The sequence below is a fragment of the Paeniglutamicibacter sp. MACA_103 genome (assembly GCF_045798555.1).
Taxonomy (GTDB): domain Bacteria; phylum Actinomycetota; class Actinomycetes; order Actinomycetales; family Micrococcaceae; genus Paeniglutamicibacter.
Genome location: NZ_JBIXLN010000023.1, coordinates 1 through 56,668, shown reverse-complemented (window position 1 = coordinate 56,668; position 56,668 = coordinate 1). Strand labels below are relative to the sequence as shown.

Sequence of the window (56,668 nt, the reverse complement as noted above, 5' to 3'; positions counted from 1 at the left end):
TCTTCGAGGGCGCCACCGAGGCCATCAGCGAGGTCGGCGGGTTCTCCGCCACCATAGACGGCAAGCGCGCCTACCTGCTGCAGACCGCCGAGAAGGGCATCGCCTGGCTCAAGCTCACCGCCGCCGGGCGCGCCGGACACGGGTCGCAGATCAACGAGGAGAACGCGGTGACCCGGCTGGCGTCCGCCATCACCCGCATCGGCGAACACGACTGGCCGATCTCCTACACCGACACCACGCGCGCCTTCCTCGCGGGCGTCTCCGAGATGACCGGGATCGCGTTCACCGAGGACAACCCGCAGGTGCTGCTGGCCGAGCTGGGCAACGTCGCGCGCTTCGTCGGCGCCACCCTGCAGAACACCGCCAATCCCACGGTGCTTTCCGCCGGCTACAAGCACAACGTGATCCCCGGGGCCGCCGAGGCGCTGCTGGATGTCCGCACGCTGCCGGGCCAGCACGAGGCAGTCATGGAGACGCTGCGCGCCCTGGCCGGGCCGGATGTGGAGCTGTCCGCACTGCACCTGGACCGCGCGCTGGAGGTCCCCTTCGCCGGGAACCTGGTCGATTCCATGGTGGCGTCGCTGAATCGCGAGGACCCGGAGGCCGTCGTGCTGCCCTACATGCTCTCCGGCGGCACCGACAACAAGGCACTGTCCCGGCTGGGCATCACGGGCTACGGGTTCGCACCGCTGCGCCTGCCGGCCGAACTCGACTTCACCGGCATGTTCCACGGCGTCGACGAGCGGGTCCCGGTGGATTCGCTGAAGTTCGGCACCCGGGTCCTGCGCGACCTGCTGGCCAACTACTGACGCCCGACCGGGCCGCCCATGCCCGGGGCACACCACCCAAGACCCAAGCGGAAAGCGAAGTACAGACGCGTGAAAACCATCAACGAGGTCCTCGGCACCGAAATGCTCGAGCGGTTCCGGGACCGGGCGGCAGGATACGACGCCGACAACGCCTTCTGCGCCGAGGACTTTGCCGACCTATCCGACGCGGGCTACCTGCGCGCAATGCTCCCGGAATCCCGCGGCGGCTTCGGCTGGGGCATGGAGATGATGACGGCCGCCCAGCGCCTGCTCGGCGCCCACGCCCCGGCCACGGCATTGGCGGTGAACATGCACCTGGTCTGGACCGGCGTGGCAACATTGCTGGCCGCCCGCGGGGATGACCGGCTGGAAATGGTGCTCGATTGGGTGCAGGCCGGGGAGGTCATGGCCTTCGGGGTTTCCGAGGCCGGCAACGACGAGGTGCTCTTCGATTCGGTGACCCGTGCGGTGCCCGCCGCCGACGGCTCCTATGCCTTCACCGGAACCAAGGTCTTCACCTCGCTGGCCCCGGTGTGGACGCGGCTCGGGGTCTTCGGCAAGGACGAGTCCACCGCGGAAGGTGCGCTGGTCCACGGCTTCCTGCACCGGGATACCCCGGGCATCGAGATCCCGCAGAACTGGAACACCCTGGGGATGCGCGCCACCCAGTCGAACTCGACCGTCCTCACCGGTGCCCGGGTGCCCGCCGAGCACATCCACTCGAGGCTGCCCGTCGGGCCGGTGCCCGATGCGCTGGTCTTCGGCATCTTCGCCTCGTTCCTCTCGCTGACCGCCTCGGTCTACGTGGGGCTCGCGGAGCGCGGCATGGAACTGGCCGCGGCGAACCCGGCAAGACGGACCTCGCTGAAGTTCGGGGGACGGGCCTACGACCAGGACCCGGACATCCGCTGGCAGGTCGCCGATGCCGGCATGGCGATCCTGAGGCTGGATGCGATGCTGCGGATGACCACGCGCGACCTCGACGACTTGGTGGACCACGGCGCATCCTGGTTCCCGCGCTTGGTCACGCTGCGCACCCAGGCCGGGGACGCGGCCCGCTCCTGCATCGACATCGCCGCCAAGGTCTCCGGCGGCGGGCAATACTTCCGCGGATCGGAGCTCGAACGGCTCTACCGCGACGCGCTGGCCAGCCTCTACCACCCCTCGGATGCCGAGTCCGCGCACTCCACGGTCGCATCCTGGCTGCTGGGCCCGGTCAAAGAGTAGGAGCCTCGTGCCGGCCGGGCGCGCACGGACATCAGGCGCGCACGTTCAGCGTCGGCTTGACCCGCATGACCCGCCTGCGCATCCAGTGCTTTTGGCCACCGCCCTCGTAGAGGCAGGTGCGCACCAATTCCCATTTTCCGTACTCGGAATGTTCGCGCAGCGCGGCGCGGGCCACCGAGCGGTGCTCGCCCGGGCGGGCGGTGATGACCAAGTATTCGAAGAGGTGCTCGGGGTCTCCGGGCATCTGGTCAATGGGGCGTGCTACGGGGATTTTCTTTTCGATCATGACCCTGTCCATAGTGTGGCTTGTGCCTGTAACGTCGAACACATGAGTACAGACCCGCGTGTTGCCCTCAGTGTATTGACCAGCTGCCTCGAAGAACACCTTTCCGCGGTTGCCGCAAAACGCGGCGCCCAGGACGCCTCGATCAGCGCCGCGTTCCTGGCCGTTGCCGATGCATTTGAGGAGTACGAGGACGCACTCTACGAGGCCTACGAGGAGTACCTGCCGCTGAGCGTGGTGGAGGAAAACGACGACGACGACCCCTACGACGAGGACAGCCGGGGCGAGCCCGTCAGCCAGTAACCCGGCGGGCCCCACTCCCGACAAACGCGGCTGCGCCCACAGTATTAAGTTCGCCTCATCGTGGAGCGCCAATGGGCGTTGTCGCGCCTTGGTGAAGTAGTGTCGGTACGTGAATTGGTTTGAAGCGGCCTTCCTAGGGCTGATCCAGGGTCTGACAGAATTTCTCCCCATCTCCTCCAGCGCCCACCTGCGCATCGTGGGGGAGTTGCTGCCCAATGCGGCCGACCCCGGCGCCGCGTTCACCGCAATCACGCAGCTGGGCACCGAAACCGCGGTGCTGGTGTTCTTCTGGAAAGACATCGTGCGGATCGTCGGTGCCTGGTTCAACGCGCTGCGCGGCCGGGTGCCGCACAGCGACCCGGACGCCAAGATGGGCTGGCTGATCATCGTCGGCTCCATCCCCATCGCGGTGCTGGGCCTGCTCTTCGAGGAGCAGATCGACACCTCCTTCCGCTCGCTGTGGATCGTGGCGACCACGCTGGTGGTCTTCGGCCTGATCCTTGCGGTCGCCGACTACTACGGCAAGCAGGACCGCGAGCTGAGCGCACTGACCCCCAAGCACGGCATCCTCTTCGGCTTCGCCCAGGCGCTCGCCCTGATCCCCGGCGTCTCGCGCTCCGGCGGCACCATCACCGCCGGGCTGTTCATGGGCTACACCCGCGGCGCCGCGGCCCGCTACTCGTTCCTACTGGCCATCCCCGCGGTCTTCGCCTCCGGGCTGTACAAGCTGGCCAAGTCCTTCGACGAGCCGGGCGTGTATTCGCTGCCGCAGACGGGCCTGGCCACGCTCATCGCCTTCATCGTCGGTTTCGTGATCGTCGGCTGGTTCCTCAAGTACGTCTCCTCGCACAGCTACCGCCTCTTCGTCTGGTACCGCGTGGCCCTGGGCCTGGCCCTCTACCTGCTGCTGGGCTTCGGTGTGATCAACGCCTAGCCAAACCGGATCCCGAAACGCGGAATAAGCGTGGGGTCCTTTGGACTTGTTCCAAGTAACTGCACTGCGCCCGGCCACGTCCGGGCAAAAACCTAAGAGAAAGGACGCCCCGTGCTTGCATGGTCCGCGCCCACCGTCCCGCATGTCCCGGGAAACGCACCGATCCTTGAGGTGCACGACACCGCCACCGGCCGGCTGAGGGACACCGCCCCGGCCGAGCAGTCCAATGCGCCGGCGAGCATCTACGTCTGCGGCATCACCCCCTACGACGCCACCCACATGGGGCACGCCGCCACCTACGTCGCCTTCGACCTGCTGCAGCGCACCTGGCGCGACGCCGGGCGGAAGGTCACCTACGTGCAGAACGTCACCGACATCGACGACCCGCTGCTGGAGCGCGCGGCGGCCACCGGCATGGACTGGCAGGTTCTGGCCAAGGAGCAGACCGACCTGTTCCGCGCCGACATGGAAGCGCTGAACGTGATCCCGCCCGAGCACTACATCGGTGCCGTGGAATCCATCACCTGGCTGGTCCCGCTCGTCGAGGAACTCGTCGCCAAGGACCTGGCCTACGCGGTGCCGGGCGAGAACGGGGAACCGGACGGGGACATCTACTTCGACGCCAACGCCGCGGCATCGGACGCCTGGGAACTGGGCACCGTGAGCGGGTATGACCGCGAGACCATGCTAGGCTTCTTCGCCGAGCGCGGCGGGGACCCGAAGCGTCCGGGCAAGCGCGACGCCCTCGACCCGCTGCTGTGGCGCGTGGCCCGCGCCGGGGAACCGGAATGGGACGGCGCCTCGCTGGGCGCCGGGCGCCCGGGCTGGCACATCGAGTGTTCGGTCATCGCCCGGCGCTTCCTGCCCGCACCCTTCACGGTGCAGGGCGGCGGATCGGACCTGATCTTCCCGCACCACGAATTCTCCGCCGGGCACGCCGCGGCCCTCGACGGCAAGGCCCTGGCCGAGGCCTACGTGCACACCGGGATGGTGGGGCTGCACGGCGAGAAGATGAGCAAGTCGCTGGGCAACCTGGTGTTGGTGTCCCGGCTGCGCGCCGCCGGCGTGGACCCCGTCGCGATCCGCACGGTGCTGCTGGGCCAGCACTACCGCAGCGACTGGTTCTGGACCGACGAGCTGCTCGCCCAGGCCCAGGACCGCGTGGCACTCTGGCGCAAGCGCCTGGCCTCCACCACCCTGGCCGAGGCTACCGCGGTCATCACCCGCATCCGCTCCAAGCTGGCCAACGACCTGAACGCCCCGGCGGCCCTGGCGGTGCTCGATGCCTTCGGCGCCCAGGAACCGGGCGAGGACGACGGCTCCCTCGTTGCCGGCGGGCAGCTGCTCGCCGACGCCCTCGACGCCTTGCTGGGGCTCAAGCTCTCCTAGCCGCCCGGACGCCGGAGCGCGCAAAAAACGCGTCCCCCGCCTGGTCCTTCGGGGCCGGGCGGGGGACGCGTCTGCGTTCGGGGGAGAGGCGCGCGGCTGCCACCGGGGAGCCGGGCCCGGGCTACTCGTTGGGCCCGGGCGTGTCCGGCGTGTCGGGCGAATCCGTGGCGTTGCCCGGTCCGCCGGTTCCCGGGGCTCCCGGGGCGGCGGGTCCTTCTTCCCTGGGCGCCCCGGGGCGGTGCCGGCGCTTGAGGTAGCGCTCGAACTCGCGGGCGATGGCCTCGCCGGTGGCCTCCGGCAGCTCGGTCTCGTCCTGTGCCTGCTCCAGTTGCTGCACGTAGGCGGCAATGTCCGCGTCCCCGGTGGCCAGCGCGTCGACCCCGCGCTCCCAGGCCAGGGCGTCCTCCGTCAGCTCGTGCAGGTCCAGGGCCAGCGGCAACAGCTCCTCCACCCGGTGCAGCAGGGCCAGTTGCGCCTTGGGGGAGGGCGGCTGGGCCACGTAGTGCGGCACCGCCGCCCAGATCGAGAGCGTGGGCAGGCCTGCGGCCTCGGAGAACTGGGCCAGCACGCCCAGGATGCCGGTGGGCCCCTCGTAGGTGGCCGGCTGGGCGCCCAGGGCCTCGCGCACCGCCGCGTCGTCGGAGGAAACCGCGGCCTGGATCGGCCGGGTGTGCGGCACGTCGGCCAGCAGCGAACCCAGCGCCATCACGCCCTGCACGTTCTCCTCCTCGGCGCGGGTGAGGATCTCGGTGATGAACGCCTTCCACCGGTAGGTGGGCTCCACGCCGCGCACCAGCAACAGGTCCACCGGGGCATCGGGCAGCGAGGCGCGGTAGATGCGCGTCGTCGGCCACTTGATGACCCGCTTGCCGGCGCCGTTGCGGCGCACCTGCGGACGGGAGAACTGGTAGTCGTAGTAGTCGTCGTCGCCGATGCCGGCGACCTTGACGGCGCCGGTGGCGGCCCTGATGTCCTTGAGGGCCGAGCTTGCGGCGTCCCCGGCGTCGTTCCATCCCTCGAAGGCCACCACCATGATCGCCGGGCGCACGGGCCCGGGAGCCGTGGATGCGGCCACCAGGGAGGAAAGTGTCACTGGATCGTTCATATCTTCGCTCACATCCTCACCCTAGCGCGCGCACCGGTCGCCGGGGCAAGTGCGCACCCACTAGAATTGGGTCATGCCAACCCAGAATTGCGACCCCATGCCCGCGCGCCCCCTGAGAACCAAGATCCAGGGCGTGTTGTGGGACATGGACGGAACCCTGCTTGACACCGAACCGTACTGGATGGCCGCCGAGGCGCGGCTCGTGGCCGAATTCGGCGGCGAGTGGAGCCACGCGCAGGCCCTGGCCCTGGTCGGCAATGCGCTTCCCGACGCGGCCGCCGCCCTGCAGCGCGCGGGCGTCGCGCTTCAGGAGCGCGAAATCATCGACCGGCTCACCGCAGAGGTCCTGGCCGGGGTGCGCCGCCACGTCGACTGGCGCCCCGGGGCCCTGGAACTGCTGGAGGCGCTGCACGCCGCGTCCATCCCGTGCGGCCTGGTCACCATGTCGGAGGAGCCGCTGGCCGCCCTGGTGCTCGAGCAGCTGCCGAAGAAATATTTCGCCTTCCGCGTCACCGGGGACATGGTCGCCCGCGGCAAGCCGCACCCCGACCCGTACCTGCTGGGCCTGGACAAGCTCGGCGCGCTGGTGCCGGACCTGGAGCCCGCGCGGGTCATCGGCATCGAGGATTCGGCCCCCGGCATCGCCTCGGCGGCGGCCAGCGGCATCACCGCACTGCTCGTGGAGCACATTGCCCCGGTGCCCGACTCGGATTCCTGGCACCGCGTCGAATCGCTGGCCGGCCTGGAGATTGATGCCCTGGACGCCCTGGCGTCCACCGGGGTGAGCGCATGAGCGAACCGGCAACCAAGCGCGAGGGGATCCCGCTGGGATCCGTCTTCGGGGTCCCCGTGTCCCTGGCCTGGTCCTGGTTCGTCATCACCGGGCTCATCGTGATGCTCTTCGGGCCCACCGTGGCCGGCAGGCTGCCCGAGCTGGGCGCCGGCGCCTACCTGGTCGCCTTCACCTACGCGGTGCTGCTGGCCTTCTCGGTGCTCGTCCACGAACTCGCCCACGCCCTGACCGCCAAGTCCTTCGGCTGGCCCGGGGCGCGGATCACCCTGAACCTCTGGGGCGGACACACCCAGTTCTCCTCCTTCCACGCCACCCCCGGCCGCTCGCTGGCGGTGGCCATGGCGGGCCCGGCGGCAAACTTCGTGATCGCCGGGGCCGGCTACCTGCTGCTGCGCCTCGTGGAGCCCACCGGCGTGGTGTTCCTGCTCTGGGACATCCTGATCTGGGCGAACCTGCTGGTCGCTATCTTCAACGTGCTTCCGGGCCTGCCGCTGGACGGCGGTCGCCTGGTCGAATCGGCCGTGTGGCGCTACACCGGCTCGCAGGACCGAGGCACCATTGCCGCCGGCTGGTCCGGACGGGTGCTGGTGGTGCTGGTCGTGGGCTGGTTCGTCATCGTCCCGCTGACCCGCAACCAGCCGCTGGACTTCCAGGTCCTGATCGTGGCGATCCTGGTCGGCGGGTTCATGTGGGTCGGGGCCTCGCAGGGCATCGCGCACGCCAGGCTGCGCCTGCGCCTGCCCCTGGTCTCCGTGCGCGCGCTGATGGAACCGGCCACCGCCATCCGCCAGGATTCCACCCTCGCCGAGGTCACCGCGCGCCTGGCCAGCCGCGGCGGACGGGTCATCCTCATCGACACCGCCGGGAACCCGGTCGCGGTGATCGACGAGGCGACGCTGCAGGGGATCGATGAGTCCGTGCTCGCCGACACCCCGGCGCTCTCCGCCGCCCGCGCCCTTGACCCCGGGGCGGTGGTCAGCGCCAACGCCGACGGACGGGCACTGATCGGCTACCTGGCCACGCTGCAGGGCAGCGAATACGCGGTCATCGACGACTCCCACCGCGTGATCGGGCTGCTGTCCCAGGCGCGCATCGTCGCCGCGATCACCGGCAAGCCGCACTAGCGCCGGACCGGCGCACCACCACCGAACTTCACCACCACAGGACCTAAGGACACAGAACCGATCATGAGCGACAATCCAGCCACCCCGCACGGGGCCCAGAGCCGCCGCGGCCCCTTCCGCCCCGGAGACCGCGTCCAGCTCACCGACCAGAAGCGCCGCATCAACACCATCACGTTGACGCCGGGCGGGGAGTTCCACACCCACAAGGGCGTGCTCTACCACGACGACCTGGTCGGCCTGCCCGAGGGCTCCATCGTCGAGAACACCAACGAGGTCCGCTACCAGGCGCTGCGCCCGCTGCTGAAGGACTTCGTGCTCTCGATGCCGCGCGGCGCCACCGTGGTCTATCCCAAGGACGCGGCGCAGATCATCCAGATGGGCGACATCTACCCCGGCGCCCGCGTGGTGGAGGCCGGCGTCGGCTCCGGCGCCCTGTCGATGTCGCTGCTGCGCGCCGTGGGCGATCACGGCTACCTGCACTCCTTCGAGCGCCGCGAGGAATTCGCGGAGATTGCCCGCGGCAACGTGGACACCGTCTTCGGCGGCCCGCACCCGGCCTGGGAGATCACCATCGGCGACTTCCAGGAAAAGGTCCTGGAGACCGAGGAACCCGGCTCCGTGGACCGCGTGGTGCTGGACATGCTCTCGCCCTGGGAATGCGTCGACGCGGTCTCCACCGTGCTGGCCCCCGGCGGGGTCTGGGTCAACTACGTGGCCACCGTGACGCAGATGTCGCGCACCGTCGAGGCCATCCGCGCCACCGGCCTGTACACCGAGCCCGAGTCCTTCGAGACCATGGTCCGCGGCTGGCACGTCGAGGGCCTGGCCGTGCGCCCGGACCACCGCATGGTCGCGCACACCGCCTTCCTGATCACCTGCCGCCGGCTGGCCGACGGCGCGGTGGGCATCCCGGGCGCCAAGCGCGTGAAGGAACACACCTACTCCGCCGAGGACCTGGCCACCTGGACCCGCTCGGATTCACCGGAGGACTGGAACCACGAGGCGCTGGGGGAGCGCGGGGTTTCCGCGCGCAAGCTGCGCCGCGCGGCCAAGGACGCGAAGTCGATGACCCAGCGCGGCTCGCTGCCCGCCGGCCAGGAAGCGGACGCTTCCCAGGACGACGACGGGCGGTAGCGCGCCCGCACCGCCCGGGGGAGGTGGCGGTCACATTTCCGCCTTTGGGCTCCACCCGTGCATAGGATGGGAACAGCAGTGGCGTGTGCCGGTTCACCCCGGCACACGCGTTCTCGGAAATATTTGCGAAACGGGTGGAAAATGGGCGAGGAAACAGATCGCACACGGCTGGAGGGCCAGGTCGCGGCCGCCGAGCGGCAGTTGAACGTGGTGCGGGACAAGAACCGCCTGCTCGATCGGCAGCTCGCCTCGGCGGGGGCCAACAACTCACGCCTCGTCGCGATGCTCGAACGCACCCGTGAGGAGATCCTGGCCCTGAAGTCCGGGCTGGAGAAGGACGGGGACACCCCGTTCAGCCACGGCACCATCGTCGAGCTGCATCCGCGCAGCCATCCCGCGCAGGGCATTGCCATCTCCTCCACCGGGGTGCAGTCCGCGGACATCGTCCAGGGCGGACGCAAGCTGCGCGTGGGCATTTCCCCGCTGCTGGACTTCGCCAAGCTGGCCATCGGCCAGGACGTGCTGCTGAACGAGTCCCTGGTCATCGTCGCCGGGCTCGGCTACGAGAAATCCGGGGAACTGGTCACCGTCAAGGAGGTCCTGGCGGACCACCGGGTGGTGGCCATGGGCCGGGCCGACGAGCAGCGCGTCATCCGCCTGGCCGACCCGCTGATCAAGGACACCGTGCGCGTCGGCGACGTGCTGAACCTCGACACCCGCACCGGGCTGGGCCTGGAAAAGGTGCACCTAAGCGACATGCAGTCCCTGGTGCTCGAGGAGGTCCCGGACATCTCCTACGCCGACATCGGCGGGCTGAGCGACCAGATCGAGGCCATCCGCGACGCCGTCGAGCTGCCCTTCCTGCACCCGGACCTCTACCGCGAGCACGGGCTCACCGCGCCCAAGGGCATCCTGCTCTACGGCCCCCCGGGCTGCGGCAAGACGCTGATCGCCAAGGCCGTCGCGCACTCGCTCTCCGAGCGCACCAACGAGCGCAACGGCGACACCGGCACGGCCAAGAGCTACTTCCTGAACATCAAGGGCCCCGAGCTTTTGGACAAGTACGTCGGGGAGACCGAGCGCCACATCCGGCTGATCTTCTCCCGGGCCCGCGAGAAGGCCGCCGGAGGAAACCCCGTGGTGGTGTTCTTCGACGAGATGGACTCGCTGTTCCGCACCCGCGGCACCGGGGTCTCCTCCGACGTGGAAACCACCATCGTCCCGCAGCTGCTGGCCGAGATCGACGGCGTGGAGCGCCTGGACAACGTCATCGTCATCGGCGCCTCCAACCGCGAGGACATGATCGACCCGGCGATCCTGCGCCCGGGCCGGCTGGACGTGAAGATCAAGATCCGCCGCCCCGATGCCCAGGGAGCCGCGGAGATCTTCGCCAAGTACCTGACCGCGGATTTGCCGCTGCACCCGGACGACCTGGCCGAACACGGCAACGACCCGGCCGCCTGCGTGCGCGCCATGATCCAGGCGACGGTCGATGCCATGTACTCCACCGGGGAGCAGAACCAGTTCCTCGAGGTCACCTACGCCAACACCGAGACCGAGATCCTCTACTTCAAGGACTTCGCCTCCGGCGCGGTGATCCGCAACGTGGTGGACCGCGCCAAGAAGTCCGCCATCAAGGCGCTGCTCACCGGCCAGGAGCGCGGGCTGCGCATGGAGCACCTGCTCGAGGCCGTCGTGGAGGAATTCCACGAGCACGAGGACATGCCCAACACCACCAACCCCGACGACTGGGCACGGATCTCCGGGCGCAAGGGCGAGCGCATCACCTTCATCCGCACCATCGTGGCCGACAAGAACGGGCGCGGCAAGTCCATTTCGTCGCCGGGTCCCGACGAGACGGGGCAATACCTGTGAGCGTGCACCGGGTCATGGGGCTGGAGACCGAGTACGGCGTGCTCGCCCCCTCCATGCCCGGGGCGAACGCGACCATGCTCTCGGCCCAGGTGATCAACTCCTATGCCGCGACCATCCGCGAGGCGCGCGGAAAGATCGCCGGCACGCACTGGGACTACACCGACGAGACCCCGCTGAACGACGCGCGCGGCTTCATCCAGCCGCGCGCCACCGCGGACCCCTCCCAGCTCACCGACGTCGAGCCGGAACTGGACGCCGAGCAGGTCGCGCTGGCCGGCGGGGACGTGACCATCGGCTCCACGCTGTACCAGGACGGCGAGAACGACCACGAGGTGCTGATGAACATGGTGCTGGGCAACGGCGCCAGGCTCTACGTGGACCACGCCCACCCGGAATACTCCTCGCCGGAAACCACCAACCCCTTCGACGCGGTGCTCTGGGACCAGGCCGGGGACCACGTGGCCCTGGCCGCGGTGCGCCGCATCGAGTCCCTGGCCGGGGTGCCGGACGTGCACCTGTACAAGAACAACACCGACAACAAGTCGGTGTCCTACGGGGCGCACGAGAACTACCTGATGCCCCGCTCGGTGCCCTTCGAGAAGATCGCCGCCGGGCTCATCCCGTTCTTCGCCACCCGCCAGGTCATCTGCGCTTCCGGCCGGGTGGGCCGCGGCATGCTCGGCCAACACCCCGGGTTCCAGGTCTCCCAGCGGGCCGACTTCTTCGAGGCGCAGATCGGGCTGGAGACCACCATCCGCCGCCCCATCATCAACACCCGCGACGAGCCGCACGCGCACTGGGAGAAGTACCGCCGGCTGCACGTGATCATCGGGGACGCGAACCTCGGGCAGGTCTCCACGCTGCTGCGCACCGGAACCACCGCCCTGGTGCTGGCGATGATCGAGGCCGGCACCGTCCCGGCCATCGAGCTGCGCGACCCCGTCGGGGCCCTGCAGGCCATCAGCCACGACCCCACGCTGCGCACCAAGGTCGAGCTGGTGGACGGCCGCAAGCTCACCGCCCTGGAGATCCAGTGGATCTACGCCCAGGCCGCGGCCGAGCACAGCGGGGCCACGGACGCCACCGACGAGGCCACGGTGGAGATCCAGCGGCGCTGGGAGGAAACGCTGCAGCTGCTGGAAACCGACATCCTGGCGGCCGCATCCACCGTGGACTGGGTGGCCAAGTACAAGCTCATGACCTCCTATGCCCAGCGCCACGGGGTGGACTTCACGGACCCGCGGATCGCGCTGATGGACCTGCAATGGGCGGACATCCGCCCCGAAAAGGGCCTCTACCACCGGTTGGCGGCGCGCGGGATGATGGAAACGCTCTACTCGCCGGCGCAGATCGCCCGGGCCGCGACGAATCCGCCAACCGACACCCGCGCCTACTTCCGCGGCCGGGTGCTGAGCCAGTACCCCGAGCACGTGGTCGCGGCCAGCTGGGACTCGGTGTCCTTCACCGTGCCCGGGGCGCGCAAGCTCGAGCGCATCGCCACCTTGGAGCCGCTGCGCGGCACCAAGGACCTGGTCGGCGACCTGTTGGATGCGCAATTGTCGATTCACGAGTTCATTGCCACGCTGCGGAGCTAAAAGCCCTACCCAGTGGCAAGATGTAAGTAACAGCACAACCAGGGGGCCGCGGCCATGCAGCCGGCACGGCCGGCCCCCGGAGCAGATGGAAGAGAGCGGACGGCTATGACACAGGAACAGCACTCGGGACAACGCCGCGAGGACAACCAGGCCCAGGAGACCGAGCAGGAAGTTACCGCCGCGGCCGGGCAGGACGCCGGGGTCGACGACCTGCTTGACGAGATCGACGGGGTGCTGGAGCGCAACGCGGAGGAATTCGTGCGCGGCTTCGTGCAAAAGGGCGGCCAGTGATTGAGCTCGGTCCCGGTCCCTCCTTCCTGGAGTACCTGAACCGGGACCGGCCCGACCTGCTGCCCGGTGCCCAGGCACCGGCCCAGACGCCGGCGGGTGCGGCGGGGCAGGTGCCGCATGGCACCACCATCGTCGCGCTGTCCTACGCCGACGGCATCGTGATGGCCGGGGACCGGCGCGCGACCATGGGCAACGTCATTGCCAGCCGCCGCATCGAGAAGGTCTTCGAGACCGACCGGTTCTCGGTGGTCGGCATCGCCGGCGCCGCCGGGGTCGCGATCGACATCGCCAAGCTGTTCCGCGTCGAGCTGGAGCACTACGAGAAGATCGAGGGCACCCGGCTCTCGCTCGACGGCAAGGCCAACAGGCTGGCCTCGATGATCCGCGCCAACCTGCCCATGGCCCTGCAGGGCATGAGCGTCGTCCCGCTCTTCGCCGGGTTCGACACGTTCTCCGGGACCGGGCGGATCTTCTCCTTCGACATCACCGGCGGGCTGTACGAGGAAGTGGAGCACCATTCGGTCGGCTCCGGCTCCCCGTACGCCCGCGGCGCGCTGAAGAAGCTCTGGGAGCCGGGCCTGGGCGCCACCGCCGCGGTGAAGGTCGCCGTGGAGGCACTCTACGACGCCGCCGACGACGACTCGGCCACCGGGGGACCGGATGCCGTGCGCAAGCTGTGGCCGGTCGTCTACACCGTGGATGCCACCGGGGCCCACCGCGTCGAGGAGGCAATCCTCGGGTCGATGGCCCGGGAGGTCATCGACGAACGGACCAACGACGGGAAGGAAGCCTAGATGAGCGCGCAATACTACGTTTCGCCCGAGCAACTCATGAAGGACCGGGCGGACTTCGCCCGGAAGGGGATCGCCCGCGGCCGGGCGGTCATCGTGGCCTCGTGCGCCGACGGCATCGCGCTGATTGCGGAGAACCCCGCGGGTTCGCTGCACAAGATCGGGGAGATCTACGACAGGATCGCCTTCGCAGCGGTGGGCAAGTACAACGAGTTCGAGTCCCTGCGGCAGGCCGGGGTACGCTACGCCGACACCCGCGGCTACTCCTATTCCCGCCACGACGTGACCGGACGCGGGCTGGCCAGCGTGTACGCCCAGTCCCTGGGCGCGGTGTTCACCGCGGAGGCCAAGCCCTTCGAGGTGGAACTGGCAGTCCTGGAACTCGGGGCGACCCCCGCGGAAGACACCTTGTTTTCGCTGAACTTCGACGGGTCGATCGCCGAGCAGCCCGGACACATCATCATGGGCGGGGACACCCCGGTGCTGCGCGAGGCCTGGAACGGCTACTGGGCCGGCAAGGACCTGGCCGCCGCCGGGACCGACGAGGTCATCCGCGCCGCGGCCCTGGTGCTCCCCGGGGTCGGGGAAAGCCCCGAGGACGCCCGACTGCTGGAGGTTGCGGTGCTCGAACGCGTCATTTCCTCCGGCTCGCACCGCCATTTCCGCCGCCTCGACACCCCAACCATTGCCCGGTTCCTGGGCGCAGGGAAGTAAGCACACATGGACCGCAGAATCTACGGCATCGAGACCGAATACGGGATCAACTACTCCGACCCCGGCGGGCGGCCGCTCACCCCGGAGGAGTCGGCCCGCTATCTCTTCCGCCGGGTGGTGGCGTGGGGGCGCAGCTCCAACGTCTTCCTCACCAACGGCTCGCGGCTCTACCTCGATGTCGGTTCGCACCCGGAGTACGCCACGGCCGAATGCGACGAGCTCACCCAGCTGATCGCGCACGACCGGGCCGGGGAGTCGATCCTCAACGACCTGGTGGCCAGCGCGGAGGAGCGCATGGCCGCCGACGGCTTCACCGGCCGGCTCTACCTGTTCAAGAACAACACCGACACCGCTGGGAACTCCTACGGCTGCCACGAGAACTTCCTGATCCCGCGCAAGCTCGAGTTCGCCCGGCTCGCCGAGATCCTGATCCCGTTCCTGGTCACCCGGCAGCTGATTGCCGGGGCCGGCAAGATCGTGAACGTCGACGGCCAGCCCCTTTATGCCTTCTCCCAGCGCGCCGACCACGTGTGGGAGGGCGTCTCCTCGGCCACCACCCGCTCGCGGCCCATCATCAACACCCGCGACGAGCCGCATGCCGACGCCGAGTACTTCCGCCGCCTGCACGTGATCGTGGGGGACTCGAACATGTCCGAGACCACCCAGCTGGTGAAGCTCGGCGCGACCGATTTGATGCTGCGGATCATCGAATCGGGAAAGATCATGGAGGACCTGCGGCTGGAGAACCCGATCCGGTCCATCCGCGAGATCTCCCACGACTTCAACGGCACCACCATGGTCAAGCTCGCCAACGGCAAGCAGCTCACCGCCCTGGCGCTCCAGCGCCGCTTCCTGACGCTGGCGACCGACTTCGTTGCCCGCGAGGGGGCGCACCACGAGCAGGTTCCGGCGGTGCTGGACCTGTGGGCCCGCACGCTGGACGCGGTGGAATCCGGGAATTTCTCGGGGATCGACACGGAAATCGACTGGGCCATCAAGCACAAGCTGATCAATTCCTACGCCAACCGACACCAACTGGACCTGGGCGCCCAGCGCCTGGCGCAGCTGGACTTGACCTACCACGACATCGACACCAAGCGCGGGCTCGTCCACCTGCTCGCGGCCCGCGGCCAGGTGGCCTCGGTGGTGGACCCCGCTGACATCGCGTTCGCGGTCGACAACCCGCCGCAAAGCACGCGTGCGAAATTGCGCGGCGATTTCGTCCGGGCAGCCAAGAACGCGGAACGGGACTTCACCGTCGACTGGGTCCACCTGAAGCTCAACGACCACCCGGGGCAAACGGTGCTCTGCAAGGACCCCTTCGCCTACGAGGACCCGCGGGTCGATGCGCTCATTTCCGCCATGGGCGGATGACCCCGAAGTGGCTCGTACCGGCCTTCAATAAGGAGATTCACAGTTTCGGCCCTTAAGCTGGCTCTAGTCAGTCTCGAAGGCTCACCATTCACTGTGGGTGTTTCCAGTCCTAAAATCCCCAACTGAAAGTTGATTTCGTGCGCAAAGTAATGGCACTCGTCGCAACGGCTTCGTTGCTGCTGGTGACGGCCTGTGGTTCAACCACGGCGGCGTCCAGCGGTGACGTCGCCCCCTTGGAATCGATCAAGGTCACCCCAGGTGCGGATGACTCCTCCGATCCCACCGTCACCTTCGAAACCCCCCTGGTTGCCACGGCGACCGGCGCCAAGGTCATCGTCGAGGGCAAGGGCGAGGAGATCAAGGAAAACCAGAACATCAAGTTCAAGTCCATTGCCTACAAGGCCGCGGATGCGAGCCTGCTCGGATCGGGCTTCGCCGGGGAACCGGTGACGTTGCCGACCAACGAGGAATTCAAGGCCCAGCTTCCGGCGCTTTATGAAACCCTCATGCAGGCCAAGGTCGGCTCCTGGGTCGCCATGGTCGAGCCTGCAGCCGATGCTGCACCCGCCGAAGGCGCCGCTCCCTCCGCCAGCCCCAGCGCGGCAAATGCAGAAACCGTGGTCGTCCTGAAGGTCGTGGCCACCGAGCCGATCCCCGAGGCATCCAAGAAGCTCGGAGCCGAAGACGTCAAGAAGCTCAAGGACGAAGGCTCGTTGCCCACGTTCGAAATGAAGGATTCCAAGCCCGCCATCACCATCCCGAAGGACAAGGACGTTCCGGCAGGCCTGGTCGTTGACGTCGTCAAGGAAGGCACCGGCAAGGTTGCCACCGCGACCTCGGACGTTTCGGCCCACTACACCGGCGTTCGCTGGGAAGACGGCAAGCAGTTCGATTCCAGCTTTGACCGTGGCGAAGCTTCCGACTTCAACCTGTCGGGCGTCATTCCCGGCTGGACCCAGGGCTTGGAAGGCCTGAAGGCCGGCACCCAGGTCATGTTGACCATTCCCACGGACCTGGCCTACGGTGCGGATGCAGCATCCCAGGGACGACCTGCGGGTCCGTTGGTCTTCTTTGTTGAGCTCAAGGAAGTAAAGTAACTAGAAGCTTTTAGCAAACAACCGAAAGGATTCCACTATGTCTTTTGGACAGCGTGAATACGACCGCACCAAGCCCGAGATCGAATTCCCGGGTACCGACGCCCCGACCGAGCTGAAGATCGAGGACATCGTCGTCGGCGACGGCGCCGAGGTCGTTCCGGGCTCGACCGTCTCGACCCACTACGTCGGCGTGGCATGGTCCACCGGCGAGGAGTTCGACGCTTCGTGGAACCGCGGCACCCCGCTGGACTTCCGCGCCGGCGTCGGCCAGGTCATCCAGGGCTGGGACCAGGGCCTGATCGGGATGAAGGTCGGCGGCCGCCGCCGCCTGGAAATCCCCTCCGAGCTGGCCTACGGCTCGCGCGGCGCCGGTGGAGCCATCGGCCCGAACGAGGCACTGATCTTCGTCGTGGACCTGGTGGCTGTGCGCTAAGCACCGCATTACGCCTTTGGCCGTGTTTTCCCAAGTTAAACCGGGAGAACGCGGCCAAAGGCCGTTAACGCGGCGTTGCATTGGCCCGGCCTCGGCGCCACGGGGTAATCTTGCGAACGTGGCTCAAAATAACTCCGGCGGTCCATCCCGTGCCGAGAAACTCGTCAGTCTCACCTATGCGTTGATCAACACCCCGCATGGATTTTCCAAGCGCGAGCTCCGCAAGATCGTCGATGACTACCAGTCGCTGAGCGACGCCGCCTTCGACCGGAAATTCGACCGGGACAAGAAGGACCTGCGTGAAATGGGCGTGCCGGTGATGACCCTTGGCACCGGCGCCGAGGAGCGCTATCTGATCACCCCGGCGAGCTACAGGCTGCCCGAAGTAAGTTTCACCACCGAGGAAGCCGCGGTCTTGGGCCTGGCGGCGCAGCTGTGGAAGGACACCGACCTGGAATCCTCTGCCGCCCGGGCCACCGGCCGGCTTTCCGCCGGGCTGGAGGACACCGGGCGCGGGGTGCGGTTCACCGAGTACGTCCCGCGTCTGCATGCCGCCGGCCCCGCGTTTGCCGCCTGCCTCGAAGCAGTCTGGGGCCACCGCGTCCTCTCCTTCGAATACCTAGATGCCCAGGGCCGTGCCAGCGGTCGCACCGTGGATGCATGGGGGATCGGTTCGCGCTTCGGCAACTGGTATCTGGTGGGCCTGGACCACGACCGCCAGGACGTGCGGATGTTCCGCCTGACCCGAATCCTCAGTGACATCCGCACCGGCCACCCGCATTCCTCTCGTCCTGCCGGGTTCTCCATGGCGGAGACCCTGGGTCGCCTGGATCCCGACATTGCCGGTGAAAAAGCCCGGATCTCGGTGGCCAAGGATTCCGGCTGGGCGCTTCGCTCCCGGGCCGAATCCATCACCCCGGGCGACGAGCAGGATGTGCTCGTGCTGCAATTCCACGACCTGATGGCGCTCTCGGCCGATGTGGCTAAGCTGGGGGCGGGAGCCGGCGTGCTGGAACCGGCGTCGCTGGCAACGGCGGTGCGCCGCAGGCTGGAGGGGGCGTTGGCCGCGCAGCAGACAGCGATTCCCGACTACAAACTCAGCAAGCGCCGCAATGCGGGGCGTCCGCCGTCCACCGAAGCCGTGGCCCGAAACCTGGACATCATTTCCTATGTGGCCAAGTTCGGTTCACCCACCGTTGAACAAACGGCAACCCACTTCGGGTTGACTGAAAAGCAGCTTTTGGCCCACCTGCAGACCATCATGATGTGCGGGGTGCCCAACGGGCTGCCAGATGAACTGATCGACGTGGAGTGGGAGGCGGGAACCATCAGCATCAACAATGCCGAGGCCCTGAATTCCCCCATCCGGCTCAGTCTGACGGAGGCCGCCACCATGCTGGCCGGACTGGCATCGCTGCGCGGGCTTCCGGACTTTGAACACGCCGGCGCCGTCGATTCGGCCTACGGCAAGTTGCAGGCAGCAGCGGTGGGCTTCGAGGGCCTCGAATCGGTGCTGTCCATCGCCTTGCGCTCAACCGAGGAAAACGAGATCTACGCCAGCCTGGTGCGGGCGATCCGCGAGCACCAGGTGGTCGACCTGGCGTACTACAGCGCCTCCAGCGACGCGCTGAGCGTCAGGCAGGTCGAGCCCATCCGGCTCGTCGAGAATGCCGGGCGACAGTACCTGCGCGCGTTCTCGGTGCCAAACAACGAAATCCGTAGTTTCCGCATCGACCGGATCCAGTCGGCGGCGTTCAGCGGGCAGGGTTTCACCCTCGATCCGCACAGGCACGACGACCAGGACGACATCTTCTTCACGCCCAGTCCCACCGACGAGCTCGTGGTCCTGGGTTTCGGGCCGCGCCTGGCTTCGCTCGTGGATGAATATGCCCCGGAGCAATGGGCCAAGGGGGCCGAGGAAAACATCGCCGAAATCCGGATGACTTCCACCTCCACCCTTCCGGGGATGGTCGCCTACCACGGCGGGGATCTGCGGGTCATCGCACCGGACTCCTTGCGCACCGACGTCGAAGACTGGCTCCGCGCCGCAGTGTCCACCCTGGAGGTGAAGTAGCGATGTTGCCCTGGTGGTTTTGGCTGTTGCTCTGGGTCGTGCTCGCGCTCGGCACACTGTTGTTCCTTGTCCTGGCCGGAATCCGGCTCTTCCGAGGCTTCATGGCCCTGGCCGGCGACGTCGGCGAGGCCATGGATCGGGTGGGGGCCTCGATGGATGCGGATCCCGAACCACGCACGTACCCCGAAATCCCGGACCGGACCCCGTCGGGCATCGCCGCGCTGTTCCAGGACCCGGACGATGCCCGCGCCGCGCACGATGCCGGGAAACTACGCCGTTCCGCGGCCCGGCGCAACGCACGCATTGAACGCAAAACGCGTCGAGGACAAGCGCAACGCGTGAGCGACCTCGAACTGTTCTGACTGTAGACTTAACACGATTGAAAGGTAGGTTCCCCATGGGTGGAATCCAAGGATGGCATCTGGTCATCATCGTAATTTTGGCACTCTTGCTGTTTGGTGCCCCGAAGCTTCCAGGCCTGGCGCGCTCCGTTGGCCAGTCCCTGCGCATCTTCAAGTCGGAGGTCCGTCAGATGAAGGACGATGACAAGGCTCCGGCAGCCGGTGATGAAACCGTCGAGGGCAAGATCGTTGATCCCGACCGTCGTGAGAACAACGCCTAATCCTTCGTGAGCGAACAAGAAGTGAAATCCAAAAAGGGGCGGAAGGACAATCCCGAGGGCCGCATGGCCCTGAAGGCTCACCTGGTTGAGGCGAGGAACCGTCTCTTCATCTCGCTGATTGCCCTCGTCCTGGGAACAGTCGGCGGGTTCTTCCTCTATGACGAGGTCCTTGGGCTGATCATCGCCCCGGTGCGCGAATATGGCGGCGAAGTCAACTTCACCTCCGTCATGGCGCCCTTTGACATCATGCTCAAGGTCTCGTTGCTCTTGGGGCTGGTGTTCTCCGCACCGATCTGGATCTACCAGCTCTGGGCCTTTATCGTCCCGGGGTTGAAGAAGAAGGAACGCAATACCGCCATCGGCTTCGCCGCCGCGGCCGCACCGCTCTTCATCCTGGGCGTCGGCATGGCCTACTGGGTGTTGCCCCATGCGTTGAAGTTCTTCATCTCGCTGACCCCGGAAAACGCCCAGTCCTGGCTCACGACCGACACGTACCTGCCGTTCGTGTTCCGACTGCTGATCGCCTTCGGGCTGGCCATGCTGGCGCCGGTGCTCATGGTCGGGTTGAACATGGTCGGCGTGCTGAAGGCCAAAATGATCCTGCGGCACTGGCGCATCACCGTCTTCCTCATTGCCCTGGTGGCCGCCATGGCGGCACCGGGCGGCGATGCGATCACCATGTTTGCCCTGGCCGGACCGTTGTTCGTGACATTCGCGACGGCGACGTTTATTTGCCACATCAATGACAGCAAGCGCGACAAGAAGCGGGCCAAGCTTGAGGCCGAAAACGCCGCCACTGCCGGCGAGGGATCCATCATTCCCGAATCGCCGGATCTTCCATAGGAATCCCCGTGTCCGGTGTACGGGCACGGGCGCACCTACTACCCTCCTGAAAGGGGTCGCAGCGTGAGCATGCCGGCCGAGCGATTTAACGCAGCCAAGGAACAAACACCCGGGAGCGATTCCGGGCTAGCAGAGTTCCGCTCCTCACTGGGGTTCGACCTTGATCCATTCCAGGAGGAAGCATGCCGGGCCGTGGCCTCTGGTTCCGGGGTGCTGGTGGCAGCGCCCACCGGCGCCGGCAAGACGGTCGTGGGGGAGTTCGCCATCTTCCAGGCACTCCGCTCCGGCCGAAAGGCCTTCTACACCACCCCCATCAAGGCGCTAAGCAACCAAAAGTACAGTGACCTCGTGGCCACCTATGGTGCCGAACGCGTCGGGCTGCTCACCGGAGACATGACGATCAACGGCGAGGCGGAGATCGTGGTGATGACCACCGAGGTCCTGCGCAACATGCTGTACGCCGACTCGGACACCCTCGATTCCCTGGGCTACGTCGTCATGGACGAGGTCCACTACCTGGCGGACAAGTTCCGCGGCGCGGTGTGGGAAGAGGTCATCATCCACCTGCGCGAGGACGTCCAGGTCATCTCCCTTTCCGCGACGGTGTCCAACGCCGAGGAATTCGGCGGCTGGCTCGACACGGTTCGGGGCGACACCCGCATCATCGTCTCCGAGCACCGTCCCATCCCGCTCTACCAACACGTCATGGTGGGTGGCCGGCTCCTGGACCTGTTTGCCGAGGACGTGTCCTTCGACCAGGTCGCGGATGCGCCCGAGCGCGTGGCCGAGGTCAACCCCGAACTCAGCAAAATGGCCCATCGGGGCCTGACCGGTTCCCGGGGCCGCGTCCAGCGCGGCCGTGGACGCCGCGGGGGCGGGGGAGGAAGCTGGGGGGAGAAGCGCGAGCAGCTCAGCACCAGGGTTTCCCGGCCGGACATGATCATGGCGCTTGACCATGCCGGGTTGCTGCCCTCGCTGGTGTTCATCTTCTCCCGCAACGGCTGTGACGCCGCCGTGGCCCAGTGCGTGCGTTCGGGCCTGGCCCTGACCACCATCGCCGAGGCCACCGAAATCGAACAGACCATCGACATGGTCGCCCACAAGCTGCCGCCGGACGACCTGGAGGTGCTGGGCTTCTGGCCGTGGCGCGAGGGACTCATGCGCGGTTTCGCCGCCCACCACGCCGGGCTGCTGCCGATCTTCAAGGAAGTCGTCGAGGACCTCTTCGTCCGCGGCCTGGTCAAGGCCGTCTTCGCCACCGAGACACTGGCCCTGGGCGTGAACATGCCTGCCAGGTCGGTCGTCATGGAAAAGCTCGAGAAGTTCAACGGCGAATCGCATGTGTCCGTCACCGCGGGGGAGTACACCCAGCTGACCGGCCGTGCAGGACGCCGGGGGATCGACGTCGAGGGCCACGCGGTGGTGCTGTGGCAGCAGGACACCGACCCCGCGGCGGTTGCCGGGCTTGCCTCCAAGCGGACCTACCCGTTGAACTCGAGCTTCCGCCCCACCTACAACATGTCGCTGAACCTGACCTCCCAGTTCGGCCGGGAACGGGCCCGCGGCATCCTGGAAACCTCCTTTGCCCAGTTCCAGGCGGACCGATCCGTGGTCGGCCTGGCGCGCCAGGTTCGCTCCCGCGAGGAATCGCTGGCAGGCTACGCGAAGTCGATGACCTGCCACCTGGGGGACTTCGCCGAATACGCCGGCCTGCGCGAGCAGCTCTCGGCGGCGGAGAAGGACGCGTCGAAAACCATTTCGCGGCTGCGCCGCTCGGCGGCGACCGAATCCCTGGAAACCCTGGCACGCGGGGACATCATCGAAATCCACGGCGCCCGCAAGCTGGGCCGCTGCGTCGTCATCGAGCTGGACAACTCGTGGCACGACCCGCGCCCCACGGTCCTGACCGAGGACAAGCACATCCGGCGCGTCGGGGTCCAAGACCTCAACGGCCCGGTCGAGGTCATCTCCCAGATCCGGATCCCCAAGGGGTTCACGGGCCGCAGTCCCAAGGAGCGCAGGGACCTGGCCGCGTCGCTGCACAACGCGCTGGCCGAGTCCCGCCCGCCCCGCCGCGGCGTCCCCGGGTCCGTCTTCACCGGCAGCGACGAGCAGGAAGCACGCATCACCGAATTGCGAGCCGCGCTCAAGGCACATCCGTGCCACGCCTGCCCCGAACGCGAGGACCATGCCCGCTGGGCCGAACGCCACTCGAAGCTGCTGCGCGACACCAACAAGCTGCGCACCCAGATCAGCGGCCGCACCAACACCATTTCGAAAACGTTCGACAAGGTCGCCAAGGTGCTCGAGGACTTCGAGTACCTCCTGCCCGCCTCCGGTGACCTGGGCCAGGCCCAAATCACCGACGCGGGACAGCGATTGCGCCGCATCTACGGCGAACGCGACCTGCTGACCTCGCTGGTCATGGAAACCGGGACCATGAACGAGATGACCGCCGAGGAACTGGCCGGGTTCATTTCCGCCCTGGTGTTCCAGGCGCGCCGCGAGGACCACGGACCCGATCCGCGCATGCCCACCGCGAAGGTACAGATCGCCTGGGAAACCTCGGTGAACCTGTGGTCGCGCCTCTCGGACGCGGAGGCCAACGCCGGCCTGCCCGAGACAGCGGCACCGGATTCGGGGCTGATCTGGCCGATCTACAAGTGGGCCCGGGGCTCGGACCTGCGCGAATGCCTCCGCGGCACCGACCTTGCCGGCGGCGACTTTGTCCGGTGGGCGAAGCAGGTCATCGACGTGCTGGACCAGTTGGCCAAGATCCCGGACTTGAACACCGGGCTGGCGCGTTCCTGCAACCAGGCGGTCCAGCGGGTCCGTCGCGGGGTTGTCGCTTATTCAAACGTCGTCGACTGAGTCCCGCCACGGCGGAACCGGCCCGGCCCCGGCAGGATTGAGGCACGCCGACACATCGGGCGTGCTTGAGAAAAAGTAAAGGTAAACAATGTCTCTTGAGATGTACCGCAATGGCTCCGTGTATTCCCCGGCGGACCCCTTTGCCACCGCAATGCTCGTCGAAGACGGGACGGTGGCCTGGATCGGCACCGAGGCCGCGGCGGGCGCCTTGCTTGACGCACGGATGACCGAGATCGATCTGCAGGGCGCGCTCATCACCCCCGCATTCGTGGACTCGCACGTCCACCTTTCCTCGCTGGGTGCCAGGCTCAAGGGCCTGGACCTGGGTGCGGCGCGCAGCTCCGCGGACGTGCTCGAGGCACTCGCGGCGGCCGCATCAAGCACCTCCGGGGCAATCCTCGGTGCCGGGTGGGACGAGTCCGCCTTTGGCGCCGGCATGCTGCCCACCGGCGAACAGCTGCAACAGGCCGCCCCGGACCGCGAGGTCTACCTGGCGCGCGTCGATGTCCACTCGGCCCTCATCAGCCCCAAGCTCGCCCAGCGGGTCGGCATCGTGGAGGGTCCGGAATACGCCGATGGCCTCGTCCGCGGGACCGCTCATGCGCGCGTCAGGTCCGCCGTCCTCGCCAACGACGTTGCCGTGAACACCGAAAACCGCGAGCTCGCCCTGCAGCACCTGGCCGCCACCGGCCACGGCACCGTGGTGGAGATGGCCGCCGAGCACATCTCCGGACGCGCCGACCTGGAGGCGCTGCTGGCCCGCACGGACGAAGAGAAGGCCTCCACCCCCGAGGTCTTCGCCTACTGGGGCCAGGCCGTGGGCACGGAGGACGAGGCCCGCGCCCTCATGGCCTCCTTCAATTCTTCATCCGTGGTCGGCCTGGGCGGGGACTTGAACATCGACGGGTCGATCGGTTCCCGCACCGCCTTGCTGCGTGCCGACTACGCCGACGCCGCGGGGGAGCGGGGCACTGCATACCTGGACGTGGAGCAGATCAGCGCCCACGTCGCTGCCTGTTCGCTGGCCGGCATCCAGGCTTCCTTCCATGTCATCGGGGACGCCGGGCTGGACCTGGCTCTTGAGGGCTTTGCCAGGGCCGCCGAATCCGTGGGCCTGGCAAAGGTCCAGGCGGGGCGGCACCGCCTGGAACACGTGGAAATGGTCGACGAGGCCGCGCGGGCCCAGATGCTGGCCTTCGCATTGACCGCGTCGATGCAACCGAGCTTCGATGCCGCCTGGGGTGGCGAGGGCGGTCTCTACGAACAGCGGCTGGGCGGCTCCCGCGCGGCGGCCATGAACGGGGTCGGACAGTTCCTGGCCGCGGGGGTTCCCGTCGTCGTTGGTTCCGATGCGCCAGTCACCTCGGTGAGCCCGTGGAGCACTGTCAAGGCCTGCCTGGAGCTCAGCGATCCGCAGGCACGTGTTTCGGCCAGGGCCGCATTCATGGCCCACACCCGTTCGGGCTTCCGGGCGCTTGGCGCACCGAACCCGATGGCGGGCCAGCTGGTCACCGGAGCCGAAGCCACGTTCGCGATTTGGGATGCCGCGGAGCTGTCGGTGCAGACCCCGGATCTTCGTGTGTCTTCCTGGAGCACCGACGCCCGAGCCGGTACGCCCATGCTCCCGGTGCTGGAAGACGCATTGCCCAATTGCCTGCGAACCGTGCGTTCCGGGCACGTACTCTTCGATGCGCTCGGCGTTTCCTAGAATCATCTTTTCCGCTCGCTGGCGTTCAGACGATCGTGCTTTTTGCAAGGCCTGAAATGAAGTATTGCAAGTTGATTTGATTATTTTCCGGCAATCGGCGCCAACCCGCGATTTATCAGTTGACTTGAGTGGATTCATGAAGTCAGTGGTCCGGAAACGGTTGACAGTTAAAAACTGGACGGTAGGCTGTTACCAATGTCTGATCCTTCGATCCGGCTTGCCGGCATTCCGGTGTGCATGAACAAATCGACCCCGTAGGCACTAGATAACACCTGTCCCGCCGCTTGTCGGCGGGGCGGGACGGACCGAAGCCCGCGGGGTCGATCTGTGCCCACGGCCGAAGCCGAATCGTCTTGCGCATCACACGGCGAGGGTCCGGGTTTCACGAGGTCTGTTGCATATAATTGAGCACTGACCCCCACCTGATCCCCGAAACCAGTCGCAGCGGGTTCCCGCCTAGCGGCACGTTGGTACTCGGCCCCTTGCGGCCCTCTTCCGTGGATCTTTCCATCAGCAGAAAGGGACTGCCGCGTGCGCGTAGTCACGATCATTCCGACTTACAACGAGCTTGAATCGCTTCCCATCACCGTGGGCCGTTTGCGTGCCGCAGTGCCCGATTCGGATGTCTTGATTGTTGACGACAATTCCCCCGACGGCACCGGCGACCTCGCCGAACAGATGGCCGCCGACGACAAGGCCATCCACGTCATGCACCGCACCGGCAAGGCGGGCCTGGGTGCCGCCTACCTGGCGGGTTTCCGCTGGGCATTGGACGCCGGCTACGACGTGCTCGTGGAAATGGACGCCGACGGCTCCCACAAGCCCGAACAGCTTCCGCTGCTGCTGGCAGAGATCCCCAAGGGCGCGGACCTGGTCATCGGTTCCCGCTGGGTTAAGGGCGGCTCGGTCGTTAACTGGCCGCTGCACCGGAAGATGATTTCGCGCGTGGGCAGCTTCTACTCGCGCACCATGCTCGGGGTGAATCTGCGCGACATTACCGCCGGCTACCGTGCCTTCCGTCGAGAAACCCTCGAAGCCCTGGATTTCAACGCCATCGAGTCCGTGGGCTACGGCTTCCAGGTTGACATGACCTTCCGCGTGGCCCAGCTGGGCAAGAAGATCGTCGAGGTTCCGATCACCTTCGTGGAACGTGAACTCGGCGTTTCGAAGATGAGCGGAAACATTGTCATCGAGGCCATGATGAACGTGACCAAGTGGGGACTGAGCGCACGTTGGAAGAAGCTCACCGGCCGCAAGTAGTATCCGCGATGCCCTGAAAAGCATCCGGAAATGGCGAGGGCCCGAATGGATATTCCATTCGGGCCCTCGCCATTTGTGAATCCAGGGGGTTGCTATCCCTTGAGTGCGGCCTGGGCTGCACCACGGGTGGCGCGCAACTTGTCCAGGCGATCCTGCAGGATCGTCTCCAGCTCATCAACGGAGCGGCGCTCGAGGAGCATGTCCCAGTGGGTACGCACCGGCTTCTCGTTGGATTCCTCCGGCTCTGCCTCGCCATTGACCAGCTTGGCAAGCTTGCCGGTCTTCGAAGTCCAGGTTGCGGGGATGTCTGCCTCAGAGGCAAAAATCACGAACACCTGCTCGCCGTCTTCGCAACGGTATTCAACGCGCTGGCGCGCTGCTGGCTCGACGCCAGCCTCAGTTTCCATGCTCTGTGCGCCAAGGCGCATTCCTCGCAGGCTGCGATCGCTCATATTGTCTCCCTACTGCGATTACATACGGGTTCGGCTACCGATTTAAACGTCCCGGTCCAGCTTATAATTCCCGCGGGGCGCAAGTCTCGAAGTTTCCATTATACGGCCCCGGCGCGGCTTCGGGCGGGCGACCTCGGTTGTGAGGTCGCCCGCCCGATCATTTCCGGCCCAAATCGGACGTTACATCAGGGTGTTGCTCGTTCCTTCGGGCTTGTCGTCGCCCGTGCCTTCGGTGAAGTTGCCCAGCGCCCCGCCGATGCCCTTCAGCGCCTCGCCAACCTCGCTGGGGATGATCCACAGCTTGTTGGAGGACCCTTCGGCGATTTTCGGCAGAGTCTGAAGGTACTGGTAGGCCAGCAGCTTCTGGTCCGGCTTGCCGGCGTGGATTGCGTCGAAGACCTTCTGGATGGCCTGCGCCTCGCCGTCGGCCCGCAGGATCGATGCCTTGGCATCGCCCTCGGCCTTGAGGATGGATGCCTGGCGCTGGCCCTCGGCGGTCAGGATGGCGGACTGCTTGGTGCCTTCGGCCGTGAGGATCGCGGCGCGGCGGTCACGCTCGGCGCGCATCTGCTTCTCCATGGAGTCCTGGATCGACAGGGGCGGATCAATGGCCTTGAGCTCCACGCGCGAGACGCGGATGCCCCACTTGCCGGTGGCCTCATCGAGGACCCCGCGCAGCTGGCCGTTGATCTGGTCGCGGCTGGTGAGCGCCTCCTCGAGGTTCAGCCCGCCGACCACGTTACGCAGGGTGGTGGTGGTCAGCTGTTCCACGGCCTGGATGTAGTTGGCGATTTCATAGGTGGCCGCGCGCGGCTCGGTGATCTGGAAGTACACCACGGTGTCAATGGAGACCACCAGGTTGTCCTCTGTGATCACGGGCTGCGGCGGGAAGCTCACAACCTGTTCACGAAGATCCAGCATCGGAAGCAGGCGATCGACGAACGGAATCAGGATCGTCAACCCCGGAAGCAAGGTGCGGTGGTACTTGCCCAGTCGCTCCACGATCCCGGCTCGCGCCTGCGGCACGATGCGCACGGAGCGCAACAGCACGATGATCACGAAGATTGCCAGTACTACCAGGACGACCGTTAGGCCAAGACCCGAAGATTGCATCTCTTCTCTCTTTCGTTGGGGCGCCGTCTTTCAGGTGCCGAAAACTTGTCGTGAAGTACTTAGTCCAGCCCGGGCATGGAGGTGCGCAGCGTGATGTAGGCGGTGGCACCCTCGATGCGAACCACCGACCCGTAGGTCCCCGGCTGCAGCGCCACCTCGTCATCAGTGCGGGCCGACCAGGTTTCCCCGCCGATCTTGGCCCGCCCGTTCATCCTGGAGGTGGGCTCCAGGACCAGGGCGTCCTCGCCGATGAGCCGATCGACGTTGGTCCGCAATGCCTCTGGATCCTTGCGCAGATGCCGCAGGGCTATGGGGCGGACCAACATGATCATGAGCAGCGATACAACGGAGAAGACCACGACCTGGAGCCAGAATTCTCCGCCCGTCAGCGCCACCGCCACACCACCCAGGGCCCCTACGCCCAGCATGATGAAGTACAGGTCGAGGGAGATCATCTCGATGATGGCCAGCAAGAGAAAGAGCGCCAACCAGACCACCCAAGCGTTGGCAATGAGCCAGTCGTACATTTTTACCCCTCAAGTCCGGATGCGTTGGATACACACCAACCTTGTGTCTTCCATCCTCCCTGATCGGGAGTGTAAAACGAATCAGCACAAGGGAGGATGTTCAATCGTTGGACCTCATCATTGAGATACCCGCCCGCCCGGCGGCGGTGTTTGCGCCGGCTACGGGATCCTGCGGAATTCCTGGATACGGAACGCAGCGGTGATGAGCGTGGTGCCTCCCGCTTCGGCGAGCCGGTCGCGCAGCGCCCCGGGGTCCAGGTGATGCCCCGCCGGGCCCATCATCGCCAGCTCGAAGGCGGCTTCCTGCCCAAGCACCAGCGGAATCCGGACCTCCTCGGTGGCGCTGAGCGCGAAGCCGTCTCCCATGGAGGCCACGACCCCGGCCGCCTTGTCCGCGGCAATGCCCAGCAGGCCCAGCAACTCGGCGCCCTCGGCCAGGTGTCCGGGCAGCGGGGTGACCACCAGCGCCGTTCCGCCCGGGCGCAGCACCCGGGCAAACTCCGCACCGTTGTGCGGGGAGAAGATGTTCAGCAGCGCGTCGAAGGACTCGTCCTCCAGGGGAAGCTCGCGCCACAGGTCCCACACCAGCGCGAGGGTGTGGGGGACCTTTGCCGCGCGTCGCATCGCATACCGGGAGATGTCGACTGCGACGGCACTGGCAGCGGAGACCTCGGGCAGGGCCTCCAGCACCTGCCGGAGGTAGTAGCCGGTCCCGGCGCCGGCATCGAGGATCCGCGGGTCCTCGAGCCCGCGCAGGGCGGTGCGCACCCGGCGCCCCAGGGCCTCGGCGAGTGATTCGTAGTGCCCGGCGTCCAGGAACGATGCCCTGGCCGCAACCATCTGCGCCCCGTCTTCCTTGAAGTTCGTTCCCTTGCCCGCGAGCAGGTTGAAATAGCCCTGCTTCGCGGCGTCAAATCCGTGGCCTGCCTCGCATCCAAGCCGGGCGGGCCTGGCCTGCTGCGTCTGCAGGCGCAATGCCAACCGGCATACGGGACAGCGAAGGCCGTCGTCCGGATTCATGTGCTGCTCCAATGGTGTCGTTGCCGTGGTGGCGTCCCGCCTCGAACGCCTCGGTGATTGGCGGTGCGCCGTGGCTTGCTAACCACTGTATCGGCGTCTGGGCCCGGGTCCCGCCATCCCGGCCGGGTCGGCGGGAGCCGGCGTTTGTGCCTCGGCCGAGGGGAGTGGCGCCCCAAGGTGGGCGGCGCCGCGCCCGATCTAGAACCCGAGCCCCGCCCGGGCCTCGGTGATGCCCGGATTGGCCCAGCGCGGGTACTCGTGGTTGGCGCACAAGGACCGTGTCAGGGCCTTGTCGATGTAGACGGTGCCGTCGAGGTGGTCGGTCTCGTGCTGGAAGATCCGGGCCTGCCACCCGGAGAAGTTCCGTTTGACGGCGGATCCATCGACATCCCGGAACGTGGTGGCGATGTCCGCGGGACGCTCCACCACGCCCTGGTAGCCGTTGAACGACAGACAGCCCTCGTAGAAGCCGGCGATGCGGTTGCCGATCGGCTGGTAACGCGGGTTGATGATTTCCAGGTAATCCAGCGGTTCGCGTTCGCGCACGGCGGCGACTTCCGGGACGGATTCGTAGAGGTCCTGCAGCACGGCGATGCGCAGGGGAACGCCCAGCTGCGGGGCCGCGAGGCCGACGCCCGGGGCATCGATCATCACCTCTCGCATGGTCTGCAGGAAGGCGCGCAGCAATGCGGGGTCCAACTGGTCCGCGAAGTCGGCCGCGGGCATCCGCAGCACCGGGTGCCCCAGCTGGACGATGGGCGGGATTTCGCCGGACTCGTGCAGCTGGACGATCCTCTCGACTTCCGCCCGGATCGATTCGGGGGACCAGGCTGGGGGAGTCGTCGATTCGTCGTGCAGTGTCATGCGTGCATGCCTTCCAGGGACGTGGTTCTTGCCGCTGTCGGTGCGGTGCCGGAGTCCAGGGCATTGATCCTGCTGCGCAGCCGCGCGGCCTCGAGTTCGGGCAGGTGGTCGAAGGAATCGGTGAAGCCGTCCTCGACGAACAAATCGAGTCGGACCTGGTGGTCGTAGAGGACGTCGATGACGTTGGCCAGGCGGCGCAGTCCGAAGGGCGTCATCCGGCCGGATCCCGGTACGCCGGAAATGATCCAGTGGTCGTGCTCGCGCGCCAGCGCCAGGTAGTCCAGGGTTGAGGTCAGGGCTTCACAGAGGTCCGCGAAGCCGAACCAGATCTGCCGCCCAGAGATGCGCAGGGCCTGGATCTCGTGGCTGGTCGGGGTCAGCCGCACTGCATCGGCGGCGTGAGGTGCGGTCAGCCCCAGGCGCTGCAGCTCGCCGGGATCCGGTGAGGAAAGCAGCGTTCCGCTGCTAAAGCCCGAACGTTGCCCCGCCTCGCGTTCGATGCTCCGGTAGTCACGGTGTGCGTCGAGCTCGTGCACGGTCATGTGCTCGCGGATGGTGGCGATAGTCGGCAGGACCAAGTGGTGGTAGTACTCGTCCGACAAGAGTTCCTCGGGCGGGTAGTTCGACGTGGTGACCAGCAGGATGTCACGGTCGATGACGTATTTGACGGTGCGCGCCAGCAGCATGGCGTCCCCGGGATCGTTGCAGTGGAATTCGTCGAAGCACAGCACCTCCACGTCGCCGAGCATTGTCTCGATCGACTGCTCGATGGCACTGGTGCGGGCTTCCACGCGGTCGGCCCGGCCCTGGGCGTCCCCACGGGAATCGGGTTCGTCGATTTGCGCAAGGGCAAGGGTCGTGGCCTTGTGGGCCGTGGCGTGCAGGTCGCGAAAGAAGTCGTGAAAATGGACACGCAGCTTGCGCTCGGTCGGGAGCGCGTCGAAGAAGGCCCCCAGAATCCAGGTCTTGCCTCGTCCCGGGGGTCCCCACAGGTAGACGTGTTTTTTCCCGGGGGAGCGGTGCCGGGGAGCCAGGTGCGCAGCGGCATTTCCGGTCAGCAAATCGATGGATTCGAGCTGCATGGCATCGATTTCCAGGTGTTCCGTTTTGGCACGTGCCGCGACGGCTTGCTGCATGGCGTGGCGGTCGTGCCGGGCTGCGCCGCTCAGGTTCAAACCCCGGATGGGCGACTTTGGGTATGGCATACCATCGAGTTTCCCTGAATAACTATGCAAGTGCCAAAACATGCCACCAGGTAGTTATGTCAAGTGTTTATTATCCGGAGCCGTCGCAGGCGGGAGATTGGCTATTCGGAGCTAGTGCGCGATTATCCCAAGGTTACTTCGGCAGTTTTCACGATTCGCCGTCGGGTGCGGGTCGTGCGGCTCGCACCCGCGCGCTGCCACGGCCCGGCGGCCGGTCGGCACGGGTGGCGACGGGGGCAAAACGGTGCAAAAGAGCGCACTAATTGGACATCAGCACATGGGCACGAAACCTCGGGAATTCGCCACTTCCCCGACTATGGCTATTTCGCCGATAATCTACATTATGTCAACTTAGGTTTCGGGAGCCCCTCTCCGCCCACGGTTGAGGTAGATGTCGTCTTGTTTCACTTCACCTGAGGCATCCGGGTACTTGTTCCCTACGAAGGGCGCCAGGGGACGCACGTTGTAGGGGCCCGACACTCAGGCCGGGCCTAATTGCCTTCTCGTTCCCTCAAATTCAGCGAGCACAGTTCGCCTGTCGCGACCAGTTGACCTTGATGCCTTATGGGATGACTGACTTCGAACACTCACCGCGAAGTCGTCATGCTGCAGGCTACAAGGGACACCGAAATTTTGCGGGTCTTTGGTGGTGCGCCTCGACCCAGCGGCACGTTGGCTTTGAACCGTGGTTAGAACGAGGCCGTCTACTTTCACTGGATTTTGATTTCAATGTTGCGGGGACTTCATCCGAACCGTTCATGATCAAACTCCCGGAGCTACTCCCCCACATTTGGTAAAAATCGTTGGTGCCTAATTCGCAAAATCCATGCGCCAGCCTCGTGCCACTGCACGCTGGCCCGAGGCGCCGGAACGCTTGAGGAGGTCTACACTGCCCACGAACCCGTCATCTGCCGGCACAGTCCCTCGCAGATCCGCAAAGCCTTCGAATCAGCCAACATCATCAACCGGAGGTGTTACGAGCAATGCCTGTATTTCAGCTCGGCCGCAGAATCCTATGACGGACAGACAGCAGCCCTCCCCCGCAGGCAAGCAACCAAGTACTCGCGGCCGAGGCGATCACCCGTCCATGGTCATGCTCACCGGCGCCATCGCGTCGCCCTATTGGAGGTCTATCGCTTAATCTGCTTCTCGAAGTCCCCCTTACGCGGGTCAGCCGCGGAATCTCCGACGACTGGAAACCTCAGGGATCGCCGACCCACTGCATAACTAGATGGAATCGAGCTGGTCATCCGGAGACCCCGATTCCGACACAATTCTTCCGCCTAAGCTCAGGTGAACGTGACCCCCAGTGACATGCATCGCGCGGATTCAAAGTGTGCCCCGTATAGGGCACGTTCACCGGGCTTTATCTCGGGCAGGGTATATGGGACACTCAAAATTCAGTGATTGCAAAGGTCCATGTCAACCTTAGATTAGTCCGTATGCGGACCGTCTTACGGGACGGTTCGAGAATTCCTGCCTGATTCGCCGCGAGCGGGATAGATTGTCACCATGGGTGTAGAAAGCATAAAGGTGTCTCTCGTTGATCCGCGCTATGTCAGCGAAGAAGATCTCACTCCGGTGTACCGCGTGGATTTCTGGAATGAGAACGGCGACAGCAGCGAGCATCGGCTCGAGAATGCAGCGTGCGTGGACGACGTCTTGGCCTGGGCCGAAGCCAACAGGGACGGCCGTCAGGCAGTGATCTGGGTTGAATACCGCCATGAAAGCGGAACCGGAATGTGTCGGCTACACGGGCAGGAGCCAACCGGTGGGGACATGCCGTTGCCGCCAAGTTCATCGCTCGTCCCATGACCGCGAAGACCGGTGCGACGAATGGACCCACCACTGAAAGATCGCGCCATGCCCGCATACCGTTCCCCCTGCGGACGGCTGTTGTCACATCTTCCAACAACAAGCTGCGCGCCGTTAAGCATGTGCCTCAGCAAAGCCTTAGCTTACGATTTTCTCGTTTTCTGCGGCGACCCCTAGTAAACCGTTCTGAGCACTGCATCCCGCTTGTCGATGAAGCGCAGTATTACCGTGAGGGCCAGGAACGCGATGACGAAGCAAACAACGATAAAGATCCCGCCGGTCACCACGCTTCCTTTCGGCACTTCTTCAACGCCCCAGACAAGGGCAATGGCCGGTATGAATCCTGCGACGGCTGCACCTACTCCAGCGGCCACTGCCTGGCGGTTCCCCGATGAGGTCGGATGCCGCATACCTTGAATGGCCAAGCTGATGAATGAGCCTGTGCCGGGGATAAGAGCTATGAACGTTCCAAACACCGTGCCATAAAGGATGGGTATCAGGGCATAGCCCACGGGGCCTCCCCATGCGCTAAATCCGTCAGAATCGCCGGAACTGTCGAGGATTTCCGGCAACACCAAAAGCCCGCCGCCGAGGGCACCCATGAGTGCTCCGGCCAGCAAGGCCACTCCAAGCATGGGAATGAACAACGTGGACAATTTTTGAGCAGGGACTGGTGCCATGAGCAAAGCCTAGGCCTTGGTTCCGTGATTCCCGCCTCGGCTTCGGCGGGCGCGTCATTACTGAGCGACGCGCAGCACAGGAACGACACGCTCGCACCTTGCGGACCCAGTGCACCGGCACAGAACGAATATGGAATCTGCATGGCTCAAACCATCCCGCAGAGGGTTCCTCTTCCGGTCTATGGTCTCCTTCCTCGCCCGAGACACGAATCCCATTCCGTCCCAATTGGCCGATGCGTGCCCCGGTTCCTAGTTTCCGAGGGAAGGGATCTGGAGCCTGGCACAGACGTTCTTGTCACCCGGGATCACCGCCACCGTGTTCTCCACGACGCAGGAAGTCAGTTCCGGTACGTAGTGTCCAGGGCCAAGCCCGCTTTCCTCTGGGGGCGAGTAGATCTGGCCGTATTCATCGAGATGGATCTTGCCGCTGTTCTTGCCGGGAGGCGGCTGGGGATAGTCATCCGGAACCAAGTGATCCGTGATGCCCTCGGGGTTCATCATGCCCAGGTTCCAGTACGTGGAACACAGCGCGACCCCGCCTTCGACCTGGTCGGATTCGCCGGGCTTTGGTTCAACTCCTGTTCCCATGAAGGGGCCCAGTTGATAGCCGGGATCGCCCTCGTCCTCGCTGATCACGAACTGTGAAGCCTTGAGGTCCGCGTTGTAGTAGCAGCGGATTTCGCGTTTGTCTTCAACGGGCTTGGTGGCGATGTAGTACGCCGATCCGGTTGCCGCGAACACCAAGGCGCCGGCGGTGGCCAGGACCAGGGGTTTCCGGTGACGCCGGGGCTTGCCTTGTGCTTGAGAAATTTCATTGACCAACGCCGAGCGCACTTGGGTGCGACGCGCCGCTGAGAAGCGTGGTTCTTCGGGATTCATGACCGACTCGTTTCTGGAGAGAGTTTCAGCGAAGGCTCGGTTCTCGGCTCGGAAACAGCTCTAAGTTTCTTTCGCGCGCGATTGAGCCGCGAGCGAATGGTCCCCACGGGTGTGCCAAGGGCACGGGCCGCATCGCTGTACGTGAAATCGAACATCAGGCATAGCACTGCCACCGCCCGTTCGACCGCACTCAGTCCCGCACCGTCGAGAAGCTTGCCTGCAAGGACTTGTGCGTCCAGCATCTCGGCAACGTGGGGTTCGAATGCCGTGGTTTCCTCGTCATAGGGAAGCTTTTCGATCAATGCCCGATAGCGTTTTGCCGTACGTGCACGATTGATGTTTGACTTGGCAGCGACCCCGATCAGCCACGGCAGCAGAGAGTCACGCTCCAGCCGGATCGTTCCCCGTTTGCGCCACGCTTCCATGTAAGAGATGGAGACCAGCTCCTCGGCATCATGCCAGGACCCGCAGGCGCTCAGGCAGAACCTGAACAGCGCATCGGCGTGGCGATCGAACAATGTCCCGAACGCGTTGGCGTTGCCTGCCGCGCATCGGTCCCAAAGGTCCTGATCGTTGCCTGATAACTGGTTCATATCTAGTAGTGTCCACCACCGCGAAATAAGTTCGCGGTGGGATCGCCCTTCCCCGTGGCCTCCCAGCCATGCCCTCCGGTGTCCCGCAGAAGGTTCCTTCTGTGGGAAACCACATCGCCGCTGACTCACGGGCCCGACAAGGCCCAGTCAACAACAAATTCTTGTCTTCTAAAGAACTCAAGCAGATCCAGAATTATTTATGATGCCGCGCTAGACTGACAGCTTTGCACACAAGTTCCCTGTGACCACAGATCCGCAACCAAACAGAGTGAGCGCAGCCACCACATGAAGAGCACCCCAACGATTCGGCGCACGTCGACCGTGCCACTCATCGCCCTGGTTGTCATCTCCTCACTGGCCATCGTCGGGGACGAAGCCGCCTCCATGTCCATGGTGCTCACCGCCGTCGACCAAGGCCAACCCTGGATGGTCACGTGGTTCTCCCTCTCCCTGGCCATCCCGGCGATGGTCCTGGCTCCCTTTGGAGGGGCGATCGTCGATCGCTACGATCCCCGCAAGATCTGGGTCGTCTGCCTGGCGCTCCAAAGCCTCTGCATCTGCATCGCTGCGTTGCAGGATGACTTCTGGTCCCGTCTCGCACTGCTGGCCGCCTCCAATGTCATCAACATCCTCTCCAGCAGCGCCGCGTTCGCCTTGCTGCCCAGGCTGACCGGTCCTATCCGCATCGAACGGGCAAACTCCCTGATGGCCATCGGCTCATCCCTGGCCTATATGGTTGGGCCCGCCCTTTCTGCCTGGCTGTTCGACATTGTCGGCGCATCGCTGATGCTGGGCGTCAATGCCGGAACCACCGCGATCCTCGCCGCCACGGCTGTGTTCCTGGTGCTGCGCGTCGAACGCCCGGAATCCACCGCAGCCGACTCCTGGAACCTTTTCGGCGGTGTGCGCGACGGCTGGGCGGCCATCCGCTCCTCCCCTGTTGTCGCGGCCACGATGCCGCTGCTGATCCTCATCATGATCAGCACCTCCATCGAAGCCGTCGCAGGAGTGTTCTGGCTGAGGCAAATCTCCGGAACCGACACACTCTACGGCTTGGTCCTGTCCTGCTGGGCCGTCGGGTCGATCATCGGCGCCTACCTTGCCGGTACCAAGCGCCTGGCACCTCGCACCATGTTGCTCATCGTGGGCGGCGGGCTATGCATGGCACTGGCGATATTGACCGAGGGCCTGGTCCCGATCGCCATCATCATCGGTGGGGCCTTCGTCATCGGCGGCCTGGGCAACGGAACGCACAACGTCGGGGTCCGAAACCTGATCTTCCAGCAGATCCCCAAGGCCCATATCGGAAGTGCCTGGGCCTATTACCGGATGCTCACCAGCACCTCTGTGGCCATCGGCTACATTGTTGGCACCCCACGAACACCGAGTGGTGCTCAAAGCATGGTTGTCACTGCCGGCGTCTGTGCGCTGGCTGGTGTGCTGATCGCCCTAGTTGCCCTGCGTGTATTCCGACTCCGGGGAATACACCCCGCTACAAAGGAAGCGCCCGCCCCGGAAGATCAAGCCGATCCGTCCACGACAATTTCCAACTAACCACGAGCCTCGTTATCCGCGGAAGGCACGGGGGCTGGCGCACTGAAAACCCCGTTTCGCCGTCACCGATGAAGATTCGAAATTCTGTCCCGGAGAGCGTTCCCCCTACGGACGTGAAATCGTTGGGCACAAATCTTTGAATATCCTGGGTAGTCGTTTCGAAGAACTGACATGCCGGGTGCTTCACGGAACCCCTCGCCTAAGTTTCCCGAGGCAGTAGCTTCTCGAAACATGTGGATGTGCTCGTGATCGCTGCGTAAATAGCCGTTGCGTAAGGTGTTGGATTGGTGCCTCACTCTCGAATCTTGCAGCCGGCGTTGCCTTGCTGATCCAAAGAGCTCGGCGGCCGTCGAAGAATTAGGACCCGATCATGGAACCATTCCAGCTGATCGGACACTAGAGGGTATGAGCAGGGAAATGGAAGTCTCCGACGAGGCGCTTTGGCAGTTGATGACCAATGGAGACGGTGAAGCCTTCGGCATCCTTTTTGACCGGCACCGGACCCGGATACTGAACCACTCCATGCGGATCGTCGCATCGATACACGTGGCAGAGGACGTAACGGCCATGGTTTTCTACGAAACGTGGCGACGCAGAGCCGATGTGCGCCTCGTCAACGGATCGATCGTCGCATGGCTGCTGGTCACCACGAACAATACGATCCGGAACCACGCCCGACAACAACGCCGATATCGGCATCTGCTCAGTCGGCTTCCACCGCCTGATACATCGGCAGATATTGCCGAGACCTTCGCGCAAGCGGAACAACGCGACAGCGATGCAGCCAACTTGCGCAAAGCCTTCGCGCAACTCAAGCCCCTAGACCGCGACGTGCTGACGCTGTGTGTGGTTGAGGAACTGAGCACCCGTGAAGCCGCCACAGCCCTGGCAATAGCCGAGGGCACCGTGAAATCGAGGCTGCATCGTGCCAAAGCCAGGCTCGGAAACCTATACACCGACATTCGAGATACCCGCGAGCAAGAGGCCACCATGCTGGGAAGGACAACACCATGAAGACCAACGAGATCCCCACGGACAGAAACCAGGCGCTGCGCGCCCAACTTGTCGCGATGCCCATCGACACTGCGACCGGGAAATTTCCCCGCCGGAAGACCCAAGCAGGGAAGGCCTCCCCTCAACCCAACAGACCGCGTCGCAAGACTCGGGCGATCTTCGCGCTGGCCGCAGCCGGTGTTGGGCTGATGGTGGTCGGACAGCTCAACGTCACGATCCAAAGCGCGCATGCGTCAGAGGTTCTGCATGCTACGGCGGAAAAGTCGATGAACTTCACAGACCCGGTGCCTGGCAATGGCCAATATTTGCTCGTTTCGACGCACGCCAACTGGTTGGTGGCCGGAGACGGCATCAAACCTCATCTGGCACCGCAGAACATCGACGTCTATGTTCCGTCCGACGCTAACCAGGAGTGGGTACTTGACCGGGACTGGGGTGATAAGGAAACACGGCGGGAAGTGGTCCGTGCCCAATATGGTGATTTTTATGATTCCCCGTGGACCGTTGTGGGGTTGCAGGAGATGGAGACTATGCCGCGCGATGGAAAGGCACTGTACGAACTCTTCAACAGCCAGTACCAAGGCCGTTCCGCATCCCGTGACGAAGACAATTTTGTCCGGATCACCGATCTGCTCAGAACGGGCTTGGTCCCTGCCGACTTGCGCGCCGGACTCTACGAGGCGTTGGCTTTGGTTCCCGGGGTGAGCGTTAGCGAGAACCAAAAGAACTCCGACGGGAGGTCCGGAACCGCGATTGGTCGGACCGAGGCGCTGCGTGGCGGGGAACGTTCGGAGATCATCATTGACCCGAATACCGGGTTGGTGATCGGCGAGCGAGATGTCATGACGATTGCAGCCTTTGGATTCGGCATCAACAATGTAACCGGCCACACTGCCATCGATTACCAGATCGTTGATTCGATACCGAAGTAGGAAAGACGGCACTACCGGAATCGGTTCGCTCCGACAACCGGGCCGATTCTTGCGGTCGTTGCGATAGCCAGTTCTTCTGGAGATCGTAACGACCGTATCGTCGTTGTCGAGAAGACTGTCAAAAAGTTTGACGGATCGTGGCGGGACTGGCGGATTCTTGGAGCGTCCCGTAGAGGGTTCCCCAAATGGGGCTGCCGCCGCAGCGTGCACAACGGGCGTTGAGGAAAAAGCGGTCACTTCGCCTTAGCGACGGGTTACTCATATGGAGGCTCGTTTTCGCGAGATTTCTGGTGGAGACTATTCGTGAATCCGTCTTTACCGGCGAGCATCATTCCCGCACCCGCGGGAAGTAATAACAGCAGTGGAAGCCACTGAGTGAAAGCGAAGACAATCAAGACAACTATCATGATGATAATCGGAGCACTACGGTAAATCCTCGGCATTACCTGGCCTCCATCGAAGCGGAACTGAGCTTCTCCGTGAGTCTACGTGCTGTTTTCCAGACTTCGTTAGACCTATGGATGCCAGATCCTTAAATCTGACCGGTGAGGGTTCCCCAATCGGACGCCAAAAGCAGTGCAGTCGACTTCGAAAAATGACAGGTGAACACGTTGCTAGTGTCTTCAAGGGATCTTCTGGCCGCATGTCTTCGTTATAAATGAAGTCCTGTCTTGGCCTTGGCTATCCACTGACTACTGAGATTCCCGAGCCGAGATTTACCCGCGATTTCCTCGCTGGCGATTCGATCTGAACCACGAGAGGACCGCGAGCCGATTTCGACACCTTGTTGGGGAACCAGAGCCGGTCTCGTTGCACAACGATCAGGAGACCGTCATGGCCACCCATGGAAGCGAATGTGCTGGAAAGATCGTAAAAATTGGGGATGGCCAAATCTTCGGACAGCGTCGCTACGGTGGCCAGGACGTCTTCCACTCCGATGCCGACTTCACTGATGGACACCATGTATGGGTTTTCACCGCCACTGGAAACTATGGACACATCGGCGTCGCGGGCAATGAACTCCAGGATGATGCCTTCGGGGCCCAGAAAATACAACGACCGAGATTTCCAATCATCCGAACCGAGGATGAGCTCCGAGCCGTCTGCCTCGAGCATTGTCACCCGGCGGGCCAGCCATTCGTGGGCCAGTTCGAACTCTGAGGGAAGGATTCCGAAAGCGAGGTGATGGACGCCCTCAAATCCGTCCCCGGTGGTCAGCGTTAGTCGGCTTGAACCAATGGCGACCTCCGCGCTAGTGGGAGTCGTTTCGACGGGCAGCAGCAGAACGTCGCGGTAGAACTGTGCTGCTTTCTCCAGGTCACGGACGGTGATTGATACGTTGAGGATTTTCATTATCTATATTCCTTCCCTTGGAAATCGGTTCATGAGGAGGTATCCGTCGGTCAGATGATTCTCGAGCCGAAACTTCCGGCCATAATGCTCTGGGGTGATTCGTGAGGTCGCGGGATGACCGCCGTTCGCCTTGAGTCTGCTCTCTCCCGGATCCGTTTCCGCAGGAGCCGTAACAATTGGCGTCGTTCCCATGCAGGGCTAGGAAGTATCGAGTCTTTTTCGCGATCCCCAATTGTGGTGGCGTCGTGTTCGTTCCGGATCAAGATGGCAGTCAAGTTGCTCCTTGTGTTCGAGGGCGTACGCACCATCGAACTAGCTAAAGTTAGCTTGAGGTCAAGCTAACGGTATGCAAGCATGAGCACATGACTACCGCCACACCCAAGAGCCTGCTGCCCATTGGAGAAATTGCAAGCAGGTCAGGCTTGTCGGTACCCACCGTGAGGTATTACGAATCCCGTAACCTCATCACCTCTGAACGAACCACCGGCAACAAGCGCCTCTTTCGCCGCTACACCCTGCGACGACTGGCTGTAATTGCCGCAGGACAACGCGTAGGGCTGACCCTGGCAGAGATTGCCGAAGCACTGGCCGAACTTCCATTCGACAAGGCCCCGACCCAAGACGATTGGCATCAGCTCAGCACCCACTGGGCGCTGATGGTGGCACGAAGAATCCGCCAACTGGAAAGACTTCAAGGATCACTCGACGAATGCATCGGCTGCGGTTGCCTCTCCCTCAAGAAGTGTCACCTCTTCAATCCTCACGACGAGGCCGCATCTGAAGGCCCCGGTTCTCGTTGGATACGGAAAAGCATGGAGTACGACGGCGAAGAAGCTGCAAGCGGATGAAAAGCGTCTTCTGCCCTCCGGAGCACTGACGAACCTCGTCCGGCCGGTGTCCCGCAAGGCTTTCCGCCTACGGACTGGCCAGACGTTGAATTTCATGCGCCCGTCCACCCAGAATCTGGCCACCGGTCATCGACCGTCTTATGGGACAGCGTGGAATGGGGACGCGAAACACCCAACGCCGAACGGACTACGCCATCAAGGCTTCAAAAAGAATGAAGATATTTCCTTACCGTATGGTGAATAAGAAGGAAATGGCGTTAGCTTTCCGGGAAGAGAACGATCCCTTCCACGAGGAACCAGAAGGAAACAATGGCACCGGGGCAGATCAAGGAAAGTATGGACAGCGCTTCGATTCGAAGCGTGATGGTAAACATCCTTGGGTGCGGTACCTTGATGAACTTTGTTACAGGTCAGTTAGCGGGGCCAATTGTTGCCTCCATAATCATCCTCATCGTCGTGATGACTGCTGTTTTCGCCGTAGAATTCAGCGTCAAGTTCCGCCGCAACAAGCCAGGTGTGATCAAAGGATTCGCTACATTAAGCCTGTCGTGGTTTGCCCTTACTTCCGCTGTTTTCTTGGTCCTATGGTCCCTTTATCAGTTATTCACCAACCCAACACTCTCGGTAGTCATTACCCTGATATCGGGAATCGTCATCTGTTCCGCGCCGGTGTCAGTTTTGTGGTCCAGCGTTATAAGTTGGGTCAGCAGAAAAGCCGAGGCTGCTAACACCGCGCACCTGGAACGCAAAGAACCTCACCAATAGTCAGATTACTGTCCGATTGAGGTTCCCCATCCGGGCGGTGAGCGTACCGCAGGAACTCTAAGTTGGAGGTTGAAAATCCGGCGCCAACCCCGGGAGGCCATCATGAGAAATGACCTAGGGACAGGGTATGCCCCATCGCAACACTTGATTGACATCGGTGAAGACGTTTTCTACGGGCGAGTTCTCGCTGGCCCGTGGCTTGAACACACCATCGTGGTCCAAGCCATTGAGATTGACGGTAATGGCGCAAGTCCTCGGAGCATGATTGTGGCTAAGTATTCATTCAACGACGAACCCGTTAATGGCGATGAGTCGGGTTCCCCAGACCGGTCATTTTGCACTCTCGACGAATTCTGGGCAGGGTGCACACCGCATCCCATCCAGTGGCTGCCGAGCGCACAAGGTCCACACAGAAGTTCGGTCTGCCGTTTGAATCCAATCCCATGACTGCTGCCCAAAAGGGCCGGTATAGGTTCGGTCTACGGACAGTGACCAGCGGCAACGCAACGGCCTAAGCTCTACCCATGGATGAAGTCATGCGAGTGAGACGGCACGTCGACCTCACCGAAGATGAACGCAGCGCACTTGAGGACTTATTCGACAGCGAGTACCGGAGCGAATTCGGCGCGTGGAACCCGGATGCTCCCTACGGCTATTCCCCCGCCGACACTCACGTACTGGCATTCCGAGGGCAAACGTTGACAGCACACGTCGGCTTCCAGCGCCGTCTGATCTCGGTGGGCTCCCAGGAAATCCTGGTGGCCGGCACGGGCGGTGTCTTGGTCGATAAACGACATCGGGGTACGGGTCTAGGCGGGCGAACGGTGCGACTCGCTCAAAAAGAGATGCGTGATGAAACCGGAGTCGATTTCGGATTTCTCGGGTGTCGAAGGGAAGTAGTGCCCTTTTACGAGTCGGCGGGATGGGTCCAGGTCAACGCCACGGAACGGTGCTTGTCCCGTCTCGACCAGACCTCCGTCGTAGTGTCCGAAGGCGGACCAAACCTCGTCTGCTCGGCCAATCGTCTCGCGAGCCAGTGGCCCCAGGGCGACATTGATCTTCGGGGCACGCCCTGGTGATCGAACCGTCCCGCAGAGGCTTCGTTCTAGGGGCACCAGAACCGCATGCCCCTACCGCACCGTCCAATGATTCCGGTCAAGACGCCACTCCTGGTCGTTCACCTCGACCCTCAGGACCGGAACCGTGCCCCGGCGGAACAACCGCCGTTTTTGTTCGATACGCCCTTCGCCTCGAAGGTAGGCACGCGCGATAAGGCAGAGCCGTCGAAGCTCATCTTCCTTCTCCTGCTCCTGCTCCACATCGTCTTCGTCAAGGACGCTGGTCTGGACGTTCAGCTCGGGGATGAAAGCGTCCATCCACGCGGAGGAGGCACGAATGATTGCCGTGCGGTCCTGTTCGAGCCGACTGATCACGCGGACCGCGAGTCGCGAGGCGTCATCGCTAGAAGTCGCATCTTCCACGGTGAAGTCCTGATCGAACACCTCGGCGACGACCCGATGGAGCATGGCTTTGATGTCGATGGTCACAGTGACAGTCTCGCACGTGCGATCAAACATGACTGCGGCCGCCGGACCATCGGCACATCACCCGTTAAGATAAACCAACCTTGCAGCCGAAGAACTCCTGTCCGCTAAAGGTTCGACTTGCGGGCGGGGACTGACTCCCGCCCCAGATACAGCAAAGAACCTAGTAGCAATGAACCACTGGGGGCTTCCTGCGTCTTGGTGAGCCTAGACGCTTGGGCTCATGTCGTAGGTCACCCACGGGGTTTCCCGGGCAACATCATCGTAGAGGCGCCGCGCAGTCACATTGTCTGCCGCAGTAATCCAACGCACGACGTTCGCGCCGCCCTCGCCCGCAACTTGAGCCACACTGGTGAGGAGCGCACGCCCGACCCCACGCGATCGCACGTCCGGCAAGGTGAAGAGATCATCAAGATAGAGACCAAGAGCCGCAGACGAGGGTCGCGCGAACCAACGGGTGTTCGCCAGCCCAACAGGCACGTCATCATCGGTAGCGATGAGTCCGACCAAACCGTGTTCGCCGTTGACGATCCACTCCCACGTTTGCGCCACGACCGCAGCGTCCTCCGGGAGCCTATAGAAGGTGCGATAACCGCTGTATAGCGCCTTCCACGCTTCAGCATCATCGACAGTTACTCGCCTTACATTTATCGTCATAGGGTTCACAATACGGGAGCAAGCCCCGTAAGCCAGATCCCGCGACTACTTCAGGCTGCCCGAGGTTTTGAGCAGTCCTACACCGCATTCCGTATTCACTTCTTGGCAACAAACGTCTGTTTTAGCGCATTAGGCACGCCCTCGCACACGGAGAGCGGAGGAGAATCACGATGATTTCATCGGGGTAATCCCGCCGTTGAACTCCGCATTAACATTCACGCCGAGCTGGGGAATCCTCACACCATGCACCTCTAATAGATCAAACAATTGAGTGTCCCGCAGAGCGTTCCCCACACGGAACAGCAACGGATCCAGCTTCCGCATAGTTCGGCCCGTTGACGCTCGAATGTCAACAGCATTTCGTCGCTGCCTTCCGGATCATCTGGGGACTGTCCCTCCCCCAGCATTCCCAGGGCCCGGATTTCTTCATGCTCCGTGTCTGCGGGAACGCCATAGACCTGGACGTGAAGGCCGAAGAAGTGGGGTGAAACTCGACGGGGAAGAAGTCTCCCAGACAACCACGGGCCTATGCTCGACGGTCAGACATTCGTGCCATGCCCACGCGTCTGCCCGGACGGTCAACGACCGCAGGCACATTTTGCAGGTCACCGGAAGCGCCAACAGGACGCGTGGTCAGTGCATCGATCACAGCTCTGGGTGCAGCCGTTCACCCATTCTTCACCGCAAAGTTCCTGCAGCCGCGCAAGTTGGCAATCTTCACGGCCCATGTTTGAGGCGTGAAGGCTGCCATAGTTGCTGAATCGTTCTTTCCCGAGATGAATGGGGTTACCCATTCGCTGCTGAAGGTCTTGCAGCATTTGGATGCGCGCGGGGACCAGGTCTTGGTCATCGCCCCCTCGACGCTGGAGGACGCGCCGCCCACGATGGAAGGCGCAACCATCCGGCGGCTGCCGGCTGTTCCCCTCGCCGGTTACCGGAACATCCGGGTTGCCATTGGAGGGGTGGTGCGGGTGAAGGCCCTGTTGGCTGAGTTCAATCCCGACGTTGTCCACTTGGCCTCACCATTTGTTCTGGGCTGGCGTGCCGTCCGGGCCGCAACGGCCCTGGATATCCCCTCGGTAGCCATCTACCAAACCGACGTACCCGGATACGCTGCCCGATACGGCCTGCCCTTTTTGGAAAACTGGGCGTGGCAGCGTGTGAAACGCATCCACTTTGCAGCGACGAAAACACTCGTTCCCTCGAGCGACTCGATGCAAAAACTGCAGGGCCATGGCATCCCGAGGATGGAGTTGTGGCGCCGCGGGGTGGATACCGAACGCTTCCACCCCGGTAAGCGCAGCGCAGAGTTTCGTCGCACGGTGGCGCCCCAGGGTCACAAGATCATCGGCTATGTGGGGCGCCTGGCCCTCGAAAAGCAGGTGGAGGACCTGGCGGCCCTCGCCGAGATACCCGACACCCGGCTGGTCATCGTCGGTGACGGACCGCAGCGGGAGGTGCTCGAATCACTCTTGCCGAAGGCCCACTTCACGGGCTTCCTTGGGGGTGACGAGTTGGCCGCCGCCATGGCCTCCTTTGACCTGTTCGTGCATCCGGGCGAACTCGAAACCTTTTGCCAGACCATCCAGGAAGCCATGGCATCAGGTGTCCCCGTCGTTGCCACCGGTCGCGGCGGCCCCGTGGATCTCGTGGACTCCTCCCGCACGGGTTGGCTCTACGCACCCGGCAATCTGGCCCAGTTGCGTGACTACGCCATGGACCTCATCGGCGACGACGCCAAACGTGCCGCCTTTGCGGCGGCGGCATTCCAGCAAGTCCAGGGCCGCAGCTGGCACGTCGTGTGCGACCAGCTGATGACCCTCTACACCCAGGCCATTGCGGAGCACGCGCGGCTTCGGGCTTCCCTCTGAGGCAGCAAATGAAAATTTCAGGCATCCGCAGGGGCCAACGCGGCCCCAGGCATCTGCCCACGCTTGCACGCATGGATCATGCGTTCATGGGCCAGGTCGCGGATGAAGCCCGGGTCGCCCGGTTGGCCATTGGCACGGTGCCCTGTCAAGGGCCCGGTCTTGGCGCCTTGCTCCATGTAGGGGTCGAGGACCGCCGCAACGCCTTCACCGGCGACTCGGCGGAGCCGACCCAAGCGCGAATGCATGTGCTGCGCGGCGGGACGCCACGGTCCATGGCGGCCTACGCGTCGGAATCGTCGTTCCTGCCGACCAGAGCAGCGCCAGCGTTGCCGGATCCGCACTCGGCCGCATCACGCGAAGCCGCTTAGCTCCACATGATTGTCCACGGACCGGGACGCTATGTTGCGCTGGGAGATTCCTTCACGGAGGGAGTCGGTGACAGCAGCAAGCGGCGGCCCAATGGCGTCAGGGGCTGGGCCGACCGGGTGGCCGAGGCCCTCGCCAGCGAGGCCCCGGGATGGGAATACGCAAATCTGGCCATCCGCAGCAAGCGACTCCGGCACATCATCGCGGAACAGCTGGAGCCGGCCATCGCCCTGAAGCCGACGCTCATCACGCTCTATGCCGGCGGCAATGACGTCATGGACTTTGGAACGAAGATCGCTGACATCCTGGCCGAGTATGAATTCCTGATCGACAGGCTGGCGCAGACGGGTGCCACGCTGGTGCTCTTTACCGGCTACGACGTGGAGGTTTCACCCATTCTGGGGCCCCTGCGCCGCAAGAATCATGCCTACAACGACGGCGTCCGGCGCATCGCCGCGAAGTACGGTGCCATCCTGGTGGATTACGCCACCTTCACCGCCTACGCGAATTCCCGCATGTGGGCGTCCGACCGGCTGCACATGTCCAAGGCCGGGCACAAATACCTGGCGGCGAGGGTCCTGGATGTTCTTGCAGTGCCGCACGCCATCACGCATCGGGACAAGCGGAAGGCATCGCGCGGCGTGCGACAGCGGGCGCGGGAACACCGGGTGTGGGTCACCGAGTGGGTGCTGCCCATGTTCGGGCGCAAGCTCCGGGGCACCACGCTGGGCGACACCCTGAGCCCCCGGTGGCCCGAGCCGGTGCGGGTGCCGCCGAAGAAGGGCCTGAAGAAGCTGACCCGATAAGGCGGTGCCGGGACGTCCAGCCCTGGCCGCAAGCGACCCCGTGGGGCCGCCGGGCCTGGCCCCGGGAACCTCCCTGAGCGCATGGCCGGAGCTGGCGGGCCAGGTCCTCGCTCGCCCTGGCTTCGGAGGGTTCGGTGTCGGCTCAGCAGCGAGTGCAGGCGCGCGTCCAATCGGACATCACGGTGCCCCATCACATGGACTTCTCCAATCCAGCAAATGGCGCTAGCGCTCCCCCTCCTGCAATCTGCCATTTGCCCTGACGGCTCCCTCGGAAGCTCCACATGGGTTCCTTTGTTTCCCAAGGCTGGAGCCGAATTTTGGGGTTTCCAGCCGTGCTCGCCGGACGAACGCCGAAACCCTGGCTTGACCGCATTGGCACGCATCGCGAGGTTGGCAGGCCGGTGCCCGTCGAGAACCCGCAGGGCCGCGACGTCGAAGTATTACAGCGGCCATTGCGCCATTCGCCACGGCGTCACTATAGTAAACACCGTCCCTGAACACCGTTCAATTGGACGGTGTTCAAGTGAGTGCCGTTCAGGATTGAAACCGAGAAGGATCCTCCCATGACCAATGCCCGCACCTTCCCCGACCGTTCCGCCGGGCGGCGTCTCGACGCCACCGCTCTCGCACGGGTCGCCGTCTTCGCGGCAATTGTCGCCGTGCTCGGCCTGCCGGGCGGTTTCACCGTCGCCGGCGGAGTCCCGATCACGGTCCAGACGCTCGGGGTGATGCTCGCGGGCGCCATTCTCGGGCCGTGGCTCGGCGCCCTCTCGATGGCGGTTCTGATGGCGCTGGTCGCGATCGGCCTGCCCCTGCTCGCCGGCGGCCGCGGCGGCATCGGCGTCTTCTTCGGTCCCTCGGCAGGATACCTGCTCGGCTGGGTCGTCGGCGCGTTTGTCATCGGCCTGATCGTGCATGCCTCAGGGCGCAAACCGGTGCCGTGGCGGACGCTCGTCGGAGTGCTCACCGGCGGCATCCTGGTGATCTACGCCGTGGGGATCCCGGTGCAGAGCATGGTGACGCGCCTGCCGCTGGGCGAGACGGTGCTGATGAGCCTCGCATTCGTACCCGGCGACCTGATCAAGGCCGTGACCGCGACCATCATCGTGACCACGCTGGTCCGGGCCTATCCGCGTGCCTTCGCCCGCGTGTGGGCCTCCAAAACGGCACCGGTCCCGGAGCGGATCCGGTGATCATCCCGGTCAACGGAGCAGAACCCGGGCTGCTTCAGCGCCTGGGGCGGATCCGGGACGCGGGCGACGTCCCGCTGGTCGGTGATCCCCGGTCGTCGAAAACCCACTGGGACGCCATGGTCGCGGCTGCCGCGACGGCGGAGCTTCCCGAGGGAACCGCCTGGGCGACGCTCACCTCCGGCAGCAGCGGTGCGCCGCGGATCGTGCTGCGCAGCGCGGAATCGTGGGCCGACTCCTTCGCCGCCGTCAGCCGGTTCCTGGACGCCGGGCCCGGGGAGACCGTGGCACTCCCCGCCCCGCCGGCCTCCTCGCTCACCCTGTTCTCCCTCGCCCATACACTCTCGGGCGGCCCGCAGGCGGTGCTGCGCCCGACCCCGGACGCCGACGCCTTGCACGGCACCCCGCAGGCGCTACGCGCCGTTCTCGACGCCGGTGCACCGCCGCGGCTGCGCACCGCGTTGGTCGGCGGCTCCCATCTCGACCCGGAACTGCGCCGGCGCGCCGAGGCCGCGGGAATCCGCGTGACCGCCTACTACGGTGCGGCCGAGCTGTCCTTCGTAGCCTGCGATACGGGCGACGGGCTGCGGGCCTTCCCCGGGGTCGAACTTCGGGTCCGGGAGGGCATTCTGTGGGTGCGCTCGCCCTTCATTGCCTCCGGCTATGCCGGCGCCCCCGGGCCGTTGCGCCGGGACGGCGAATGGGCCACGGTCGGCGATCGCGCGGAGCTCGTCGACGGCCGGCTCCGCCTGCTGGGGCGGGCCGACGACGCGATCCTGAGCGCCTCGGCGACGATCGTCCCGGAGGAGGTCGAGGCGGTGCTGCGCTCGATCCCGGGCGTCCGCGACGCGATCGTGTTCGGCCTGCCGCGCGGGCCCGTCGGGGCCCTGGTCTCGGCGCTGCTGGAGCTGGACGGCGGAGCCCCGGCCGACCTGCGGGCGCTGGCCGCCGCCGGGCTCACACCGGCGCACCGACCGCGGCAATGGTTCGCCGGGCAGATCCCGCGGACCGCATCGGGCAAGCCCGCACGCGCCGAGGCCATGCGCCTGGTCCTGGCCGGGGAGGTGCAGTCCCTTGCACGCTGAAAACGATCCCGTGGTCATCGCCGCCCGGCGCACCCCGATCGGCACCCGCGGCCGCGGCCTGGCGCACCTGCGCGTCGAGGAACTGGCGGCTCCGGTGATCCGGGCAGCCCTGAAAGACGCCGAAGCGGTGCACGGTTCGCCGATCACCGTGGCCGACGTGCTCCTGGGGAACTGCATGGGACCGGGAGGGAACCCCGGCCGCATCGCCGCGCTGGCGGCCGGGCTGGGCCACGAGGTTCCCGGCGCCACCGTGGACCGCCAATGCGGCAGCGGCCTGGCGGCAGTGCTCGATGCCGCGGCCGCGATCCGTGCCGGGGACCGGCGGATGCGCGTCGCCGGAGGCGTGGAGAGCGCGTCCACGGCGCCGGTGCGTTCGGTGGGCGGTGTCCCCTATGACCGGGCACCGTTTGCCCCCGCGGGCTTCAGCGACCCGGGCATGACCCGGGCGGCCGAGGACCTTGCCGTGCACGACGGCATCCCGCGCGCCCGCCAGGATGCCCATGCCGCCCGCAGCCACGCCCGCGCACGTGCCGCACGGGACGCCGGACGCTTCGATGCCGAGCTGGTGCCGCTGGCCGGGCTCCGGCATGACGACGCGATCGGCGGGGCTGAGCGGCTGCTCCCGCGGTTGCCCGCGCTCTTCCCCGGAGGAACGCTCACCGCGGGCACGGCCACGCGGATCGGGGACGGCGCCGCCGCCCTGGTGCTCGGACCCGCGGGTTCCGCACCCGGGCTCGCGATCCGGGCGTCCGCCGTTCTTGGCTGCGATCCGGCGCTGCCGGGCATCGGCGCCGCCGGCGCCATTCAAGCAGCCCTGCGCTCGGCGGGATGGGAACTGGCGGAGATTTCGGCGCTGGAAATCGTCGAGGCGTTCGCCGCGCAGTCCCTGGCGGTGCTGGAGAGGATCGGGATCGCGGAGGACGACCCGCGCCTCTCCGCCGATGGCGGCGCGCTGGCACTCGGCCACCCGTGGGGCGCCAGCGGCGCCATCGCCGTGGTGCGCCTCTTCAGCCGCCTGGTGCGCGCCGGGGCGCCGGCGGGGACCCGCGGGGTCACCGCGGCATCGATCGGCGGCGGCATGGGCATCGCCGCCGTGCTGGAGGTGGTCCGATGAACACCGGCGCAATCCACCTCAAGGACGTCGGGGTGCGCCTGGGAGACACCGACGTGCTGCAGGAGATCTCCCTCGATCTGAACGCACGCACCGTGGCGGTCATCGGCGAAAACGGCTCGGGCAAATCCACGTTCGCCCGGCTGCTGGGCGGCCTGGTCCCCCGGACCTCGGGCGAGCTGGGCATCCTGGGGATCGACCCGAATCGCCGGGCCGCCGAGCTGCGCCGGCGCATCGCCGTCGTGTTCAGCAACCCGGACGCGCAGATCATCATGCCGACCGTCGCCGAGGACGTCGCCTTCTCGCTGCGCGCCGACCGCCTCAAGGCGGCCGAGCTCGAGGCACGGGTGGCCGCGGCGATGGAACGGTTCGGCCTCGCCGAATTGGCCGAACGCGCCTCCCACGACCTCTCGGGCGGCCAGAAGCAACTGCTCGCGCTGTGCGGCGCGTTCGTGCGCAACCCGGAGCTGGTGATCGCGGACGAGCCGACCGCCTACCTGGACGCGCGCAACGCCAGGCGCGTCGCCGACCACCTGTTCGAGGACGCCGGGCACCGGCTGGTGCTGGTCACCCACGACCTCGCGCTGGCCGCACGGTGCGAGCAGGCCGTGCTTTTCGCCGGCGGACGCCTGGTCGGCGTCGGCGAACCCGGTGCGGTCATCGAAAGGTACGAGGCGGTGCTGGCATGCTGACGCTCTACAAGCCGGGCACCGGCTGGCTGCACCGCATGCCCGCCGGCCCGAAGCTGCTGCTGGTCCTGGCGGTCGTGCTCGGAGTCTCGCTGCTGCCGTCGCACTGGTCTTCGGCGGCCGTCGCCGCGGCGGTCGGCATCGGGGGCTACGCGGTGGCGGGCCTGGGGCCCGGATGGTCCGGGATCCGGGAACTGGGCCGCCAGGTGTTCGCCCTCCGCTGGGTCATCGTGATCACCGCCGGCAGCCAGCTGGTTTTCCTGGGCCCTGAGCCCGCGGTCGCCAACGCCGCCCGGGTCACGGCCGCGATCGTGCTCGCTGCGTTGCTGGCCCTCACCACGCGGGTGACCGCACTGCTGGACGCCATCGAGCGCGGGCTGCGCCCCCTTCAACTGCTGGGCCTGGACCCGCAGCGGATCGCGCTGCTGCTCACGGTGACGATCAGCACCATCCCGGTGCTCGGACGCCGGGCGGGCGAGGTGCGCGACGCACAGCGGGCGCGCGGGGCCCGGAACAACCCGCGCACCTTCGTCGTCCCGTTCCTCATCGTGGCACTCAAGCACGCCGACGAACTCGGGGACGCGCTCACCGCGCGGGGCGTGCGTTGAACGCCGGCCGTCCCCACGTGCTGGGGCCCGTCGTCGATGGCCAGACGCGCTGCGTGCACTACCGGACCCCGCTGGATGTGGTGGCGATCAAGTTCGCATGCTGCGGCGAGTTCTATCCGTGCCATCTCTGCCATGCGGAGGCCGCCGACCACGTTGCGGCGCAGTGGCCGGTCGGGTCCCGCGACGAGCCTGCAGTGCTCTGCGGCGTCTGCGGGAACCTCTTGGCGATCACCGAGTACCTCGGCGTCGGATCGTGCCCGGGTTGCGCCGCGGCGTTCAACCCGGGATGCAAGCTGCACACGGAGCTGTACTTCCAGGCTTGATGCGGTGCGGCGGCTCCCGGCCCGGTTCCCGGAACGGGGACATCGATCCGGCAGATTGCCGCCGCGGCGGGGGTTCCCTTCTCCATGCCGGACTGCGAGCCTTGTTGCATCGGCAACCAAGGCAACGGCAACGATCCAGGGAGCGAACCCACATGAGGCGGATCATCAACTCCACCTACGTCACGCTCGACGGCGTCATCACGAACCCGCAGCACTGGCCGGTCCTGGAAGACCCCCGCGACGAGGGGGCCGCGATCCAGCAGGAGCTCATCGAGAAGTGCGATGCCGTGTTGCTGGGCAGGGACACCTACCTTGCCTTCGCCAGCGTCTGGCAGGGGCAGTCGGGCGATCCCTACACCGACCGCATCAACGCCCTGCGGAAATACGTGGTTTCCACGACCTTGCGGGAGGCCACGTGGGACAACAGCGTCATCATCGACAGCGACGTCGCCGCGGCCATCACACGCTTCAAGGACGAACCGGGGCGGGACATCGTGACCTATGGGTTCGGACGGCTCGCCGGCACGCTGATGGAGCACGGGCTGCTGGATGAGATCCGGTTGTGGATCCACCCCTTCTTCCTGGGCAATGCGCCCGACGCCGGCCTCCTGGTCCACCACACCTCCGCCGCCCTGCTGCAGCTGGCGGGTTCACGGACCCTGGACAACGGCACCGTCATACATTCCTATGCGGTGGAGCACCGGCCGTAGCCCCGGCACGATGCCGGCGGCCCCGCCGGGAAATCCCCCCGTCCGCTCCGAACCCAAGCGGCGTAATCGCTTGCATGCGTGTGTGAGATGCGACATGCTCCGGCGTGCACAACCTGCAACCGTCCATCTGCGGCTGTTAGTCTCAAGGCCGTCAGCGCCAATTTGAGACCACCGGAAGACGACAGTGCCCCACGACTCCCCGCAGGATCCGCATCGGCTGACCCGACGCGGGCTGCTGTCCCTCGCGGCCCTGGCCGCCGGCGGGGTCGCGCTCTCTCCCCCGCACCTCCCCGTCCGGGCCCCGGCGGCTGACCCGACGCCGCCAACCCCCGGCCCGACCGTCCGGCCGACGCCCACCGCCAAGCCCGGACCACCCCCGTGGCGCACCCGTGATCCCCTGCTGAGAACCCCGCTGAAACCGGCCGCCAACACCCGCGGTGCCATTTCCCGCTTTGAGGGCGCCTTCCCGGCCTTGAGCGTCAAGGCCGTGGTGCCGCTTCCCGGGCTCACCGCCGCACCTGTCCCCTGGCTTGCGGTGTCCATCGTCGGACCGGTCAACCAACTCCAGATCGTCAACCCGGACGCCGGGGCGCCGGCGCACGTGGTGACCATTCCCGGAAGCCACAACGGCGGAATCGAATCCATGGCCTGGCACCGCGAAAGCAAGACCCTCTACCTCTGCACCGGCGGCAACCTGCTGTCCTGGAGCCCCGGCAGCCCCAAGCAGGCGCGCCGGATCGGCACGGTCCCCGGCGCAACCACGCTCTACGAACTGCAACTGGACTCGGCAGGAAACCTCTGGGGCGGCACCTACCCGCTGGGCGCCACCTTCACCTACGCCGCGGCAACCAAAAGGATCCGCGTCCACAAACGCCTCGCCGCCGACAGCGACTACGTCCGGCGCCTGGCCATCGGCCCGGACGACCAAGTCTGGGCCGGCACCGGATCGCGCAACCCCAGGCTGTTCACCTTCCCCGCCTCAAACCCGGGTCGGCGCACCGAGATCCAGCTGCCGGAGCCGATGCCCAACGGCTTCATCTCCTCCATCGACGTGCTCGGGAACCGCGTCGCGGTGAGCGCCAGCGACGTCGCCGCCCAGTTGCTGCTGGACCCGAGAACAGGAAAATGGGCCGGGAAAGTCGAACGCGTCTGGGCCGCCCGCCGCGCCTCCGGGGCAGCCGGCGGAGCACGCGTCTTCACCATCTCCAAGGACATCCTCTACGCCACGGACACCACGACCTGGCGGGACACCAAACTGGGCCCCGTCGGCACAAGCTCGCCCCTGGTGCTGGCATCCAACGGCAAGCAGGTGCTCGTGGCCAGCCAGATCCCCACCGGCCTGCGCATCGAGTTCTTCACGCTCGCCACCGGCAAGGTCGACAAGGTCCGTACCGTCTCGCTCACCGACGGCGAATTCACGATCCAGTCTCTGCTGGGCCACTCCGACGGCAGCGTCTACGTAGGCGGCTACATGGGCAAGGGGCTCGCCGCCGTCAACCCCGACACCGGGGCCCGTTGGCACTCCCCCGACGAGGAGGACGTGGTCAACCAGATCGAGGGCATGATCGAATTCGATCCCACCCGCAGCTACCTCGGTTCATACGGCTCCGCCGACATCATCGGCCTCGACAGCCGGAAGAAGGGCCGGGCGGACGGCTATGTGCGGCTGGAGCGGCTGAGCCGCAAGTACCACCAGTCCCGGCCCTTCGGCTGGGCCGTGAATTCGCGCAACGTGTTCTTCGGCACCGTCCCGGACTACGGGCGGGCCGGCGGCGTGCTGGGAATGATCGACCCGCGCACCAACAAGGTCGCCTGGGTGCTCGACGGCGGCGGAACCGGTTTCGTCAAGGCCCACTCCATCATCGGGCTGGCCGCCGACGAACGCTACCTCTACGGGACATCCTCGGTGCGCAACGGCTACGGCATCCCCGACACCAAGGGCCCGGCCAAGGTCTTCAAGCTGGAAATCGCCACGAAGAAGAAGATCTGGGAAACCGCCCCGGTCACCTCTTCCGGCGCCCTCTACGCGCCCAAGCTCATCGCCGGATGGCTCGTGGTCGCCGACATCGAGGGGATCAACATCATCGACCCGGCCAACGGGAAACTGGTCCGCCGCCATCGCCTCACCCAGGCACGGAACGCCGCCAACCGGCCCGGATGGGCCAACGCCGACATCGCCCAGGTGGGCGACGGCTCCAAGCTCGTGCACAGCGCCAAGGGAACCACCACGGTCGTGGACTTCCGCGCCGGCACCAAATCCGTGATCGGCAGCCCCCGGGGCAAGCAGCGCTTCGGTAGCCGGCTCGCGGCCGCGCCGTCGGGGCGCGTCTTCGGCTACACCGAGAAGACGGTCCTGGTGGAACTGGACCTGATCCCCCGCCCTGTCCAGGCGAAGCGACCCGCGCCGACTCCCGCCAAGGCCAGGCCGTCCGCGCCGGCGAGGTCCGGGCAACCGACTTCGGCGCCAACCCGGAGCCCCTAGTGCCGAGCCAGCCGGACGCGCAACCCGCGGCGGGCACAAGGACGTACTACGCGCCGTAGAATAGATGCATGACCTCTCGTAAGACCTGGATCGCATATTTCGCGATCGACGTGGTCCTCGTCCTGATCTTCGCCCTGAGCGGACGGGGCTCCCACCAACATTCACTGACCGTCCTCGGGGTGCTCCAAACGGCGGCCCCCTTCCTGCTGGCGCTGGCCGCCTTGACGCTGCTTTCGCGCCCGTGGAGCACCCACTCGCGGATCTGGCCCACCGGCGTACTCGTCTGGCTCGGGACCGTGGCATTGGGACTCGCCCTGCGCGTGCTGTTCGGCGCCACCGCGGCGGTGCCGTTCATCATCGTGGCAACGATCGTGCTTGGTGTGTTCCTGGTGGGCCGCCGCCTGGTCACCAACCTCATTGCGCGCCGCCGCGTGCGCACGTCCGCATCCTGAACTAGGCTCAAATCAAGTTCAGGCAACCACCGCCCATAACCACCTGGAGGTATACACGTGGTCACTGCATTCGTCATGATCCAAACCGCTTCTGACAGCATTCCCGAGTGCGCCGAAAAGATCTCGGACATCGAAGGCATCTCCGAGGTGTATTCGGTCGCCGGCGACTGGGATCTCATTGCCATCGCCCGGGTCCGCCACCACGAGGACCTGGCCGAGGTCATCGCCAACAAGCTCTCCAAGGTCCCCGGCATCACCGGAACCCAAACCCATATTGCGTTCCGTGCATACTCCAGCCACGACCTGGACGCGGCCTTCTCACTCGGCCTCGAGTAACGAGGGGGCATTGGCCCTGCGCATGGCCCGGGGGGGGGGGGGGGGCGCCCCCGCAGGGGGGGGCCGCCGGGGGGGGGGGGCCCCCCGCGCCGGGGCCAACAGGCCGGCAATCCCGGTTCTTGCCCAACGGGTTGGGTGCTGGGGATGTCTAGAAAGGTAATGGGGTGCTGCGATG

General features: G+C 65.3%; 57 protein-coding genes (1 of these 57 cut by a window edge). 43 read left to right on the top strand and 14 right to left on the bottom strand.

Going from position 1 to position 56,668, the window contains the following annotated elements:
• Positions 1-809, top strand: partial view of a M20/M25/M40 family metallo-hydrolase gene (locus ACIPVK_RS12360; protein ID WP_407612278.1) — the 3' portion only. It extends 517 nt beyond the left edge of the window; the window shows 809 of its 1,326 coding nt (coding positions 518-1,326); its start codon lies off the left edge, out of view; the stop codon is at positions 807-809.
• A gap of 102 nt (positions 810-911) precedes the next feature.
• Positions 912-2,036, top strand: a complete 1,125-nt coding sequence (locus tag ACIPVK_RS12355) for an acyl-CoA dehydrogenase family protein (protein ID WP_407612301.1) — start codon at positions 912-914, stop codon at positions 2,034-2,036.
• 31 nt (positions 2,037-2,067) lie between these two features.
• Here ACIPVK_RS12355 and ACIPVK_RS12350 read toward each other — a convergent pair whose 3' ends face one another.
• A complete protein-coding gene (locus ACIPVK_RS12350) occupies positions 2,068-2,280 on the bottom strand; it encodes a DUF5703 family protein (protein WP_407612300.1) in 213 nt (70 codons plus the stop codon).
• Between the two features lie 84 nt (positions 2,281-2,364).
• On the opposite strand from ACIPVK_RS12350, the gene ACIPVK_RS12345 reads away from it, so the two are divergent.
• The 3 genes from ACIPVK_RS12345 (at position 2,365) to mshC (ending at position 4,945) form a co-directional block, all read left to right on the top strand.
• Positions 2,365-2,622 carry a hypothetical protein gene (locus ACIPVK_RS12345; RefSeq protein WP_407612277.1) on the top strand — a complete coding sequence of 86 codons (258 nt, stop codon included), beginning with the start codon at positions 2,365-2,367 and terminating at the stop codon, positions 2,620-2,622.
• Positions 2,623-2,731: 109 nt separating this feature from the next.
• Positions 2,732-3,556, top strand: coding sequence for an undecaprenyl-diphosphate phosphatase (locus ACIPVK_RS12340; protein ID WP_407612276.1), 825 nt, complete (start codon positions 2,732-2,734; stop codon positions 3,554-3,556).
• Between the two features lie 111 nt (positions 3,557-3,667).
• Positions 3,668-4,945, top strand: coding sequence for a cysteine--1-D-myo-inosityl 2-amino-2-deoxy-alpha-D-glucopyranoside ligase (gene mshC, locus ACIPVK_RS12335; protein ID WP_407612275.1), 1,278 nt, complete (start codon positions 3,668-3,670; stop codon positions 4,943-4,945).
• 121 nt (positions 4,946-5,066) lie between these two features.
• On the opposite strand, the gene ACIPVK_RS12330 is transcribed toward mshC, so the two are convergent.
• Positions 5,067-6,050: a PAC2 family protein gene (locus ACIPVK_RS12330; RefSeq protein WP_407612274.1), complete on the bottom strand. Its 984-nt coding sequence runs from the start codon at positions 6,048-6,050 to the stop codon at positions 5,067-5,069.
• A gap of 73 nt (positions 6,051-6,123) precedes the next feature.
• On the opposite strand from ACIPVK_RS12330, the gene ACIPVK_RS12325 reads away from it, so the two are divergent.
• The 18 genes from ACIPVK_RS12325 to ACIPVK_RS12240 all read left to right on the top strand — a co-directional run bounded on the left by ACIPVK_RS12325 (position 6,124) and on the right by ACIPVK_RS12240 (position 26,649).
• Positions 6,124-6,843 (top strand): HAD family hydrolase, encoded by a 720-nt coding sequence (locus ACIPVK_RS12325; RefSeq protein WP_407612273.1) that lies wholly within the window; start codon positions 6,124-6,126, stop codon positions 6,841-6,843.
• On the top strand, positions 6,840-7,967 hold the full coding sequence (locus ACIPVK_RS12320) for a site-2 protease family protein (protein ID WP_407612272.1): 1,128 nt from the start codon (positions 6,840-6,842) through the stop codon (positions 7,965-7,967). The genes ACIPVK_RS12325 and ACIPVK_RS12320 overlap by 4 nt, the downstream gene beginning before the upstream one ends.
• Positions 7,968-8,030: 63 nt before the next feature.
• Entirely contained in the window at positions 8,031-9,101 is a 1,071-nt protein-coding gene (locus ACIPVK_RS12315; protein ID WP_407612271.1) for a tRNA (adenine-N1)-methyltransferase, read from the top strand.
• A gap of 141 nt (positions 9,102-9,242) precedes the next feature.
• A complete protein-coding gene (gene arc, locus ACIPVK_RS12310) occupies positions 9,243-10,976 on the top strand; it encodes a proteasome ATPase (RefSeq protein ID WP_407612270.1) in 1,734 nt (577 codons plus the stop codon).
• A gap of 14 nt (positions 10,977-10,990) precedes the next feature.
• A complete protein-coding gene (gene dop / locus ACIPVK_RS12305; RefSeq protein WP_407612299.1) occupies positions 10,991-12,571 on the top strand; it encodes a depupylase/deamidase Dop in 1,581 nt (526 codons plus the stop codon).
• Between the two features lie 105 nt (positions 12,572-12,676).
• Positions 12,677-12,862, top strand: a complete 186-nt coding sequence (locus ACIPVK_RS12300; RefSeq protein ID WP_407612269.1) for a ubiquitin-like protein Pup — start codon at positions 12,677-12,679, stop codon at positions 12,860-12,862.
• Positions 12,859-13,656: a proteasome subunit beta gene (prcB, locus tag ACIPVK_RS12295; protein ID WP_407612268.1), complete on the top strand. Its 798-nt coding sequence runs from the start codon at positions 12,859-12,861 to the stop codon at positions 13,654-13,656. The genes ACIPVK_RS12300 and prcB overlap by 4 nt, the downstream gene beginning before the upstream one ends.
• Positions 13,657-14,367: a proteasome subunit alpha gene (prcA, locus tag ACIPVK_RS12290; protein ID WP_407612267.1), complete on the top strand. Its 711-nt coding sequence runs from the start codon at positions 13,657-13,659 to the stop codon at positions 14,365-14,367.
• A gap of 6 nt (positions 14,368-14,373) precedes the next feature.
• Positions 14,374-15,741, top strand: a complete 1,368-nt coding sequence (gene pafA / locus ACIPVK_RS12285) for a Pup--protein ligase (protein WP_407612266.1) — start codon at positions 14,374-14,376, stop codon at positions 15,739-15,741.
• A 137-nt stretch (positions 15,742-15,878) separates the two neighbouring features.
• Entirely contained in the window at positions 15,879-16,838 is a 960-nt protein-coding gene (locus tag ACIPVK_RS12280; protein WP_407612265.1) for an FKBP-type peptidyl-prolyl cis-trans isomerase, read from the top strand.
• A 37-nt stretch (positions 16,839-16,875) separates the two neighbouring features.
• On the top strand, positions 16,876-17,271 hold the full coding sequence (locus tag ACIPVK_RS12275) for an FKBP-type peptidyl-prolyl cis-trans isomerase (RefSeq protein ID WP_407612264.1): 396 nt from the start codon (positions 16,876-16,878) through the stop codon (positions 17,269-17,271).
• Between the two features lie 118 nt (positions 17,272-17,389).
• Positions 17,390-19,345 (top strand): helix-turn-helix transcriptional regulator, encoded by a 1,956-nt coding sequence (locus tag ACIPVK_RS12270; protein WP_407612263.1) that lies wholly within the window; start codon positions 17,390-17,392, stop codon positions 19,343-19,345.
• 2 nt (positions 19,346-19,347) lie between these two features.
• Positions 19,348-19,707: a hypothetical protein gene (locus tag ACIPVK_RS12265; RefSeq protein WP_407612262.1), complete on the top strand. Its 360-nt coding sequence runs from the start codon at positions 19,348-19,350 to the stop codon at positions 19,705-19,707.
• A 35-nt stretch (positions 19,708-19,742) separates the two neighbouring features.
• The gene (gene tatA / locus ACIPVK_RS12260; protein WP_113764502.1) at positions 19,743-19,967 is read left to right on the top strand and encodes a Sec-independent protein translocase subunit TatA; all 225 of its coding nucleotides are present in this window, start codon (positions 19,743-19,745) and stop codon (positions 19,965-19,967) included.
• 21 nt (positions 19,968-19,988) lie between these two features.
• On the top strand, positions 19,989-20,810 hold the full coding sequence (tatC, locus tag ACIPVK_RS12255; RefSeq protein ID WP_407612261.1) for a twin-arginine translocase subunit TatC: 822 nt from the start codon (positions 19,989-19,991) through the stop codon (positions 20,808-20,810).
• A 69-nt stretch (positions 20,811-20,879) separates the two neighbouring features.
• Positions 20,880-23,681, top strand: a complete 2,802-nt coding sequence (locus tag ACIPVK_RS12250) for a DEAD/DEAH box helicase (protein WP_407612298.1) — start codon at positions 20,880-20,882, stop codon at positions 23,679-23,681.
• 88 nt (positions 23,682-23,769) lie between these two features.
• On the top strand, positions 23,770-25,389 hold the full coding sequence (locus ACIPVK_RS12245; RefSeq protein WP_407612260.1) for an amidohydrolase: 1,620 nt from the start codon (positions 23,770-23,772) through the stop codon (positions 25,387-25,389).
• Between the two features lie 531 nt (positions 25,390-25,920).
• On the top strand, positions 25,921-26,649 hold the full coding sequence (locus ACIPVK_RS12240; RefSeq protein WP_407612259.1) for a polyprenol monophosphomannose synthase: 729 nt from the start codon (positions 25,921-25,923) through the stop codon (positions 26,647-26,649).
• Positions 26,650-26,741: 92 nt separating this feature from the next.
• Here ACIPVK_RS12240 and ACIPVK_RS12235 read toward each other — a convergent pair whose 3' ends face one another.
• From ACIPVK_RS12235 to zapE, 6 genes are all read right to left on the bottom strand, one after another.
• Complete coding sequence (locus tag ACIPVK_RS12235; RefSeq protein WP_407612258.1) at positions 26,742-27,101, bottom strand: RNA polymerase-binding protein RbpA; 360 nt, start codon at positions 27,099-27,101, stop codon at positions 26,742-26,744.
• Between the two features lie 180 nt (positions 27,102-27,281).
• On the bottom strand, positions 27,282-28,214 hold the full coding sequence (locus ACIPVK_RS12230) for an SPFH domain-containing protein (protein WP_407612257.1): 933 nt from the start codon (positions 28,212-28,214) through the stop codon (positions 27,282-27,284).
• A 59-nt stretch (positions 28,215-28,273) separates the two neighbouring features.
• Positions 28,274-28,741 (bottom strand): NfeD family protein, encoded by a 468-nt coding sequence (locus tag ACIPVK_RS12225; protein ID WP_407612256.1) that lies wholly within the window; start codon positions 28,739-28,741, stop codon positions 28,274-28,276.
• 159 nt (positions 28,742-28,900) lie between these two features.
• A complete protein-coding gene (locus tag ACIPVK_RS12220) occupies positions 28,901-29,761 on the bottom strand; it encodes a methyltransferase domain-containing protein (RefSeq protein WP_407612255.1) in 861 nt (286 codons plus the stop codon).
• A 198-nt stretch (positions 29,762-29,959) separates the two neighbouring features.
• Positions 29,960-30,625: a peptide deformylase gene (locus ACIPVK_RS12215; RefSeq protein ID WP_407612254.1), complete on the bottom strand. Its 666-nt coding sequence runs from the start codon at positions 30,623-30,625 to the stop codon at positions 29,960-29,962.
• Positions 30,622-31,830, bottom strand: a complete 1,209-nt coding sequence (gene zapE, locus ACIPVK_RS12210) for a cell division protein ZapE (RefSeq protein WP_407612253.1) — start codon at positions 31,828-31,830, stop codon at positions 30,622-30,624. The genes ACIPVK_RS12215 and zapE overlap by 4 nt, the downstream gene beginning before the upstream one ends.
• Before the next feature lie 1,512 nt (positions 31,831-33,342).
• Here zapE and ACIPVK_RS12205 point away from each other — a divergent pair.
• A complete protein-coding gene (locus tag ACIPVK_RS12205) occupies positions 33,343-33,645 on the top strand; it encodes a hypothetical protein (RefSeq protein WP_407612252.1) in 303 nt (100 codons plus the stop codon).
• Positions 33,646-33,818: 173 nt separating this feature from the next.
• Here the strand turns inward: ACIPVK_RS12205 and ACIPVK_RS12200 are convergent, their stop codons facing one another.
• The 3 genes from ACIPVK_RS12200 to ACIPVK_RS12190 all read right to left on the bottom strand — a co-directional run bounded on the left by ACIPVK_RS12200 (position 33,819) and on the right by ACIPVK_RS12190 (position 35,797).
• The gene (locus tag ACIPVK_RS12200) at positions 33,819-34,325 is read right to left on the bottom strand and encodes a hypothetical protein (RefSeq protein WP_407612251.1); all 507 of its coding nucleotides are present in this window, start codon (positions 34,323-34,325) and stop codon (positions 33,819-33,821) included.
• A 249-nt stretch (positions 34,326-34,574) separates the two neighbouring features.
• On the bottom strand, positions 34,575-35,204 hold the full coding sequence (locus ACIPVK_RS12195; protein WP_407612250.1) for a hypothetical protein: 630 nt from the start codon (positions 35,202-35,204) through the stop codon (positions 34,575-34,577).
• A complete protein-coding gene (locus ACIPVK_RS12190; protein WP_407612249.1) occupies positions 35,201-35,797 on the bottom strand; it encodes an RNA polymerase sigma factor in 597 nt (198 codons plus the stop codon). The genes ACIPVK_RS12195 and ACIPVK_RS12190 overlap by 4 nt, the downstream gene beginning before the upstream one ends.
• A 285-nt stretch (positions 35,798-36,082) precedes the next feature.
• Between ACIPVK_RS12190 and ACIPVK_RS12185 the strand changes: the two genes are divergently transcribed.
• From ACIPVK_RS12185 to ACIPVK_RS12175, 3 genes are all read left to right on the top strand, one after another.
• On the top strand, positions 36,083-37,351 hold the full coding sequence (locus ACIPVK_RS12185) for an MFS transporter (RefSeq protein WP_407612248.1): 1,269 nt from the start codon (positions 36,083-36,085) through the stop codon (positions 37,349-37,351).
• A gap of 417 nt (positions 37,352-37,768) precedes the next feature.
• A complete protein-coding gene (locus tag ACIPVK_RS12180) occupies positions 37,769-38,365 on the top strand; it encodes an RNA polymerase sigma factor (RefSeq protein ID WP_407612247.1) in 597 nt (198 codons plus the stop codon).
• On the top strand, positions 38,362-39,297 hold the full coding sequence (locus ACIPVK_RS12175) for a CU044_5270 family protein (RefSeq protein ID WP_407612246.1): 936 nt from the start codon (positions 38,362-38,364) through the stop codon (positions 39,295-39,297). The genes ACIPVK_RS12180 and ACIPVK_RS12175 overlap by 4 nt, the downstream gene beginning before the upstream one ends.
• Before the next feature lie 681 nt (positions 39,298-39,978).
• Here ACIPVK_RS12175 and ACIPVK_RS12170 read toward each other — a convergent pair.
• Positions 39,979-40,650 carry a VOC family protein gene (locus ACIPVK_RS12170; RefSeq protein ID WP_407612245.1) on the bottom strand — a complete coding sequence of 224 codons (672 nt, stop codon included), beginning with the start codon at positions 40,648-40,650 and terminating at the stop codon, positions 39,979-39,981.
• A 362-nt stretch (positions 40,651-41,012) separates the two neighbouring features.
• Here ACIPVK_RS12170 and soxR point away from each other — a divergent pair, with 362 nt between their 5' ends.
• From soxR to ACIPVK_RS12155, 3 genes are all read left to right on the top strand, one after another.
• Positions 41,013-41,498 (top strand): redox-sensitive transcriptional activator SoxR, encoded by a 486-nt coding sequence (soxR, locus tag ACIPVK_RS12165; protein ID WP_407612244.1) that lies wholly within the window; start codon positions 41,013-41,015, stop codon positions 41,496-41,498.
• 309 nt (positions 41,499-41,807) lie between these two features.
• Entirely contained in the window at positions 41,808-42,263 is a 456-nt protein-coding gene (locus tag ACIPVK_RS12160) for a hypothetical protein (RefSeq protein WP_407612243.1), read from the top strand.
• A gap of 524 nt (positions 42,264-42,787) precedes the next feature.
• On the top strand, positions 42,788-43,342 hold the full coding sequence (locus ACIPVK_RS12155; RefSeq protein WP_407612242.1) for a GNAT family N-acetyltransferase: 555 nt from the start codon (positions 42,788-42,790) through the stop codon (positions 43,340-43,342).
• Between the two features lie 51 nt (positions 43,343-43,393).
• Here the strand turns inward: ACIPVK_RS12155 and ACIPVK_RS12150 are convergent, their stop codons facing one another.
• Together ACIPVK_RS12150 and ACIPVK_RS12145 are read right to left on the bottom strand one after the other, a co-directional pair.
• Entirely contained in the window at positions 43,394-43,810 is a 417-nt protein-coding gene (locus ACIPVK_RS12150) for a hypothetical protein (protein WP_407612241.1), read from the bottom strand.
• A gap of 204 nt (positions 43,811-44,014) precedes the next feature.
• The gene (locus tag ACIPVK_RS12145) at positions 44,015-44,464 is read right to left on the bottom strand and encodes a GNAT family N-acetyltransferase (RefSeq protein ID WP_407612240.1); all 450 of its coding nucleotides are present in this window, start codon (positions 44,462-44,464) and stop codon (positions 44,015-44,017) included.
• A gap of 737 nt (positions 44,465-45,201) precedes the next feature.
• Here ACIPVK_RS12145 and ACIPVK_RS12140 point away from each other — a divergent pair.
• The 13 genes from ACIPVK_RS12140 to ACIPVK_RS12080 all read left to right on the top strand — a co-directional run bounded on the left by ACIPVK_RS12140 (position 45,202) and on the right by ACIPVK_RS12080 (position 56,493).
• Positions 45,202-46,335 carry a glycosyltransferase family 4 protein gene (locus ACIPVK_RS12140; protein WP_407612239.1) on the top strand — a complete coding sequence of 378 codons (1,134 nt, stop codon included), beginning with the start codon at positions 45,202-45,204 and terminating at the stop codon, positions 46,333-46,335.
• 8 nt (positions 46,336-46,343) lie between these two features.
• The gene (locus tag ACIPVK_RS12135; RefSeq protein WP_407612238.1) at positions 46,344-46,703 is read left to right on the top strand and encodes a hypothetical protein; all 360 of its coding nucleotides are present in this window, start codon (positions 46,344-46,346) and stop codon (positions 46,701-46,703) included.
• A 6-nt stretch (positions 46,704-46,709) separates the two neighbouring features.
• Complete coding sequence (locus ACIPVK_RS12130; protein WP_407612237.1) at positions 46,710-47,507, top strand: SGNH/GDSL hydrolase family protein; 798 nt, start codon at positions 46,710-46,712, stop codon at positions 47,505-47,507.
• Between the two features lie 563 nt (positions 47,508-48,070).
• Complete coding sequence (locus ACIPVK_RS12125; RefSeq protein ID WP_407612236.1) at positions 48,071-48,700, top strand: biotin transporter BioY; 630 nt, start codon at positions 48,071-48,073, stop codon at positions 48,698-48,700.
• Complete coding sequence (locus ACIPVK_RS12120) at positions 48,658-49,782, top strand: class I adenylate-forming enzyme family protein (RefSeq protein WP_407612235.1); 1,125 nt, start codon at positions 48,658-48,660, stop codon at positions 49,780-49,782. Before ACIPVK_RS12125 ends, ACIPVK_RS12120 begins: the two co-directional genes overlap by 43 nt.
• Positions 49,772-50,896, top strand: a complete 1,125-nt coding sequence (locus tag ACIPVK_RS12115; protein ID WP_407612234.1) for a thiolase family protein — start codon at positions 49,772-49,774, stop codon at positions 50,894-50,896. The genes ACIPVK_RS12120 and ACIPVK_RS12115 overlap by 11 nt, the downstream gene beginning before the upstream one ends.
• On the top strand, positions 50,893-51,585 hold the full coding sequence (locus ACIPVK_RS12110) for an energy-coupling factor ABC transporter ATP-binding protein (protein WP_407612233.1): 693 nt from the start codon (positions 50,893-50,895) through the stop codon (positions 51,583-51,585). The genes ACIPVK_RS12115 and ACIPVK_RS12110 overlap by 4 nt, the downstream gene beginning before the upstream one ends.
• Complete coding sequence (locus tag ACIPVK_RS12105; RefSeq protein WP_407612232.1) at positions 51,579-52,190, top strand: energy-coupling factor transporter transmembrane component T; 612 nt, start codon at positions 51,579-51,581, stop codon at positions 52,188-52,190. The genes ACIPVK_RS12110 and ACIPVK_RS12105 overlap by 7 nt, the downstream gene beginning before the upstream one ends.
• A gap of 53 nt (positions 52,191-52,243) precedes the next feature.
• Positions 52,244-52,513 (top strand): CHY zinc finger protein, encoded by a 270-nt coding sequence (locus tag ACIPVK_RS12100; RefSeq protein ID WP_407612231.1) that lies wholly within the window; start codon positions 52,244-52,246, stop codon positions 52,511-52,513.
• Positions 52,514-52,665: 152 nt separating this feature from the next.
• Positions 52,666-53,223, top strand: a complete 558-nt coding sequence (locus ACIPVK_RS12095; RefSeq protein WP_407612230.1) for a dihydrofolate reductase family protein — start codon at positions 52,666-52,668, stop codon at positions 53,221-53,223.
• A gap of 184 nt (positions 53,224-53,407) precedes the next feature.
• Entirely contained in the window at positions 53,408-55,705 is a 2,298-nt protein-coding gene (locus ACIPVK_RS12090; protein ID WP_407612229.1) for a hypothetical protein, read from the top strand.
• Between the two features lie 68 nt (positions 55,706-55,773).
• The gene (locus ACIPVK_RS12085) at positions 55,774-56,157 is read left to right on the top strand and encodes a DUF3054 domain-containing protein (RefSeq protein WP_407612228.1); all 384 of its coding nucleotides are present in this window, start codon (positions 55,774-55,776) and stop codon (positions 56,155-56,157) included.
• Positions 56,158-56,214: 57 nt separating this feature from the next.
• Positions 56,215-56,493: an Lrp/AsnC family transcriptional regulator gene (locus ACIPVK_RS12080; RefSeq protein ID WP_132363902.1), complete on the top strand. Its 279-nt coding sequence runs from the start codon at positions 56,215-56,217 to the stop codon at positions 56,491-56,493.
• The last annotated feature ends 175 nt before the right edge of the window (positions 56,494-56,668 follow it).

Excerpts from the sequence above, each read along its gene's own strand:
- ACIPVK_RS12355 (WP_407612301.1), top strand. The coding sequence starts at position 912 with ATGCTCGAGCGGTTCCGGGACCGGGCGGCAGGATACGACGCCGACAAC.
- ACIPVK_RS12350 (WP_407612300.1), bottom strand. The coding sequence starts at position 2,280 with ATGCCCGGAGACCCCGAGCACCTCTTCGAATACTTGGTCATCACCGCC.
- ACIPVK_RS12345 (WP_407612277.1), top strand. The coding sequence starts at position 2,365 with ATGAGTACAGACCCGCGTGTTGCCCTCAGTGTATTGACCAGCTGCCTC.
- ACIPVK_RS12330 (WP_407612274.1), bottom strand. The coding sequence starts at position 6,050 with ATGAACGATCCAGTGACACTTTCCTCCCTGGTGGCCGCATCCACGGCT.
- ACIPVK_RS12325 (WP_407612273.1), top strand. The coding sequence starts at position 6,124 with ATGCCAACCCAGAATTGCGACCCCATGCCCGCGCGCCCCCTGAGAACC.
- ACIPVK_RS12320 (WP_407612272.1), top strand. The coding sequence starts at position 6,840 with ATGAGCGAACCGGCAACCAAGCGCGAGGGGATCCCGCTGGGATCCGTC.
- ACIPVK_RS12315 (WP_407612271.1), top strand. The coding sequence starts at position 8,031 with ATGAGCGACAATCCAGCCACCCCGCACGGGGCCCAGAGCCGCCGCGGC.
- arc (WP_407612270.1), top strand. The coding sequence starts at position 9,243 with ATGGGCGAGGAAACAGATCGCACACGGCTGGAGGGCCAGGTCGCGGCC.
- dop (WP_407612299.1), top strand. The coding sequence starts at position 10,991 with ATGGGGCTGGAGACCGAGTACGGCGTGCTCGCCCCCTCCATGCCCGGG.
- ACIPVK_RS12300 (WP_407612269.1), top strand. The coding sequence starts at position 12,677 with ATGACACAGGAACAGCACTCGGGACAACGCCGCGAGGACAACCAGGCC.
- prcA (WP_407612267.1), top strand. The coding sequence starts at position 13,657 with ATGAGCGCGCAATACTACGTTTCGCCCGAGCAACTCATGAAGGACCGG.
- pafA (WP_407612266.1), top strand. The coding sequence starts at position 14,374 with ATGGACCGCAGAATCTACGGCATCGAGACCGAATACGGGATCAACTAC.
- ACIPVK_RS12275 (WP_407612264.1), top strand. The coding sequence starts at position 16,876 with ATGTCTTTTGGACAGCGTGAATACGACCGCACCAAGCCCGAGATCGAA.
- ACIPVK_RS12265 (WP_407612262.1), top strand. The coding sequence starts at position 19,348 with ATGTTGCCCTGGTGGTTTTGGCTGTTGCTCTGGGTCGTGCTCGCGCTC.
- tatA (WP_113764502.1), top strand. The coding sequence starts at position 19,743 with ATGGGTGGAATCCAAGGATGGCATCTGGTCATCATCGTAATTTTGGCA.
- ACIPVK_RS12250 (WP_407612298.1), top strand. The coding sequence starts at position 20,880 with ATGCCGGCCGAGCGATTTAACGCAGCCAAGGAACAAACACCCGGGAGC.
- ACIPVK_RS12245 (WP_407612260.1), top strand. The coding sequence starts at position 23,770 with ATGTCTCTTGAGATGTACCGCAATGGCTCCGTGTATTCCCCGGCGGAC.
- ACIPVK_RS12235 (WP_407612258.1), bottom strand. The coding sequence starts at position 27,101 with ATGAGCGATCGCAGCCTGCGAGGAATGCGCCTTGGCGCACAGAGCATG.
- ACIPVK_RS12230 (WP_407612257.1), bottom strand. The coding sequence starts at position 28,214 with ATGCAATCTTCGGGTCTTGGCCTAACGGTCGTCCTGGTAGTACTGGCA.
- ACIPVK_RS12225 (WP_407612256.1), bottom strand. The coding sequence starts at position 28,741 with ATGTACGACTGGCTCATTGCCAACGCTTGGGTGGTCTGGTTGGCGCTC.
- ACIPVK_RS12220 (WP_407612255.1), bottom strand. The coding sequence starts at position 29,761 with ATGAATCCGGACGACGGCCTTCGCTGTCCCGTATGCCGGTTGGCATTG.
- ACIPVK_RS12215 (WP_407612254.1), bottom strand. The coding sequence starts at position 30,625 with ATGACACTGCACGACGAATCGACGACTCCCCCAGCCTGGTCCCCCGAA.
- zapE (WP_407612253.1), bottom strand. The coding sequence starts at position 31,830 with ATGCCATACCCAAAGTCGCCCATCCGGGGTTTGAACCTGAGCGGCGCA.
- ACIPVK_RS12205 (WP_407612252.1), top strand. The coding sequence starts at position 33,343 with ATGGGTGTAGAAAGCATAAAGGTGTCTCTCGTTGATCCGCGCTATGTC.
- ACIPVK_RS12200 (WP_407612251.1), bottom strand. The coding sequence starts at position 34,325 with ATGGCACCAGTCCCTGCTCAAAAATTGTCCACGTTGTTCATTCCCATG.
- ACIPVK_RS12195 (WP_407612250.1), bottom strand. The coding sequence starts at position 35,204 with ATGAATCCCGAAGAACCACGCTTCTCAGCGGCGCGTCGCACCCAAGTG.
- ACIPVK_RS12190 (WP_407612249.1), bottom strand. The coding sequence starts at position 35,797 with ATGAACCAGTTATCAGGCAACGATCAGGACCTTTGGGACCGATGCGCG.
- ACIPVK_RS12185 (WP_407612248.1), top strand. The coding sequence starts at position 36,083 with ATGAAGAGCACCCCAACGATTCGGCGCACGTCGACCGTGCCACTCATC.
- ACIPVK_RS12180 (WP_407612247.1), top strand. The coding sequence starts at position 37,769 with ATGGAAGTCTCCGACGAGGCGCTTTGGCAGTTGATGACCAATGGAGAC.
- ACIPVK_RS12175 (WP_407612246.1), top strand. The coding sequence starts at position 38,362 with ATGAAGACCAACGAGATCCCCACGGACAGAAACCAGGCGCTGCGCGCC.
- ACIPVK_RS12170 (WP_407612245.1), bottom strand. The coding sequence starts at position 40,650 with ATGAAAATCCTCAACGTATCAATCACCGTCCGTGACCTGGAGAAAGCA.
- soxR (WP_407612244.1), top strand. The coding sequence starts at position 41,013 with ATGACTACCGCCACACCCAAGAGCCTGCTGCCCATTGGAGAAATTGCA.
- ACIPVK_RS12160 (WP_407612243.1), top strand. The coding sequence starts at position 41,808 with ATGGCACCGGGGCAGATCAAGGAAAGTATGGACAGCGCTTCGATTCGA.
- ACIPVK_RS12155 (WP_407612242.1), top strand. The coding sequence starts at position 42,788 with ATGGATGAAGTCATGCGAGTGAGACGGCACGTCGACCTCACCGAAGAT.
- ACIPVK_RS12145 (WP_407612240.1), bottom strand. The coding sequence starts at position 44,464 with ATGACGATAAATGTAAGGCGAGTAACTGTCGATGATGCTGAAGCGTGG.
- ACIPVK_RS12135 (WP_407612238.1), top strand. The coding sequence starts at position 46,344 with ATGAAAATTTCAGGCATCCGCAGGGGCCAACGCGGCCCCAGGCATCTG.
- ACIPVK_RS12130 (WP_407612237.1), top strand. The coding sequence starts at position 46,710 with ATGATTGTCCACGGACCGGGACGCTATGTTGCGCTGGGAGATTCCTTC.
- ACIPVK_RS12125 (WP_407612236.1), top strand. The coding sequence starts at position 48,071 with ATGACCAATGCCCGCACCTTCCCCGACCGTTCCGCCGGGCGGCGTCTC.
- ACIPVK_RS12110 (WP_407612233.1), top strand. The coding sequence starts at position 50,893 with ATGAACACCGGCGCAATCCACCTCAAGGACGTCGGGGTGCGCCTGGGA.
- ACIPVK_RS12105 (WP_407612232.1), top strand. The coding sequence starts at position 51,579 with ATGCTGACGCTCTACAAGCCGGGCACCGGCTGGCTGCACCGCATGCCC.
- ACIPVK_RS12095 (WP_407612230.1), top strand. The coding sequence starts at position 52,666 with ATGAGGCGGATCATCAACTCCACCTACGTCACGCTCGACGGCGTCATC.
- ACIPVK_RS12085 (WP_407612228.1), top strand. The coding sequence starts at position 55,774 with ATGACCTCTCGTAAGACCTGGATCGCATATTTCGCGATCGACGTGGTC.